Origin of the sequence: Leisingera sp. ANG-M7 (genome assembly GCF_000813965.1) — a bacterium.
GTDB lineage: Bacteria > Pseudomonadota > Alphaproteobacteria > Rhodobacterales > Rhodobacteraceae > Leisingera.
The window spans coordinates 1-40,483 of record NZ_JWLI01000003.1 but is presented as its reverse complement, the minus strand read 5'-3'; the positions used below and the strand labels follow the sequence as shown (position 1 = coordinate 40,483).

The 40,483-nt window shown below is 63.6% G+C and carries 40 protein-coding genes; 14 read left to right on the top strand and 26 right to left on the bottom strand.

Going from position 1 to position 40,483, the window contains the following annotated elements:
• Nucleotides 1-61: 61 nt before the first annotated feature.
• The 4 genes from RA26_RS04465 to RA26_RS04450 form a co-directional block, all read right to left on the bottom strand.
• Nucleotides 62-469 carry a PaaI family thioesterase gene (locus RA26_RS04465; RefSeq protein WP_039180530.1) on the bottom strand — a complete coding sequence of 136 codons (408 nt, stop codon included), beginning with the start codon at nucleotides 467-469 and terminating at the stop codon, nucleotides 62-64.
• Between the two features lie 74 nt (nucleotides 470-543).
• Nucleotides 544-1,194, bottom strand: coding sequence for a ligase-associated DNA damage response endonuclease PdeM (pdeM, locus tag RA26_RS04460; RefSeq protein ID WP_039180529.1), 651 nt, complete (start codon nucleotides 1,192-1,194; stop codon nucleotides 544-546).
• A gap of 40 nt (nucleotides 1,195-1,234) precedes the next feature.
• Nucleotides 1,235-3,661 carry a ligase-associated DNA damage response DEXH box helicase gene (locus RA26_RS04455; RefSeq protein ID WP_052272304.1) on the bottom strand — a complete coding sequence of 809 codons (2,427 nt, stop codon included), beginning with the start codon at nucleotides 3,659-3,661 and terminating at the stop codon, nucleotides 1,235-1,237.
• A gap of 38 nt (nucleotides 3,662-3,699) precedes the next feature.
• The gene (locus tag RA26_RS04450; RefSeq protein ID WP_039180526.1) at nucleotides 3,700-4,068 is read right to left on the bottom strand and encodes a winged helix-turn-helix transcriptional regulator; all 369 of its coding nucleotides are present in this window, start codon (nucleotides 4,066-4,068) and stop codon (nucleotides 3,700-3,702) included.
• A gap of 91 nt (nucleotides 4,069-4,159) precedes the next feature.
• On the opposite strand from RA26_RS04450, the gene RA26_RS04445 reads away from it, so the two are divergent.
• The gene (locus tag RA26_RS04445) at nucleotides 4,160-4,930 is read left to right on the top strand and encodes a nuclear transport factor 2 family protein (RefSeq protein WP_039180523.1); all 771 of its coding nucleotides are present in this window, start codon (nucleotides 4,160-4,162) and stop codon (nucleotides 4,928-4,930) included.
• A 45-nt stretch (nucleotides 4,931-4,975) separates the two neighbouring features.
• On the opposite strand, the gene RA26_RS04440 is transcribed toward RA26_RS04445, so the two are convergent.
• The 13 genes from RA26_RS04440 to RA26_RS04380 form a co-directional block, all read right to left on the bottom strand.
• Complete coding sequence (locus tag RA26_RS04440) at nucleotides 4,976-6,283, bottom strand: ATPase (protein ID WP_039180521.1); 1,308 nt, start codon at nucleotides 6,281-6,283, stop codon at nucleotides 4,976-4,978.
• A 177-nt stretch (nucleotides 6,284-6,460) separates the two neighbouring features.
• Nucleotides 6,461-6,958: a prepilin peptidase gene (locus RA26_RS04435; protein WP_039180519.1), complete on the bottom strand. Its 498-nt coding sequence runs from the start codon at nucleotides 6,956-6,958 to the stop codon at nucleotides 6,461-6,463.
• A gap of 3 nt (nucleotides 6,959-6,961) precedes the next feature.
• Complete coding sequence (locus RA26_RS04430; protein ID WP_039180516.1) at nucleotides 6,962-7,810, bottom strand: tetratricopeptide repeat protein; 849 nt, start codon at nucleotides 7,808-7,810, stop codon at nucleotides 6,962-6,964.
• Nucleotides 7,811-7,840: 30 nt separating this feature from the next.
• Nucleotides 7,841-8,431: a tetratricopeptide repeat protein gene (locus RA26_RS04425; protein WP_039180513.1), complete on the bottom strand. Its 591-nt coding sequence runs from the start codon at nucleotides 8,429-8,431 to the stop codon at nucleotides 7,841-7,843.
• Nucleotides 8,431-9,414 (bottom strand): type II secretion system F family protein, encoded by a 984-nt coding sequence (locus RA26_RS04420; RefSeq protein ID WP_039180511.1) that lies wholly within the window; start codon nucleotides 9,412-9,414, stop codon nucleotides 8,431-8,433. Before RA26_RS04420 ends, RA26_RS04425 begins: the two co-directional genes overlap by 1 nt.
• A 10-nt stretch (nucleotides 9,415-9,424) precedes the next feature.
• Nucleotides 9,425-10,393, bottom strand: a complete 969-nt coding sequence (locus RA26_RS04415; protein ID WP_039180508.1) for a type II secretion system F family protein — start codon at nucleotides 10,391-10,393, stop codon at nucleotides 9,425-9,427.
• The gene (locus tag RA26_RS04410) at nucleotides 10,393-11,829 is read right to left on the bottom strand and encodes a CpaF family protein (protein ID WP_039180506.1); all 1,437 of its coding nucleotides are present in this window, start codon (nucleotides 11,827-11,829) and stop codon (nucleotides 10,393-10,395) included. The genes RA26_RS04415 and RA26_RS04410 overlap by 1 nt, the downstream gene beginning before the upstream one ends.
• Before the next feature lie 24 nt (nucleotides 11,830-11,853).
• Nucleotides 11,854-13,089, bottom strand: coding sequence for an AAA family ATPase (locus RA26_RS04405; RefSeq protein ID WP_039180541.1), 1,236 nt, complete (start codon nucleotides 13,087-13,089; stop codon nucleotides 11,854-11,856).
• Between the two features lie 358 nt (nucleotides 13,090-13,447).
• Complete coding sequence (locus tag RA26_RS04400; protein WP_039180503.1) at nucleotides 13,448-14,068, bottom strand: OmpA family protein; 621 nt, start codon at nucleotides 14,066-14,068, stop codon at nucleotides 13,448-13,450.
• A gap of 18 nt (nucleotides 14,069-14,086) precedes the next feature.
• Entirely contained in the window at nucleotides 14,087-15,478 is a 1,392-nt protein-coding gene (locus RA26_RS04395) for a type II and III secretion system protein family protein (RefSeq protein ID WP_039180501.1), read from the bottom strand.
• Nucleotides 15,479-15,692: 214 nt separating this feature from the next.
• Nucleotides 15,693-16,550 carry a Flp pilus assembly protein CpaB gene (gene cpaB / locus RA26_RS04390; RefSeq protein WP_039180498.1) on the bottom strand — a complete coding sequence of 286 codons (858 nt, stop codon included), beginning with the start codon at nucleotides 16,548-16,550 and terminating at the stop codon, nucleotides 15,693-15,695.
• A gap of 127 nt (nucleotides 16,551-16,677) precedes the next feature.
• Nucleotides 16,678-16,887 (bottom strand): hypothetical protein, encoded by a 210-nt coding sequence (locus RA26_RS04385; protein ID WP_039180494.1) that lies wholly within the window; start codon nucleotides 16,885-16,887, stop codon nucleotides 16,678-16,680.
• Between the two features lie 98 nt (nucleotides 16,888-16,985).
• Nucleotides 16,986-17,201, bottom strand: coding sequence for a hypothetical protein (locus RA26_RS04380; protein WP_039180491.1), 216 nt, complete (start codon nucleotides 17,199-17,201; stop codon nucleotides 16,986-16,988).
• A gap of 357 nt (nucleotides 17,202-17,558) precedes the next feature.
• Between RA26_RS04380 and RA26_RS04375 the strand changes: the two genes are divergently transcribed.
• Entirely contained in the window at nucleotides 17,559-18,374 is an 816-nt protein-coding gene (locus tag RA26_RS04375; protein WP_193747584.1) for a lytic transglycosylase domain-containing protein, read from the top strand.
• 453 nt (nucleotides 18,375-18,827) lie between these two features.
• Here RA26_RS04375 and RA26_RS04370 read toward each other — a convergent pair whose 3' ends face one another.
• The 3 genes from RA26_RS04370 to RA26_RS04360 form a co-directional block, all read right to left on the bottom strand.
• Nucleotides 18,828-19,457, bottom strand: a complete 630-nt coding sequence (locus RA26_RS04370; protein WP_019298341.1) for a CoA transferase subunit B — start codon at nucleotides 19,455-19,457, stop codon at nucleotides 18,828-18,830.
• Nucleotides 19,457-20,182 (bottom strand): CoA transferase subunit A, encoded by a 726-nt coding sequence (locus tag RA26_RS04365; RefSeq protein ID WP_019298342.1) that lies wholly within the window; start codon nucleotides 20,180-20,182, stop codon nucleotides 19,457-19,459. Before RA26_RS04365 ends, RA26_RS04370 begins: the two co-directional genes overlap by 1 nt.
• A 138-nt stretch (nucleotides 20,183-20,320) precedes the next feature.
• Nucleotides 20,321-20,746 carry a VOC family protein gene (locus RA26_RS04360; protein ID WP_039180484.1) on the bottom strand — a complete coding sequence of 142 codons (426 nt, stop codon included), beginning with the start codon at nucleotides 20,744-20,746 and terminating at the stop codon, nucleotides 20,321-20,323.
• Between the two features lie 65 nt (nucleotides 20,747-20,811).
• Here RA26_RS04360 and RA26_RS04355 point away from each other — a divergent pair, with 65 nt between their 5' ends.
• On the top strand, nucleotides 20,812-21,399 hold the full coding sequence (locus RA26_RS04355) for a TetR/AcrR family transcriptional regulator (RefSeq protein ID WP_039180482.1): 588 nt from the start codon (nucleotides 20,812-20,814) through the stop codon (nucleotides 21,397-21,399).
• On the opposite strand, the gene topA is transcribed toward RA26_RS04355, so the two are convergent.
• From topA to tldD, 3 genes are all read right to left on the bottom strand, one after another.
• Nucleotides 21,396-24,038, bottom strand: a complete 2,643-nt coding sequence (gene topA / locus RA26_RS04350; RefSeq protein WP_039180480.1) for a type I DNA topoisomerase — start codon at nucleotides 24,036-24,038, stop codon at nucleotides 21,396-21,398. The genes RA26_RS04355 and topA overlap by 4 nt on opposite strands.
• 179 nt (nucleotides 24,039-24,217) lie before the next feature.
• The gene (dprA, locus tag RA26_RS04345) at nucleotides 24,218-25,399 is read right to left on the bottom strand and encodes a DNA-processing protein DprA (protein ID WP_039180538.1); all 1,182 of its coding nucleotides are present in this window, start codon (nucleotides 25,397-25,399) and stop codon (nucleotides 24,218-24,220) included.
• A gap of 231 nt (nucleotides 25,400-25,630) precedes the next feature.
• On the bottom strand, nucleotides 25,631-27,052 hold the full coding sequence (gene tldD / locus RA26_RS04340; protein WP_039180476.1) for a metalloprotease TldD: 1,422 nt from the start codon (nucleotides 27,050-27,052) through the stop codon (nucleotides 25,631-25,633).
• Between the two features lie 196 nt (nucleotides 27,053-27,248).
• Here tldD and coxB point away from each other — a divergent pair, with 196 nt between their 5' ends.
• From coxB to RA26_RS04285, 11 genes are all read left to right on the top strand, one after another.
• Nucleotides 27,249-28,094: a cytochrome c oxidase subunit II gene (coxB, locus tag RA26_RS04335; protein ID WP_039180473.1), complete on the top strand. Its 846-nt coding sequence runs from the start codon at nucleotides 27,249-27,251 to the stop codon at nucleotides 28,092-28,094.
• Between the two features lie 98 nt (nucleotides 28,095-28,192).
• Entirely contained in the window at nucleotides 28,193-29,134 is a 942-nt protein-coding gene (cyoE, locus tag RA26_RS04330; RefSeq protein WP_039180470.1) for a heme o synthase, read from the top strand.
• A gap of 1 nt (nucleotide 29,135) precedes the next feature.
• Entirely contained in the window at nucleotides 29,136-29,315 is a 180-nt protein-coding gene (locus RA26_RS04325; RefSeq protein WP_019298350.1) for a hypothetical protein, read from the top strand.
• Nucleotides 29,315-29,902, top strand: a complete 588-nt coding sequence (locus RA26_RS04320; protein ID WP_039180467.1) for a cytochrome c oxidase assembly protein — start codon at nucleotides 29,315-29,317, stop codon at nucleotides 29,900-29,902. The genes RA26_RS04325 and RA26_RS04320 overlap by 1 nt, the downstream gene beginning before the upstream one ends.
• 23 nt (nucleotides 29,903-29,925) lie before the next feature.
• Nucleotides 29,926-30,735, top strand: coding sequence for a cytochrome c oxidase subunit 3 (locus tag RA26_RS04315; RefSeq protein ID WP_039180465.1), 810 nt, complete (start codon nucleotides 29,926-29,928; stop codon nucleotides 30,733-30,735).
• Between the two features lie 101 nt (nucleotides 30,736-30,836).
• The gene (locus RA26_RS04310) at nucleotides 30,837-31,499 is read left to right on the top strand and encodes an SURF1 family protein (RefSeq protein WP_039180536.1); all 663 of its coding nucleotides are present in this window, start codon (nucleotides 30,837-30,839) and stop codon (nucleotides 31,497-31,499) included.
• 20 nt (nucleotides 31,500-31,519) lie between these two features.
• Nucleotides 31,520-32,908, top strand: a complete 1,389-nt coding sequence (gene thrC / locus RA26_RS04305) for a threonine synthase (protein WP_039180462.1) — start codon at nucleotides 31,520-31,522, stop codon at nucleotides 32,906-32,908.
• The gene (locus tag RA26_RS04300; RefSeq protein ID WP_039180460.1) at nucleotides 32,905-34,167 is read left to right on the top strand and encodes a M16 family metallopeptidase; all 1,263 of its coding nucleotides are present in this window, start codon (nucleotides 32,905-32,907) and stop codon (nucleotides 34,165-34,167) included. Before thrC ends, RA26_RS04300 begins: the two co-directional genes overlap by 4 nt.
• Nucleotides 34,167-34,757 (top strand): GNAT family N-acetyltransferase, encoded by a 591-nt coding sequence (locus RA26_RS04295; RefSeq protein WP_039180457.1) that lies wholly within the window; start codon nucleotides 34,167-34,169, stop codon nucleotides 34,755-34,757. The genes RA26_RS04300 and RA26_RS04295 overlap by 1 nt, the downstream gene beginning before the upstream one ends.
• Nucleotides 34,758-35,023: 266 nt before the next feature.
• Nucleotides 35,024-35,848, top strand: coding sequence for an MBL fold metallo-hydrolase (locus RA26_RS04290; RefSeq protein ID WP_039180533.1), 825 nt, complete (start codon nucleotides 35,024-35,026; stop codon nucleotides 35,846-35,848).
• A gap of 41 nt (nucleotides 35,849-35,889) precedes the next feature.
• Nucleotides 35,890-37,308 carry an FAD-binding oxidoreductase gene (locus RA26_RS04285; RefSeq protein ID WP_039180454.1) on the top strand — a complete coding sequence of 473 codons (1,419 nt, stop codon included), beginning with the start codon at nucleotides 35,890-35,892 and terminating at the stop codon, nucleotides 37,306-37,308.
• Nucleotides 37,309-37,513: 205 nt separating this feature from the next.
• On the opposite strand, the gene RA26_RS04280 is transcribed toward RA26_RS04285, so the two are convergent.
• From RA26_RS04280 to RA26_RS04270, 3 genes are all read right to left on the bottom strand, one after another.
• Entirely contained in the window at nucleotides 37,514-38,053 is a 540-nt protein-coding gene (locus RA26_RS04280) for an adenine phosphoribosyltransferase (protein WP_039180450.1), read from the bottom strand.
• Between the two features lie 137 nt (nucleotides 38,054-38,190).
• Nucleotides 38,191-39,201 carry a DUF418 domain-containing protein gene (locus RA26_RS04275; RefSeq protein ID WP_039180448.1) on the bottom strand — a complete coding sequence of 337 codons (1,011 nt, stop codon included), beginning with the start codon at nucleotides 39,199-39,201 and terminating at the stop codon, nucleotides 38,191-38,193.
• Nucleotides 39,202-39,328: 127 nt separating this feature from the next.
• A complete protein-coding gene (locus RA26_RS04270) occupies nucleotides 39,329-40,207 on the bottom strand; it encodes an S-methyl-5'-thioadenosine phosphorylase (protein ID WP_039180445.1) in 879 nt (292 codons plus the stop codon).
• Between the last annotated feature and the right edge of the window lie 276 nt (nucleotides 40,208-40,483).

Here is a 40,483-nt window from a genome sequence, read left to right as displayed (position 1 = left end):
AAATGACACTCCCGCCGGATCGCCTCCGGCGGGTGTTTTCGTCCTAGTGGATGGCGGGGGGCTAAGCGGAGACGGGCACCATGGTGCCTTGCAGGAGGGCGACCAGCTTTTCCTCTTGGCCTGTCACCGCGTGGACCTCTGCCGTGACGATCACCAGCCTGCGGCCCGGTTTGATGACCTTGCCGGTGGCGCGCAGACAATCTCCGGCGCCCGGGGCCAGCAGGTTGATCTTCATTTCCGCCGTCATCACTTCGCTGCTCTCAGGCATCATCGTGAGCGCCGCATAGCCTGCTGCCGTGTCGCCGATGGCAAAGCTGAGCGCCGCATGGGCCACACCGTGCTGCTGGCGGCTGCCGGGCAGGATCGGGGCGGTGATCACCACTTCACCCGGTGCAACGCTTTCGATTTCAGCGCCCAGGGTCTGCATCATGCTTTGTTTGGCGAAACTGCTGCGGATGCGGTCGTCCATCACATCTGTCCTTCTGCTGCTGAGTGCCAGCATAGAGGCGGCACAGCCGCCATGGGCCTGTGACGCTGCGCCACTTAGCGGGGCATTGGCACCACCAGCGCCTGCGCACCGGTCAAGATCGCCAGCGCATCTGCCGCCATCAGCGCGGTGAGCGCGGGATCGGTGCTGCGCAGGCCGCCGGTATAGGTGCCGAAGGCCGGCAGGATCAGCCGCGACCGGTCCAGCAGGAAGCAGGGGCGGGAGGTGCTGCGCACACGTGCCTTGGGGTGGTAGTGGCCGGAGACCTCTGCCGTCGCCAAGGGATCGGCGATGTGGCGGAAGGTGAGGGGGGCAAGATGCAGCTCTGCCATCTGTTCACCGCTCAGGTCCGCAGGCGCCGGATCGTGGTTGCCGGTGATCCAGATCCAGCGGCGGTTGTGTATCAGGGCGGCCAGCTGGGATTGCTCCGCATCCGGCAGAGCCCGCGAGGCGGCGTCATCGTCGAAACTGTCGCCGAGGCAAACCACCGTGTCCGGCTGCAGGTTGGCTATCAGCTCAGCGAGGCGGGCGAGCGTGTCCCGCGTCTCATAAGGCGGCAGGGCGCTGCCGCCGCGCCGGGCAAGGCGTTCGGATTTTCCCAAATGAAGGTCGGAGACGCAGAGCAGGCGGTGCTCTGCCCACCACAGCGCGCCGCTGCCAAGCGCAGTGAGGCGGGCGCCAGCGAGGGTGAAGTCATATCCGGTCATGGCTTGGGTTTATCTGTCACGGAGGCGCAGGCAAGGGTTATCACTGCAGCTTGTCCAGCCCGGATTGCCGCATCAGAGCCGCGGCCTCCTGCTGCAGCAGTTTCTCCTCCGCCGCGCCCTTGACCGGGACCTTTCCAACCTCCAGCAGCAAAGGCGCCGCGAGGGGAGAGATCCGCTCCAGCCGCCTGAGCGTGATGCGGCCGCGGGTCCGCTCCAGCATCTCCTCGATGCGGCCGAAGTCCACCAGCCCGCGCAAGGCCTCCTCGCGGGTGATGTCCATCAGCAGGTGTTCAGGATCGTACTTGCGCAGCGTGTCATAAAGGATGTCAGAGGAGAACGTCGCCTGCCGCCCGTTCTTGCGCGCGCCCGGCGTGTTGCGTTCAATGAGGCCCGCGATGGTGGCCGCACCGCGGAAGGAGCGCTTCATCACCGCATTGCCGGCCAGCCATCCCTCCAGCCCGTCGCGCAAAGCCTCCGGTTCGAACAGCGGGGCAGGGTCTGCGACCTCTTGCAGGCCCCAGATCAGGGTGGCGTAGTCGGTGGCGACAAAGCCGAGGGGATCAAGCCCCAGTTCCTCCATCCGCTTGGTCAGCAGCAGGCCCAGGGTCTGCTGGGCATTGCGCCCGGCAAAGCCGTAGACGCAGATGTGCTCGCGGCTGTCGTGCGGGAAGCTTTCGATCAGCAGCCGCCCGGCGCGCGGCAGTTCGGAAACCTCGCGCTGCAGGTCCAGCCACTCTGCCGTGTGCCGGGGTAGGGCGGGCCAGCTGTCCTGCTTGAACATCGCCAGAATGCGGGCGCTGAGCTGGGTGGACGTGGCGAATTTGGTGCCGGAAAACACCGCGATCTTGGGCTTCCTCCCCGGGTTGCGGCTGACCTCGACGGTCATTTCACGCAGGCCCTCGTAGCGCACGGTCTGGCCGCCGATCAGGAAGGTGTCGCCGGGGGTGAGGGTGGCGGCAAAGGCCTCCTCCACCTCGCCCAAGGGCTTGCCGCCGCGGCTGCGCTTCAGGCGGACCTTGATCAGGTCGGCGTCCTGGATGGTGCCGAGGTTCATGCGGATGCGCTGCGCCGCGCGCGGGTCGCGCAGCTGCCACTTGCCGTCCGGGCGCTGCAGCAGGCGCTGCCACTGATCGTAAGCCTTCAATGCGTAGCCGCCGGTGGCGCAGAAGGTAAGGCAAGCGTCAAACGCGGCGCGGCTCAGACCGGCATAGGCGCCGGCTTGGGTCATCTCCGCATAGAGTTCATCCGCATCAAACGGGCCGGCGCAGGCGGCGATCAGGATGTGCTGGCAGAGGACGTCACGGGGACCGGGCCCGCGCGGCGCGCCATCCAGATCACTTTCGCGCACCGCTTCCAGTGCGGCCCGGCATTCGACCACCTCGAACCGGTTTGCGGGGACCAGCAGGGCCTTGGACGGCGCGTTATAGCGGTGGTTGGCGCGGCCGATGCGCTGGACCAGGCGTTTCACGTTCTTGGGCGCCCCGATCTGGATCACAAGGTCCACGTCGCCCCAGTCGATGCCGAGGTCCAGCGAGCCGGTGCAGACGATGGCGCGCAGCTCTCCCCGGACCATCGCCGCCTCCACCCGCTCGCGCTGAACCCGGTCAAGCGAGCCGTGGTGGATGCCGATCGGCAGCGCGTCCTCATTGGCGAGCCAGAGGTTGTGAAAGAAGATCTCGGCCTGGGCACGGGTGTTGTGGAAGATCAGCGTGGTCTTGTGCGCCTTGATCTGCGCCATCACCGCCGGGATCGCATAGGCCGCGCCGCCGCCGGCCCAGGGCGGGGCTTCCTCGGTTTGCAGCATCCGGATGTCCGGCGCGGGACCGGGATCGGCCAGCACGATATCGCAGGGGTCCGGATGGCGGGCGAGGTAGCTGGCGATGGCCTGCGGGTCATCCACCGTGGCCGAAAGACCCACCCGGCGCAGGTCCGGACACAGCGTCTGCAGCCGCGCCAGCGCCAGAATCAGCTGGTCGCCGCGCTTGCTTTCGGCCAGCGCATGGATCTCATCCACCACCACCCGCCGGAGGCCTTTGAAGGTACGGGCAGCGTCCTCGTAAGAGGTGAGCAGCGCCAGACTCTCCGGTGTAGTCAGCAGGATATGCGGCGGGTCGGCCCGCTGGCGCTTCTTGCGGGATGCAGGCGTGTCGCCGGTGCGGTCATCAATGCGGATCGGCAGGCCGATCTCCTCAACCGGCGTGCGCAGGTTGCGCTTGATATCCGCGGCCAGCGCCTTGAGCGGTGAGATATAAAGCGTGTGCAGCCCGTCGTGGGTTCCATCGGCCAGTTCCGCCAGTGTTGGCAGGAAGCCCGCCATGGTCTTGCCGCCGCCGGTCGGGGCGATCAGCAGAGTGCAGGGCGCCGCGGCCCGCGCCAGCATGGCGTGCTGATGCGGGTGGATGGTCCAGCCGCGGGCGGCGAACCAGTCTTCGATCGCTTCGGGCAGGGCAGGGGCGGTTTCACTCATCCTGTGGAATCTGGGTGGCTTTGCACCTCATTGCAACGTCATTTGCTGTCATAAACGGTCCGCGCCTGCAGCACCTGCTGATGCCGCCCGGCGGCCCAGATGGTCAGGGATTTCATATGCTCCAGCAGCTCCTTCCCCAAGGGCGTCAGCGCATAGGAAACGGCCACCGGCGGGCCGGGATCGACGCTGCGGGTGATATAGCCGTCACGCTCCAGCTTGCGCAGGTTCTCGGTCAGCACCCGCTGGGTCACGTCGCCGATGGTGCGCCGCAGCGCGCCGAACCGCAGCGCGCCGTCCTCCAGCACCAGCACGATCAGCATCTGCCATTTGCCTGTCACCTGCGACAGGACCTGCCGGATCGGGCAGTCCCCGGCTTGTTCTTTGGAGAGGGCGGTTACTGGAAGCATACCTGGTTCCTAAATAGTGCGTAATTGATATCTGGTGCGGAAAGAATACCACATTGGGATGTCACGACAATGCGATTCGAAAGGACATCCGATGAGTGCCAAGGACCTCGTTCTGAATGCCGTAGCGGCGATCTTCACTTCATTCGATCCGGAGGCGGCAGAGCAGCTGCTGGCGCCGGGCTATATCCAGCATAACCCGATGGTGCCGACCGGGGCTGCCCCCATTATCGGGTTCATCCCGGCGCTGAAGGAAAGCGGCGTCACGATGGAGATCCACCGGGTGATTGCCGAGGGCGACATGGTGGTACTGCACAGCACATTCGGCAATGCCCAGGCTTTTGGCGGGGAGACGCTGGTGGCCTTTGACGTGTTCCGGGTCGAAGACGGCAAGGTGGCCGAGCATTGGGACAACCTGCAGCCGCCCGCCGCGCCGAACGCCTCGGGCCGCACATTGACCGACGGCACGGTGGAGATCACCGACCTGGACAAGACGGCAGAGAACAAGGCGCTGGTACAGGGCTTTGTCACTGATGTTCTGCACGGCAAGGCGCCGGAGAAGATCACCAGCTACGTCTCGACTGAGACCTATCTGCAGCATAACCCGAACATCGGCGACGGTCTGGAGGCCCTTGGCGGAATGATCCAGCATCTGGCTGAGACCGGCCAGGCGCTGGCCTATACCAGCACGCCGATTGTGGTGGCCGAGGGGAACTTTGTCTTTGCCGCCTCAGAGGGCAGCCTGGGGGAAACACCGATGGCGTTCTTTGATCTGTTCCGGGTCGAGGACGGCAAGATCGTCGAGCATTGGGATACCGTCAGCCCGATCCCGGCAGAGATGGCGCACGACAACGGCAAGTTCTGACTGTTGTCAGCGAGAAGGGCGGGATTGATCCCGCCCTTTTTTGCATCACTTCACGATGTGCTCGTCCTTGACGAACATGTTCGCCCAGGCCCGGTCGATCAGCTCCGGCGACATCTGGTAGGGGATGCCCTCAAACTCGCAGATGGAGATCATCTGGTCGATCAGGAACACCGGCTGGTAGTTGGCGTAGATGTTGTTGATCGTCGGGTATTTCTTCTTCAGGAGGTGCACCAGCGCGGCCTCGTCCAGCGGCATGCCCTTCTTGCGCGCCACCATGGCAAAGATCTTGAGGAAGTTCTCCTGGTTCGGCCCGTCGATCTTGATCTTGAAGAAGATCCGGCGCAGGGCGGCCTGGTCAAAGATCTCATTCGGGTGGAAGTTGGTGGAGAAGATCACCAGCGTGTCAAAAGGCACCTCGAATTTCTCACCCGATTGCAGCGCCAGGATGTCCTTGCTTTCTTCCAGCGGAACAATCCAGCGGTTGACCAGCGACTGCGGCGGCTCTGCCTGACGGCCAAGGTCGTCAACGATGAAAATGCCGCCGGTGGACTTCAGCTGCAGCGGCGCCTGATAGGTGCGCGCTGTGGGGTTGTAGACCAGGTCCAGCATGTTCAGCGACAGCTCGCCGCCGGTGATCACGGTGGGGCGTTCGCACATCACGTAACGCTCGTCAAAGCGGCGGCGGCGGCGCAGCGCGTTGGGGTCTTCCTGCTCCTGCTCGACCGCGGTGTGAACGATCGGGTCATAGACGGTGATCACCTGGCCCGCGTATTCGATGGCGCGCGGCACATAGACATGATCCCCCAGCGCGTCGCGGATACCGTTGGAGATCGAGGACTTACCGTTGCCTGGCGGGCCGTACATCAGGATCGAGCGGCCGGCGCTGACTGCGGGGCCGAGGTGGTCCAGCAGGCTGTCCGGAAGCACCAGATGGCCCATCGCATTGGTCAGCTGGTCCCGGGTCACCTGGATGTTGCGGATCGATTGGCGCTTCACCTGCTCGCGGTAGACCGCCAGCGGCACCGGCATGGCGCCGAAATATTCCGACTGGCTCAGTGCATCCTGGGCGCGTGACTTGCCTGCATCGGTCAGCTGGTAACCCATCTCGTTGCCGCTGTTGGCATTGAGCGTGCCGGTGGCCTCCAGCAGGCGCTGCTCGCGGGCCATGTCCACCAGCTCCTGGGTGACAGAGGACGGCAGGCAGATCGCCTCGGCGATCTCGGTCACATTTTCCACGTTCTTGCGGAAGATGGTCTTGAGCAGGATATCCCGCATCATCACCACCGGCAGCTGCATCTGTTCCAGCCCCTTGGGGGCGGGCGGGGCCACAACGGCGAGGTTTTGCATGTTCATGGCGGTGCCTGTTCCTGATATCCGTATCCGGCCCCGCAGACGGGGGCTTCTGGAAACAGACTATTCAGGACTGTGGCAACAGCGGGGCAGAGCTGCAGCATTTCCGCGAAAGCGCCGTGAAAACCGCCAAAGGCCTAACCTCCGGCTGGCACCGCTGGCGCGCGGCGCCTGATGGCATCAGCTGCCGAATTGCGCGGCCAGGCCCAGGTAAATGGCAAGCGTTGCCCCCAGGCACAGGCCCATCGGGAAGCTCTTGCCGGTGTCCCAGCTTTGCCATTGCGGCGCCAGCTGCCGCAGGCGGGTGTATTTGGCAATCCGGTGCGCGGTGAAGCCGGCCAGCAGGGTGGCGGCGAAAACCACCATCAGGAACCGCAGATCGCCAAGCGCAACGAACGGCGCCGCGGCGCCTGCAAACTTAGCGTCGCCGGCGCCGACAGCGCCGGCGGCGTAAAACAGGAAGCCCAGGCCGATGCCGACAGGCAAGTGCAGAAGATGCCAGCCGTAGTCAGCCCAGCTGGGCATGACCAGCGCCCCGATCACCACATAGATCACGGCCAGCAGGTCAACGGCCCAGTTGGGAATGCGCATGCCGCGCAGGTCAGTCAGCGCCACCGTGTAGCACAGCGGCAGCACAAACGGCAGAAACCACAGGGCGGCATGGGCCGGGAACTGCATGGCTCAGCCGTTTTCCAGCGCCGCCAGGGAGCGCGCGGCCTCTTCAAAGTGCTGCGGGTGGGTGGCAATCGCTTCGCGCAGCAGATTTTCGCCAACCTTGACGTCGCCCTGCTTGATCGCGGACAGCGCCAGCGTGTGCAGCAGCAGAGCGCGCTCGGTCTGCTTCAGCGGGATGACCGGCAAGCTGTAGTTGCGCTGTGCGCCGCGGGCCAGAACAAGGTTGTTCTTGGCGGTGAACAGGCTCTGGTCCTGACGGATCGCGTCGCCGAACAGGCGCTCAGCACCGGTGAAATCGCCGCGGGTCAGCTTGGAATAACCCCAGTTGTTCATGATCTTGGCGGGTGTGGTGGTCAGCCCGACCGCAATTTCATAGAAGCTGTCGGCGCGCTTCCAGTCCTTGTTGGCGTCGGCGACAACAGCTTCCAGCCGGTAGCGCTCATAGGTCTCATAGGTCGGCGGCACCTTGTCCAGTTCCGCCTTGGCCTCATCCCATGCACCGCTGCGCACCAGGGCGCCGGCCAGATGGACGCGGTCCTCGCTGGTGGTATCCTTCATCGACACAACCTGCTTCCAGGCAACGGCGGCTTCGGTGTTGCGCTTGGCGCGGGTCAGCGAATGCGCCAGGCCGCGGTGCAGTTCGATCCGGTCCGGGCTGTTCCTGATGGTGCGCTGGAAATGGGCCACCGCTTCATTCGGATCGGCCACGTTCAGCATCACATCGTTGAGATTGCTTTCGTCGATGACGTTCACTTCCTGCAAGGCGCGTTCGACGGATTCATCGGCTTTTTCCGCGCAGGCCGACAGGACCAGCGCCCCTGCCAGAGAAGCGGATAGAATAATCTGCTGGCGCATTGGTGCGTCCTTTTTACTGCTCTGCCTCTGTTATGGTGTCTGGCGAATCAGGTAGCTGCCGCCACCCTGCCGCACCAATTTGTAGTCTTCTTTTTGCGGAGCAGTATGCGCAGGATTTTCAAGTTTTGCGAGTGCCAGGCGTAAATTATCGCGGATTGCGTCACTTTCGCCATTGTCGAGCGCGTAGGCGCGATGGAACACCTGCACTGCTTCGGCCGTCTTGCCGCGTTCCATCAGCGTGACACCCAGATTGTTCATCGGTTCCGGCCACTCCGGATCGGCGGCCACGGCCTGGCGCAGCAGGTCTTCGGCCTGTCCCAGGCGCCGCAGGCCCAGCTGGGCGCTGCCCATGCCGGACAGCACTTCCGGTGTCAGCCCATGATCCAGCGCCGCCCGGGTGAAGGCCTCAAGCGCCAGGTTGTACTCTCCCGCGGCCATCAGCCGGTTGCCGACCAGCAGCGCGTCGGCTTCCTCGCCGCGCAGGTCCGCGCCCGGTGCCCAGGGGCTGTCCTTGTCTTGTCTCAAACCGCCCGGCGCACATGAAGCCGCCAGCGCAACAGCGCTGGCGGCGGTGAGGGCCAAGAGCAGCCGGGCAGCGGGTGCCCGTTCTGTCAAATTCATTATTGGGGTCCCAGATTGCCCAGATTTGCGATGTTCTGCGCCGAGGGGCCGACCAGGATGATCAGCAGCGGCGGAACTGTCAGCCCCATTGTGGCAAGTGTCATCTTCACAGGCAACTTGTTTGCCGCCTCTTCCGCCCGCATGACCCTTTTGTCACGCATTTCACCTGCATACACCCGCAGCGCGTCAGCGATCGAAGTGCCGAAGCTGGAGGATTGGATCATCACCGTCACAAAGGAGGAGACATCCATCACGCCGCAGCGGGTGCCGAAATCGCGCAGCACTTTGTCCTTGTCCTTGCCCGCCTTCATTTCATGGGCGACCACCTGGAACTCCTCCGACAGCTCCGGGTAGGAGCTGCGCAGTTCCGAGGCAACCCTGACGATGGCCTGATCCAGCGACTGCCCGGCCTCGACGCAGACCAGCATCATGTCCAGCGCATCCGGGAATGCGTCCGTGATCGCCTCCTTGCGGGCCGCGATGCGGCGGGTGATCCAGTAACGGGGCAGGAAATAGCACGCAGCCGCTGGCGCAAGAATGCGGATGGCCATCTGCTGGCCGTCAAACTCCACATCCGCCTTCAGAACATAGACAAAGAACAACCCGCCCATCAGGCCGACAAGCCCAAGGGCAAACTGGGCAAAGTGGAACAGCCGCACAGAGTCCTTGGAGATATAGCCCGCCTGACGCAGCCGCAGCTCCATCGCGGACAGCTCGTCAGCATTCTGCGGCTCCAGGAAATTGGCGAACTTCTGCAGCTGTTCATTGCGCCCGGTCTGCCGCAGCCGCTGCTTCTGCGGCGATTGCCGGGTTTCCGGTTTGATGTTCTTCTGCAGCTTCTTCAGCGGGTCTTCGGGCTGGTTCATGAGCAGAGGAATGGCCAGCAGGATCATGAACAAACCTGCAATGCCAAGCGCCAGAAGCGGGCCGAACGGGCCGAACTGCGCTGTGAGGAAGCCTTCAATACCGGTCAGGAAATCCACGGTCCGCTCCTTAGACTTTGATGTTGGTCAGAATGCGCATGACGATCAGGTTGGCGGTCAGCATTGCGCCCACGACGAAACATGCAGGGATGAACCAGGGGTGGTCCGTGACGTTGTCATAGTAGTTGGGGTCCTTGACCAGGATCCCGATCAGGCACAGCAGCGGGAAGCCCGACAGGAACTTGCCGGACCATTGCGCCTCGGCGGTGATCGCCTTCACGCGGCGGAACAGGCGGAAGCGGGCGCGGATCACCTTGGCAAGACCTGCCAGGACTTCGGCCAGGTTGCCGCCTGACTGCTGCTGGATGGTCACAGCCACCGCCAGGAAGCGCATGTCCTGCATGTCCAGGCGCTCTGCCATCTCCTTGAGCGCCTCGCCGACGTCGCGGCCATAGGCGCATTCATCGGAAATAACGCCGAATTCGGTGGCCAGCGGGTCCTCGACCTCATTGGAGACGATCTGAATGGCTGATGTGAACGGGTGGCCGACGCGCAAGGAGCGCACCATCAGTTCCACCGCATCGGGCAGCTGTTCCTCGATCAGAGCCATGCGCTTGGCGGCCTTCTTGTTGACCCAGAAGAACACCGCGCCCACGCCGATGATCACAGCGCCGAGAATGCGGACCGGCAGCGGCGCCGCAGTACCGATACTGAGACCGACAAACGCCAGCCCGGCCAAACCGGCCATGATCACGATCAGCTGCTTTGGAGAAAAGGCGATGGCCGCCTTCTGCGCCCGTTCGGACAGCAGGGAATACAGCGGGATCGACTGCGATTTGGCGTGCTGGCCCATCTCCTTGCGCAGCTGCTCCAGCACCTGCTCGCGGTTGTTGCCCTTCTCCATCATCTCCAGCCGGCGGTTGACCTTGCTGTTCAGACTGATGGATTTGCCAAAGACAAACAGATACAGGCCTTCGACCAGCGCCAGAATCCCAAAGAAGATCGCGCCGTAGATAAGCGGTTCGGCACTCAGTTCCATCAGCGCGGCTCCATCGTGGTGGGTTCATAGATCGACGGCGGCAGGTCGTAGCCCCACAGGCGGAACCGCTCCGAGAAGTGGCTGCGCACGCCGGTCGCGGTGAAGTGGCCGATGATCTTGTTGTCCGGGGTCAGGCCGACGCGCTGGAACCGGAAGATTTCCTGCATCGAGATCACGTCGCCCTCCATGCCGGTGATTTCGGTGATCGAGGTCATCCGGCGCGAACCGTCCTGCAGGCGCGAGGCCTGCACAATCAGGTTCACAGCCGAGGCGATCTGGCTGCGCACCGCCTTGATCGGCATTTCGATGCCAGCCATGGCGATCATGTTTTCCAGACGCGAGATGCCGTCACGGGCAGAGTTGGCGTGGATCGTGGTCATTGAGCCGTCGTGGCCGGTGTTCATGGCCTGCAGCATGTCGATCACTTCCTCGCCGCGGGTCTCGCCGACGATGATGCGGTCGGGGCGCATCCGCAGCGCGTTCTTCAGACAGTCGCGCGGGGAAACCTCGCCTTTGCCTTCCACGTTGGGCGGGCGGCTCTCCATCCGGCCCACATGGGTCTGCTGCAGCTGAAGTTCCGCTGTATCCTCGATGGTCAGGATACGCTCGGCGTTGTCGATAAAAGACGACAGTGCGTTCAGTGTGGTGGTCTTACCGGATCCGGTACCGCCGGAAACGATGACGTTTAGGCGGGTGGAGACAGCGGCCTGCAGATAGGCCGCCATTTCCTCGGTGAAGGCACCGAATTGCACCAGGTCATCGATGCCCAGCTTGTCCTTTTTGAACTTCCGGATCGACACCAGCGACCCGTCCACTGCAATCGGCGGCACCATGGCGTTGAAACGCGAGCCATCGGCCAGGCGGGCGTCCACATAGGGGTTGCTCTCATCGACGCGACGGCCCACGGCGGACACGATCTTGTCGATGATCCGCATCAGGTGCTTCTCATCCTTGAACCCGATGTCGCTGAGTTCCAGCTTACCGCTGCGCTCGACAAAGATCTGATGCGGGCCGTTTACCAGAATATCGCTGACCGTCTCGTCCTGCAGCAGGGTTTCCAGCGGGCCAAGCCCGGTCACCTCGTCATAGAGTTCCTTGTTCAGCGTCTGCCGGTCCTCGCGGTTCAGCACGATGCTCTTTTCGGCCAGGATCTCTGTCGAGATGTTGGAGATCTCCGACCGCAGCTCGGCCTCGCCCGCGCGCTCCAGCGCCGCCAGGTTCAGGTTCTCCAGAAGCTCCCGGTGCAGCTGGATCTTGATCTCGTTCAGCCGCTCCTTGCGTTTGCGCTCCTTGTCCATCGGGGCGGCTTCCGCCGCCTTGCGCTGGACCGGGCGCCGCAGGCTGACTGCTGGCTTGCCGTTTGCACCCGCAGCCGGCTCCGGCGCCGGCGCCGGTGCAGCAGGTTTCGCGGCCTGTTTCTTGTACTTGGAAAACATCAACTCACCCCCAATTCAAGCCGTTCAGGCGGCTTCTGCTTCACTGCGGCCCAGCTCGTGCAGCGAGGCTGCAAGCTTGGCAATTTCCTTGCGCAACGGGTTCTTCGCGGCAGAGACGGCCAGCGGCAGCCCGTGGTCGCAGCTCTGCAGGATCTGCTTGCCGCCGTCAGGCAGCTGCAGGTCGATCGAGATCCCCAGGGATTCGGCCATCCGCTTGACCCGGCTCTTGCCGGTCAGATCGGTGAACTTGGGCGCCCGGTTCAGCGCAAAACGCAGCTTCTCGAACGGCAGGTCTTCGGCCTGCAGCGCCCGCTTCAGACGCAGCGCGTTCTGGGCCGAGCGCATATCCAGCTCGATCAGCGCGAAATAGACATGCGCCAGGTTCAGCACCGTTTCGGTCCACTGCACCAGCGTGTGCGGCATATCGATGACGACGAAATCGAAATGTCTGCGGGCCAGGGTGATGACACGGGTAATGTCCTCAGGCGACAGCAGGTCGAGCGGCACCATTTCGGCCGGCGCTGTCAGGACCTGCAGCTTCTCCTGAAAGGGGATCAGGGCCTGGCCGAACAGATCCTCGTCCATGCTCTCCGATTCGCTCAGCATTTCCATCACAGCGTCGCGGCGCGGCAGGTCCAAATATGTTGCGGCCGAGCCCGCCTGCAAATCGAGGTCCAGCAGGCAGACGGTCGGCTCTTCATGCTCGCTGAGCGCCGCAAGCTCCCAGGCCAGGTTGACAGCCATGGTGGTGGAGCCGGTGCCTCCGGCCAGCCCGTGGCAGACGATCACCGCGCCTTCGCGCTGGCTGCCGGACTGCAGCGGATGCTGGTTCTGCGTCGCTGCAGGAGCCGGAGCCGGTGCCTGCAGCCGTTCGATGGCCGCCTGCAGCTCCTGTTCCGGCAGAGGGTAGGGGACAAATTCGTCAGCACCCTGGCGCAGCAGCGTGTGCAGCGCGGCCGGGGTCACGTCTTCGGCAATCAGGATGACCTTGATGCCGCGCGCCTTGGCTTGGGTGATGATCTCTCCCATCAGCGGCAGGTCGCCCTCGTCGGCGCTGTCGATGGCCAGAGCAATGAATTGCAGCGGTTCTGCTTCCGCCTGGCCAAAGAAGGCCAGCGCCTCGGTAAAGCCCAGATCGCCCCAGGCCTCACCCAGAGCGGCTTCCATGTCTTCAATCAGGAGGTCGAAATTCTGCACGTCGCGGCTGACAGTGCAGGCAACAATCGCAGGTGTTTCTGTTTGCGGCATACCGCTGCTCATCGCCATCATCCTTGTTCACTTGGGTGGACCGGGCTTTGGGCACAGTCCGCCTCTTGGAAACAATGTCGGCGGCAATCTAGGCGATATTGGGGCCAAAAATCCCCAAATATGGGGAATTGTTACTACTTCGTAACCGACGGGCGGCTGGAGGCGGGGCATATCAATCCCGCATCTTTGGCGCGTGAACCGCTGCAAGGCAGCGTCTTTGACCCCTTGGATTTGACCGGTATTCCCCTGAGCTGCGCTTTGGCCGCTTGAATTGGTGCCACTGTTCCAGCGGCCCTTGCCTGGTCAGGAACAAAGTCAGGCAAACCAGCGGTGCAAAAAAGAAAGGGCCCTGATCCCAGGGCCCGTCTTATTAACCTTCGTCGATGGTGGTGATGGTCAGCGAGGTCGGAGGTATCGCGCTCTCGATATACTCGCGGTAAATGACCTTGGCGTATTTGCCGTCCAGCAGGGTCGGGTGCCGCTTCAGGAAGCCGCTCACCTCGGTCACGGTGCGGCGGTTGCGGCGCTCGCGGTCCGGCGTCGGAATCAGCGGCTGCGTCTCGCCGAAGGAGACCACCGCCTCAAGCCGGTTGCGGCTGATGCCGCGCGATACCAGGTAGTTGACCGCTGCACGCGCCCGGCGCAGGCCGAGGGATTTGTTGTAGGCGTTGCTGCCTACTGCATCCGTGTGGCCGAACACGCGGAACCGGACCTCGGGGAACTGCTTGATCCAATGCGCCTGCCGGTCCAGCACAGCACGGGCTTCTTGATCCAGGCGTGCGCTGTCGAAGTCAAAGTTGATGGTATTGGGCACTTCCTTGGCGAAGCGGCCGGCCAGTTGAATGGCATAGCTGCGGTCGCCCTTCATGACAGCCGCGTTGGTTGCCGCCGCGTCGCCGAAATGCCTTTGTTGCTGTGCGCTGAAACCTGTGGCGTCAGTGCAGGCTGCGACACTCAGCATCAGGCCGGCCCAGGCGATTTTTTTGATCATCCGCTCAATTCCCTCTGCTTAGTCCAGCACGTAGCCGTAGGAGCCGTTGAAATCCTGACGCGCAACTTCGGCAGCAGCGCCTTTTGCATTGCGCTCCGTTTTGCCGAACAGGAACAGCTCCCCTTCGCTGGGCGCTTTCACGCGGTCGGTCGGCAGCACCAGCGCCTCGCCGCGGGTCGGTGTGACCAGATGCGCACTGACAATGATAACCAGTTCCGATTGCGAATGCTGGAAATCGGAGCTGCGGAACAGGGCGCCGAGGATCGGCACGTCGCCCAGCCAAGGCACCTGTGCATTGTTGTCGAGGAAGTTGTCTTCGATCAGGCCGGCAATGGCAAAGCTCTCGCCATCCCGCAGCTCGACAGTGGTCGATGCTTCACGGCGGGTGAAGGCGCTGACAGTCAGGTTGTTGAGAGTGAAGCCGTTGCTCGGGTCCAGAGCTGACACCGCAGCCACCAGCTCAAGGTTGATCAGATCGCCATCGACAACACGGGGAATGAAGCTGAGCTCGATGCCGAAGGGCTTGTATTCAATGCTGATTTCCCCTTCGTTCCCGGTGGTGGGGACAGGGTATTCGCCGCCGGCCAAGAAGTTCGCTTCCTGCCCGGACAGGGCAGACAGATTCGGTTCGGCCAGGGTGCGGACCAGCCCTTTGCGCTCCAGCGCTTCCAGCAGCAGGCGCACGCGGGCATTGCCAACACCGAAATCAAACAGGAACGCGCCCTGGATATTGTCCTGAGGGGTGATCGTTGCAGAGTTAAGGCCGTTGTCGGCAGACAGCATGGTACCGGTCTCAAGTGCCTTATTGCTTGAACCGGCCGCCAGAGACGCGCTGAGCGATTTGGTCACCGACCGCTGCATCTCGGCGAATCGGACTTCCAGCATGACCTGCTGAATGCCGCCAACCGACATCAGGTTGCTGACACGCTCGGGCGCATAGCGCTCCGCCAGGTCCAGCGCCCGCTGCAGGCGGGCAGAGCTGGACACCACGCCCGACAGCACGATGCCGTCGTTTGCGGTGCGCACTTCGATTTTCTCGTTCGGAAGGATCTGGCGCAGGCGCTCCTTGAATTCGGTCACGTCCGCAGCCACCCGCACTTCCACGTTGGTGATCAGCTGGCCGGACCCGTCAAGCAGCGTCAATGTGGTCAGACCCGGGGATTTGCCCAGAACATAAATAGTGCGGTCGGACAGGGACGAGATGTCCGCGATGCCCGGATTCGCGATGCTGAGTTCCGCAAAGGGGGTTTCGCTTTCAACCACCACGGCGCGGTTCATGGGCACGTCCAGCGTCGCCGCCGTGCCTTTTTTCACCACCCGCAAGGATTGTGCCGATGCCCCATCCGCACCCGGTATGCCAATAAACGATAGACCCAAAAGGGCCGCCGCAACGAACCTACGAATTTTCATGTGACCTGCCTTTCCGATCACGCCTCATTGTTCGGGTCTTTATGCCCGCTCTTTCCGGCACTGTGGGACAGTTCCCGAATTATTGCAAGAATCAATGGCTTCGGGGCCGTTCTTAAGCAGCGCGGCATGTGGGGCCTAAGCAACAGACAGTTCAGCCGCGCTCCGGGAGGAGGCGCGGCTGAAGCTGTTAATGCACTGTAATGGAACAGAAAGCTTAGTTGGTGCAGGGGATCGGGATGGCCACAACTTCGGCGCCGCGGCGGGTGCGGATGGTGCAGACTTGTTCCCGTTCGACCTCCTGCGGCGCTTCGATCGCACCAAGGCCCAGAAGCTTGCGCTGGTCCACTTCGATGACTGAGGCAATGCTGTCATCGCCTGCACCCACCAGCGCCAGGGTCAGTTTGCCGGTGCTCTGCGCTTGGGCCAGAGCGGCAACTTGTTCCGGCCGCGCTGCAACTGTGACGGTACGGGCAATGACGGCACCATCGATATCGTTGCTGGCCTTCTGGTCCACCGCGATCAGTTCCACATTGGTCTCGATCAGGCGGGTGAAGTCACCCTGGGTGGCGCCGGCCTGGCGCACCTGGCCGCTCCAGTAGATATCGACCTTGTCACCGGGGCGCAGGAAGCCGGACACACCAGAGGACACATCCACACGGATCGCAAAGGCACGCATGCCGCGTTCCAGCCGCGAAGTGATGCCCGCGTCTTCCCCGGGCAGGGTGACCTTGCTGGCCATGATGGCCTCGTTCTTCTCCATGGTGCGCAGAATCACGCGGGGGGCTTCATCCGAACCCGGCGGGAACAGCGCTTCAAGGCTGGTGAACACGCCTTCCGGCAGGCTTTCCTTGGGCCATCGCACCTGGCGGACGCTTTCCTTGGTCAGGCGGTGGCCGTACTTCAAAGTATCCGTCGCAACAAAGATGTCGACGGTGGGGATGTTCTCAACCCGGGACGCGCGTTCCTGCGCAAGCGCGTTCTGATATGCGCTGACATACTTCTTCGTCATCATCACGGCGCCGCCGGCCAGGGCAACGCCAACAATCAGTACCAGTACAAAAATACCGCGCATAACTGTTCCTTTCGTGTGGTCTTCAACCCGCCGGGCAGGGGGCGTCAGCGCCGGAATGCCGTATTGTTACAGGGGCAGTTGCACCTGGGTGCAGGCGCAATGCGCAATCAGGCGGATATGGCCTGACTTATTGGAAGACCGAGGCTTGCAACTCGCCAATCGTTTCGGCAGCGTTATTCACATAGGTCTTGGTGCTGGTGCTGACTTGCTCAACGCCCGCCCCGATCGACACAAATGCGATGCCTGCAATCGACGCAATAACTGCAGTCAGAACAACCCAGTCAACGGTCACCGCTCCGTGTTCCTCAGAGCGGAATTTGGCAAAAAGAGAAAACATGGGTTCCACCTTCTTTCTGCTTTTCTTGGGAAAAGAGGCCGCGCATCTTCGCAATGCGCGGCCCCTCAGCTTAAGAAATTGCCGTTTGCGGCCACTGCTTACGGAGTGGTGGTGCCGGTGTCGAAGGTGGTCGGCACTTCGCCGTCAACCGCGGTCAGGAAGTCGCCGGTCGAGCCTGCGATGGTTTCGATGCCGCCACCGATCGAGGAGTAGGCAACGCCGGCCAGGGCTGCAACAGCTGCGGTCAGAACGACCCAGTCAACAGTCACGGCGCCGTCTTCGTCTTTGCGGAAGTTTTTGATGAACTTGATCATAGTTTGGTCCCTCCAAAGGATCTCAGAATTTGGTCCATCCCGCCGTCGCTCTGGAACCTGCTCTCTCACCAGCTTTGGTTCCTGTCCGGCTTGGATGAGTACATATAGCCAGTGCAGCGTGGCAGGATTTGGGCTGAAAGCCGTAAAACGCTGCCCAATTTTAACTTTTCAACAAGATCTTGCGTAACCTGTTGTTTTTGTGGGGTTAAAAAATCATTACCAGCGGGACTCCCGTGGTATTTTCGCGCCAGTCAGGGGTAAATATGGCGATTACGCCAGATTCCCGGGCGGAAAAGCTGGTATTCGCCCGCCGGTTTTCCGAGTCTCGGGCGATAAAAACCAACGGCAGGCAGAGCAATGTCCGTGCGAAACGCAATATTGTCGGCGGCCCTGTGCGTCTTGCCCTTGGCGGCAGCGGGGCAGGAGGCGCCCAAACCCTTTCCCGCGTTCGAAGCAAAGCGGGTCAAGCCGCCTGCACCGGGATCCGGCAAGCGCATCACCGTGCAGATCGAGCCCGCGCCAGAGCCGGAGGCGGACATCGCAAGCCCGGCAGCCCCTGCCGCCGGAGAGCCCGCACCGCCGCCGCCTGCCGGGCGCTACACCTGGTTCTGGGACAAGGTTGCGCCGGGGCTGGAGGGGGCCGGGCCGGGGCGGCTGGACGATGCCATGCAGGCGTTGAAGGGCGCCAAGGGGCTGGCGGCCCCCCGGCTGCAGCTGATGCAGGACATCGTTCAGGAGCGCGGTGTGCAGATTCTGACCGAAAGCGCCGGCACCCAGGTGTCGCCGGCCCTGGTCCTTGCGGTGATTGCCGTCGAATCCGCCGGCAAACCCGATGCGGTCAGCTCTGCCGGGGCGCAGGGGCTGATGCAGCTGATGCCGGACACCGCCGCGCGGTTCGGGGTCAGCGACGCGCTGGAGGCCAAGCAGAACATTTCCGGCGGCGTCCGCTATCTCGACTGGCTGATGAAGGAGTTCGGGGGCGACCCGATGCTGGTTCTGGCAGGCTACAACGCGGGCGAGGGCGCGGTGCGGAGCCACAAAGGCGTGCCGCCCTATGCCGAGACGCGCGACTATGTGCCCAAGGTGCTGGCCGCCTATCAGGTCGCGCGCGGTCTGTGCACGACCCCGCAAATGTTCCTGTCCGACGGCTGTGTGTTCCGGATGCAGAACTGAGGCCGCGATGCGCCGGGCGGCGCTACGCGCTATGTTCCGGACGGGATGGTGTTCTTTCGCAGGGTGTTGCGCACCCACCGTACGCCCCCTTCACGCAATCCTCATGCCCCTCTGCCACACTCCCAAAAGATCGCGATCCCCCGCCATGGCTCCGCGCATGGGCCATGATACGAGGCGCAGGCATCTTTGGGCTGCCTGCGCGACACCCGGAGACCGGCCCTGATAAAAAGGGGGTCGTCCAGGATATCCTGTCCGAGCAGGCCCCCGGCGGGGTCTGTCCACCTCCACCCGGCGGCGCCGCCCCCTTAACTGGGACACAGCGCGAAACGGCACGAACCGAACAGAACAACAAAGACCTGCAAAACAAAAACCGCCCGGGCAGATGCGCCCCGGCGGCTTGAAGGCCTGCGGCTGAGGCAGGCGTTTGGCTATATCCGCGGCGGCAGCGCCGCGTCAGTCCACGATGGTGGCTTCGGTGGCTGCACGCAGTTCGTCTTCGCTGACGCCCTCGGCGCATTCCACGATTTTCAGCCCGCCCTCAACAACGTCCAGAACGCCCAGGTTGGTGATGATCCGGTCGACCACGCCCCGGCCTGTCAGCGGCAGGGTGCATTCCTTCAGCACCTTGCTGTCACCATGTTTGTTGGCGTGGTCCATCACCACCACCACGCGGCCGACGCCTGCCACCAGGTCCATGGCGCCGCCCATGCCCTTCACGAGCTTGCCGGGGATCATCCAGTTCGCCAGGTCGCCGTTCTCGGCCACTTCCATCGCGCCCAGGATCGCCATCGCGATCTTGCCGCCGCGGATCATCGCAAACGACTGCGCCGAGTCGAAATAGGCGGTCTGCGGCAGTTCCGTGATGGTCTGCTTGCCGGCGTTGATCAGGTCGGCATCCTCTTCGCCCTCATAGGGGAAGGGGCCCATGCCCAGCATGCCGTTCTCCGACTGCAGGGTCACTTCCACACCTTCGGGGATGTAGTTGGAGACCAGCGTCGGAATGCCGATGCCGAGGTTCACATACCAGCCGTCCTGCAGCTCCTGCGCGGCGCGTGCCGCCATCTGATTGCGGTCCCAAGGCATTATGCTTGCTCCTTCTTCTGACGGACGGTGCGCTGTTCGATGCGTTTTTCGTGGTCACCCTTGATGATGCGGTGCACGTAGATGCCGGGCAGGTGGATCGAGTCCGGATCGAGCGAGCCGGTGGGCACGATTTCCTCGACCTCAACCACGCAGACCTTGCCGCAGGTCGCGGCCGGCGCGTTGAAGTTGCGCGCGGTCTTGCGGAACACCAGGTTGCCGGTCTCATCCGCCTTCCAGGCCTTGACGATGGCGAGGTCGGCAAAGATGCCTTCCTCCATGATATAATCCTCCATGGCGCCGTCCGGGCCGGTGGGGAACTGCTTTTCCATCTTGCCTTCGGCAATCACGGTGCCAACGCCGGTCTTGGTGAAAAAGCCGGGGATGCCCGCGCCGCCGGCGCGCATGCGCTCGGCTAGGGTGCCTTGCGGGTTGAACTCCAGTTCCAGCTCGCCGCTCAGGTACTGGCGCATGAATTCGGCGTTTTCCCCCACGTAGGAGGAGATCATCTTCTTCACTTGCCGGGTCTGCAGCAGGATGCCGATGCCGAAATCGTCAACGCCCGCGTTGTTGGAGGCAAAGGTCAGGTCCTTGGTGCCCGCGTCCTTGATCGCCTGCAGCAGCAGCTCGGGAATGCCGCAGAGGCCAAAGCCGCCCGCGGCGATGAACATGCCGTCGTGAAGCAGCCCGTCGAGCGCTTCAGCGGCGCTGGAATATACCTTTTTCATGGAGATCTCCCATTATGCCGGTTGCAGGGAGTTCTGGCGCTCAGCCGGTGCAGAGTCAATGAATACGGAGACGGCTGCGTATTTCTACGGAGCCGCTTTGACGGCCCGCCAGTTCCGGCAGACCGTCAAGGCCGGAAGTCATACAGGCAGGGCGTCTTCGGCGTATTGTGCCGCGAATTCCGCGCTGGGCGGGATCGGGGTGATCACGTCGATCAGCACACCGTTCGGGTCTGCCGTGATGAAGTGGCGCTGCCCGAAGTCTTCGTCGGTGAGCGGCTTCAGCACCGGCAGGCCTGCGCCGGTCAGCCGGGTGTATTCGGCTGCGGCATCCTCCACCTCGAAGTTCAGGATGACGCCGGCACTGTTGCCGCGCCCGGCCTCTGGGACCGTGGGGTGCGTGCCATCCAGGATGGCCAGGTTCACCGACGGGTCGGTGCGGGACTGCAGATGCACGTACCAGTCTGCCTCGAAAGCCGGGCGGAAGCCAAAATGGGTTTGGTAAAACGCGGCGGTGCCCGCAACATCGTTTGTTTGCAGCACCGGATAGTATTGAGTGACTTTCATCTTGCACCTCATTATAAAAACATACAGTCTGTATGCATGTGGAAATAAACATACAGGCTGCATGTATGCAAGAGAGAAATACTCCCGTCCCAAACACCGCGCGCCGCGCCGCCATGCGTGAGCGGCTGATCGCTGCCGCCCGCAAACTGTTTTCGGAAAAGGGCTACGCCGAGACATCAACGCCGGAAATCGTCAAGGCCGCGGAGGTCACGCGCGGCGCGCTTTACCATCACTTCGATGGCAAGGAGGCGCTGTTCCGTGCTGTTGCCGAGGCCGAGGCCCAAGCGGTTACCAAGGCAATCGAGGCCGCGGCCAAGGTGCCGGGCGGGGAGGGGCTGGAGGCGGGCAGCCGGGCGTTCTTTGCCGCAATGGCGAAGCCGGGCCGCGCCCGCATACTGCTGGTGGACGGGCCCGCTGTGCTGGGAGCCGCTGCGATGGACGAAATTGATGCCGGCGGCGGGCGCAGTGCGCTGCGCGCGGGGCTGGCGTCTGCGGGCACGGGCCTGAAAGAAGGTGAGCTTGATGCGCTGGCGGCGGTGATGTCAGCGGCCTTCGACAGGGCAGCGCTTGCCATTGCCGAAGGTGCTGAGTCCGCGCCTTATGAGGCGGCGATGGCGGCATTGATGCGTGCCGCCATCGTACCGGTGACTTAGGTCGAGGCTTTTTTGGCGGCAGGTTTCTTCTTGGCGGCGGGCTTCTTCGCCGCTGCCTTTTTCTTGCCGCCCTTGGAGGACTTCTCGGCAATCAGCTGCACCGCCATCTCCATGGTCACGTCCTTGGGCTCCACGTCCTTGGGCAGGGTGGCGTTCACCTTCTCCCATTTGACGTAAGGCCCGTAACGCCCGTCCAGGATGTTGACGGCACCGCCGCTTTCGGGGTGCTCGCCCAGCTCCTTCAGCGGCTTGGCGGCAGCCCGTCCGCGTCCGCGGCCCGGGTTGGCGCGCTTCTCCGCCAGCATCTCCACCGCCCGGTTCATGCCGATCTCAAAGACGTCCAGCGTCTCCTTGAGGTTCACGTAAACCGGCTTTTCCTCGTCGGGCAGTTGGTGCGCGATGTACGGCCCGAAGCGGCCCAGGTTGGACTGGATCGCACCGCCGTCCGGGTGCTGGCCGATCTCGCGCGGCAGGGTCAGCAGGGTCAGCGCCTGTTCCAGGGTGATCTCATTCGGGCCCCAGCCGGGCAGGAAATCCTTGCCCTGTTTGGGCAGCGAGGAGCGCGGCGGCTTCTTGTTCTCGGGCGTCGCCTCGCCGCGCTGAACGTAGGGGCCGAAGCGGCCGGATTTCAGGTGGATCTCGTCGCCGTCGTCCTCGCCCAGAATACGCTCATAGCCCTCGGCACCTTCACCGGAGATCGGCCGGGTGTAGTTGCATTCCGGGTAATTGCCGCAACCGACAAAGCCGCCGGTGCGCGAGGTCTTGAGGTGCAGCTGGCCTGCGCCGCACTTCGGGCAGGTGCGCGGGTCGGTGCCATCTTCACGCGGCGGATAGAGCTGCGGTGCCAGCGCATCATCCAGCACATCCAGCACCTCGGTGATGCGCAACTCGGAGGTTTCAGCAATGGCTGCCGAGAAATCCCGCCAGAACTTGCCCAGAAGCTCTTTATAGTCGCCGTCGCCCGCGCTCACGTCGTCCAGTTCTTCTTCCAGATTGGCGGTGAACTCGTAACCGACGTATTTGCGGAAGAAGTTCAGCAGGAAGATGGTAACGATCCGGCCCTTGTCCTCGGGGAACAGGCGGTTCTTTTCCTTGCGGACGTATTCGCGGTCCTGGATCGTGGTGATCACGGACGCATAGGTCGAGGGGCGGCCGATGCCCAGCTCTTCCATCCGCTTGACCAGCGTCGCTTCGGTATAGCGCGGCGGCGGCTGGGTGTGGTGTTGCAGCGCCAGCACGGCACCGTCCTCAGAGAGGACAGAGGCGTCCTTGCCTGCCTTCTCTGCCTGCGCTGCCAAGGAGGATGCGAATTTCAGCGCCTCGCCCTGCATGATCTGCGGCAGGCGCTTGTCGTCCTCATCCGCCACATCGTCGCGGCCTTCCTCATAAACCCGCATGAAGCCGTCAAACAGCACCACCTGGCCGGTGGCGCGCAGCACGACTTGGCTGTCGGCAGAGCCGATATCGACTGTGGTGCGCTCCAGCCGGGCGCCTTCCATCTGGCAGGACAGGGTCCGTTTCCAGATCAGGTCATAAAGCTTGCGCTGGTCGTCGTCGCTGACCTTCAGGCTGGCGGCATCGCGGCTCATGTCGGTGGGGCGGATACATTCGTGCGCTTCCTGCGCGTTCTTCGCCTTGTTCTTGTAGATCCGCGGGCTGTTGGGAACGTATTCTGAGCCATAGCGCTTCTCGATCTCGGCGCGGGCTTCCTGCACAGCCTCGGGCGCCATGTCGATACCGTCGGTCCGCATATAGGTGATGAGGCCCGCCTCATACAAACGCTGGGCCGCGTTCATGGTCTGGCGCGCGCCCATGCCGAACTTGCGGCTGGCTTCCTGCTGCAGGGTCGAGGTCATGAAGGGGGCAGAGGGATTGCGGGCCGCGGGCTTGGCCTCGACCGACAGCACCGACAGCTTGCGCGAGGCCACGGCTTGCACTGCCAGTTCGGCAGAGGTGGAATTCTTCAGGCTGTATTTGTCGAGTTTTTCGCCGCCCATGACGGTCAGGCGCGCCTCGAACTCCTGGCCGCGGGGGGTGGCCATCTGGGCGCGCACGGACCAGTACTCCTGCGGATTGAACGCCTCGATTTCCATCTCGCGCTCGACGATCAGGCGCAGGCAGACGGATTGCACCCGGCCCGCCGAGCGCGCACCCGGCAGTTTGCGCCACAAGACCGGCGACAGGTTGAAGCCCACGAGGTAATCCAGCGCGCGGCGTGCCAGATAGGCCTCCACCAGCGGCATATCGACCTGGCGCGGGTTCTGCATCGCCTCGGTCACCGCTTCCTTGGTGATCGCGTTGAAGGTCACGCGGCTGACGGCGGTGTCCTTCTTGATCGAGCGCCGCTTGGTCAGCGCCTCCTGCAGGTGCCAGCTGATTGCCTCTCCCTCGCGGTCGGGGTCGGTGGCGAGAATCAGCGCATTGTCCTCTTTCAGCGCGTCGGCAATGGCCTTCACATGCTTGCGGGAATCGTTGGCGACCTCCCATGTCATGCCGAAATCATTGTCGGTGTCGACCGATCCGTCCTTGGCCGGCAGGTCGCGCACATGCCCGTAAGACGCCAGAACCGTATAGTCGGGGCCAAGATATTTATTGATTGTTTTTGCTTTGGCCGGGGATTCGACAACTACTACTGGCATAAATTCTGATACCTCTTCGGACCGGTTTGCCGGGTTCTATGGCGGGGCAGGATGTGGGGCGCAAGGGGAGAATGTCAATCCGGGCTCAATGGACGCGGCGCAATTGCTGCCATTGCGGTCCTGTTGCGGCGGGTTCCTGCGGGGGGTGATGTTGGCGTCAGTGGCGCCGTCAGGGGGGATCAATCCTTGTCCTCAGGATAGGCACGGGACAGCAGGCCGCCGGGATCGCGGCAGATCGCGCCTTCCAGCTCAAGGTCGGTTAGGGCCGGAGCCACGTCCTGCGGCGGCAGGGACAGGTCGCGGATCAGCTGTGTTTCAGAGGTGGGGGAGGGGCCGAGGCTGCCGAGGATCTGCTGGTGCAGGGCGTGGGTCTCAGCCAGGCTGCGGCGCTGCGGGGGCTGCGGCGGCAGGGCGGCCAGCGCCTGCTGCAGATCCTGCGGGGCGGCGGCCTGCGCTGCGGGCAGCTCCTGCGGCGGCAGGGCCTCCAACACATCCTGGGCGTCGCGCACCAGCGTGGCGCCGTCGCGGATCAGCCGGTTGCAGCCTGAGCTGCGCGCATCAAACGGGTGGCCGGGCACCGCCAGCACCTCGCGGCCATAGTCCAGCGCGTCCCTTGCGGTGATCAGGCTACCGGATTTGGCGGCGGCCTCCACCACCACCAGGGCGCGGGACAGGGCGGCGATGATCCGGTTGCGTTTGGGGAAATCGCGGGCCTGCGGCGTAAGGCCCATGGGCTGTTCCGACAGCCGCAGCCCGGTCTCAGTTATGTCAGCCGCCAGTTTGGCGTTTTCCGCCGGGTAGATCACGTCCGCTCCGCCCGCCAGCACCGCGATAGTGCCGGTTTTCAACGCCGCCTGATGGGCCGCGGTGTCGATGCCGCGGGCCATGCCGGAAACCACGATATATCCGGCCTCGCCCAGGGAATGGGCCAGAGACCGCGCCATGCGCACCCCCAGCGAGGAAGCATTACGCGCGCCCACCATCGAGATCATCGGGCGGTCCAGCACCGACAGGTCGCCGATAGCCCACAAGAGGGGCGGCGCATCTTTCAGGCCCTTGAGAAGGGCGGGATATTCGGGGTCTGAAAAGCACAAAAGCCGCGCTTTGGCGGCTTTTGCGGTCTTGAGTTCTTTGTCCACCGCCTTGGCAGGGCATGTTTCATACCCTTTGATGCCTGCGGAGCGTGCCACTTCGGGCAGCGCATCCAGCGCGTTCTGCGCCGAACCATATTCTGCGAGCAGCCGGTGAAAGGTCACCGGGCCGACCCGTTTGGAGCGCAAAAGGCGAAGCCATGAATACCGGTTATCTTCCGTGGTGGGTGGGAGTGGGGGGTGAGTGGAAGAAAGTGTTTCTTCGGTCATCCGCAGCTCCGCCTGTTTGCAGGACAAGAATTAACCTTGAGGGGGTTAACAGGTGGTGAACACCTGGCAATTTTTTGGTAATGCCCCGAAAATTTTTGCTAAGTTGCGAAAACTGAAGAAGAAATTCACATTCAAGCAAAGGTTGTGCGGCTGTGTTTGCCGTGTTTGAGCCCGGCTGGCTGTGCAGCCGGGCCCTGGATTTTGCGGCAAGTATATGGTTTCGCCGGGAATTTACGCAGCAGACCCGCCGACTGTCAGCCCGCCCATCAGCACAGACGGCTGGCCGACGCCGACCGGTACCCATTGCCCGGCCTTGCCGCAGTTGCCCATGCCAGGGTCCAGCGCCATGTCGTTGCCGAGGCCGCGGATCTGCTTGAGCGCGGTGGCGCCGTCGCCGATCAGTGTGGCGCCCTTAACCGGTTCACCAACTTTGCCGTCCTTCACGCGGTAGGCCTCGGTGCAGGAAAACACGAACTTGCCATTGGTGATATCGACCTGGCCGCCACCGAAGCCCACCGCCCAGATGCCGTCCTTGATGCCCGCCACCAGGTCGCCGGGATCGGCCTCGCCGCCCAGCATGTAGGTGTTGGTCATCCGCGGCATCGGCGCATGGGCATAGCTTTGCCGCCGCCCGTTGCCGGTGGGGGAGACCCCCATCAGCCGCGCGTTCTGGCGGTCCTGCATGAAGCCGACCAGAACCCCGTCCTCGATCAGCGTGGTTTTCTGGCTGGGGGTGCCCTCGTCATCCACGGTGATGGAACCGCGCCGGTCCGGGATGGTGCCGTCATCCAGCACCGTGACGCCCTTGGCAGCGATCTGCTGGCCCATCAAACCGGCAAAGGCCGAGGACCCCTTGCGGTTGAAATCGCCCTCCAGCCCGTGGCCGATCGCCTCGTGCAGCAGGATGCCTGGCCAGCCGGGGCCAAGCACCACATCCATCTCGCCAGCGGGGGCCGGGACCGCATCAAGGTTAACCAAGGCGATGCGCAGCGCCTCCTGCACTTGGGCCTGCCAGTTCTTGGGATCGACCAGCCCGTCAAGGCCCAGCCGCCCGCCGCCGCCGGCGGAGCCGCTCTCGCGGCGGCCGTCCTTTTCGACGATGACGGAGACATTCAGGCGCGCCATCGGGCGGGTGTCGCGTACCCGCACCCCGTCGGCGCGCAGGATTTCCACCTCCTGCAGGGAGGCAGCCAGTGACGCGGAGACCTGCACCACGCGTTGATCCAGATCACGTGCATAGGCATCAATTTCGCGCAGTGTCTCCACCTTGACCGGGAACGGCATGGCGCTGATCGGGTCGGCGTCGGTGTAAAGCTTCTTGTTGGTGGCCAGCGGCGCGTCCGAGTAGGTGCCGCCGCCCCCGCCGACTGCCAGCTTGGCGGTTTCCGCCGCCCGCCGCAGCGAGGCGATGGAGACGTCTGTGGAATGGGCATATCCCGCCACATCACCGTTCACGGCCCGCAAACCAAAGCCTTCGGAGGCATCGTAGCTGGCGCTGCGCAGGCGCCCGTCGTCAAAGGACAGCGCCTCCGACTTGCGGCGTTCGGCAAAGATCTCGCCGTCCTCCGCACCGTTCAGCGCATCGCGCAGGGTGGCCAGCGCCTCATCCTCCGGAAGCGCGGTTTCGAAGGGACGGAAGGATGGGTTTTCCATGGCACGGTCCTCAGATTTTTTTGATCTAAATCAAGAAAGCGACGGTTTGACGCTTGGCTGCCTCTTTATCTGTACGCCCGAATATGGTTTTAAGCTGCATCAAAGACAACGGGGCAGGTGCGTTTTGCGGAATCATTGATTCCCGGGCATTTCGTGCTGCCGCAGGAACAATACGATCAACCGATCAGGACAGAACATGAAAAACGCTTTGATGCTTTCGGGCCTTTTCGCCGGCCTTTCGAGCCTTCCAGCAATGGCGCAAGAAGGCCTGAAAACCATTGGTAAGCCGGTGGACGGCGGCCTGAACTTCCAGCCGGCGGCGACGTCGCTGATGGAAGGGATCCACAAGCTGGACTGGATGATCCTGGTGATCATCACCGTAATCTGCGTGTTCGTGGCCGGCCTGCTGCTGTGGGCTATCCTGCGGTTCAACAAGCGTGCCAACCCGACCCCGGCGAAATTCACCCACCATACCCCGATCGAAATCGCCTGGACCGTGATTCCGATCCTGGTGCTGGTGTTCATCGGCTCCTTCTCGCTGCCGCAGCTGTTTGCCCAGCAGGAAATCCCCGAGGGCGACATCAACATCAAGGTGACCGGCTACCAGTGGTACTGGGGCTATGAGTATTCCGACCACGAGTTCGGCTTTGAGAGCTTCATGCTGGCAAAGGAAGACCTGGCTGCAAACGGCTATGCCGAGGACGAGTACCTGCTGGCCACCGACACTGCCGTCGTGGTGCCGTCGGGCAAGACCATCGTGATGAACGTGACCGGCGCCGACGTGATCCATTCCTGGACCATCCCGGCCTTCGGCGTGAAGCAGGACGCGGTTCCCGGCCGTCTGGCACAGCTGTGGTTCAAGGTCGAAGAGGGCAAGGAAGGCATCTACTTCGGCCAGTGCTCCGAGCTGTGCGGCAAGGACCACGCCTATATGCCGATCACCGTCAAAGTGGTGACCCAAGCCGAATATGACGCCTGGCTGGAAGGCGCCAAGGAAGAATACGCGGGCATCCCGCAGGCCTATCAGGTCGCTTCCAACTGATCCCCTGGCTGCAGGGTGCCCGAGGGGGCGCCCGTGCCGCACAGTGACAAGACCTGGGTGCGCAAGCTTGCGCACCCGTTGCCGCCAAAGGACCCAAGATGAGCGACGCAAGCATCAACGCAAGCCGGGCATATGAGGACGAGGCCAGCTTTGGCGATTATTTCGCCCTGCTGAAGCCCCGCGTCATGTCGCTGGTGGTGTTCACCGCTCTGGTCGGTCTGCTGGCCGCGCCGGTTTCCGTGCATCCCGTTGTCGGCTTCTGCGCGATCCTGTTCATTGCCATCGGCGGCGGTGCCTCCGGCGCGCTGAACATGTGGTGGGACGCCGACATCGACAAGGTGATGAAGCGCACCAAGTCGCGCCCGATCCCGGCCGGCAAGGTTGAGGCCGGCGAGGCGCTGGCGTTCGGCCTGGCGCTGTCGGGCCTGTCGGTGATTATGCTGGCGCTGGCCGCCAACGTCTTTGCCGGCGCGTTCCTGGCCTTCACCATTTTCTTTTATGTGGTGGTTTACACCATGTGGCTGAAGCGGGCGACGCCGCAGAACATCGTCATCGGCGGGGCCGCTGGGGCCTTCCCGCCGGTCATTGGCTGGATCGCGGCCACCGGCACCATGTCGGTGGAACCCTGGCTGATGTTCCTGCTGACGTTCATGTGGACGCCGCCGCATTTCTGGGCGCTGGCGCTGTTCATGCGCTCTGACTATGACGACGCGGGCGTGCCGATGCTGACCGTGACCCACGGCCGCCGCGCCACCCGCATCCACATTCTGGCCTATACCGTGCTGCTGGCCGTGCTGGCCGTTGGCACTGCGTTCTCCGGCATTGGCGGCCCGATCTATCTGGCCGTGGCCGTTGTGCTGAACGCGCTGTTCCTGCACGGCGCCTGGAAGATCACCCGCCGCGACGAGGATGATTCCGAGGCCGACAATTTCAAGGTGGAGCGCAGCTTCTTCAAGCTGTCGCTGCTCTATCTGTTCCTGCATTTCGGCGCCATCCTGGCCGAGGCCCTGCTGAAGCCCTATGGCTTGGGAGGCTGGTAAGATGGCGCTGCGCAAGGAACATGAGATCCACAAGCGCCGGTCCGGCCTGAACAAGGGCGTCGGCATTCTGCTGGCGGCCTTTGTGGTGCTGATCATGGCGCTGACCATGGTCAAGGTGACCTCTGCCAGCTTCAAGTTTCCCGATGCACAGTCTTCTGGTGAACAGGGGGAGCAGAACTGATGGCGCTGCAAGGCCCCCAAAAGACTGTTGTTCAGCTGGTCGGCGTGGTCGTCCTGATGGGCGGGCTGTCCTGGGCGTCGGTGCCGTTTTATGACTGGTTCTGCCGCGTCACCGGCTTTGGCGGGGTCACCGGCGTGGCCAGCGCGGGGTCGGATACGGTTCTGGACCAGACCATCAAGGTGCGCTTTGACGGCTCCAAGGAACGCGGCATGCCGTGGGAGTTCAAGCCGATGCAGCGCGAGATGGAGATCCGTCTCGGTGAAACCGGCCTGGCCTTTTACGAGGCCTACAACCCGACCGACCGGCCCGTGGCAGGGCAGGCGTCCTATAATGTGGCGCCTTATCAGGCCGGCGGGTTCTTTTCGAAAATCGACTGCTTCTGCTTTACCGAGCAGGTGCTTCAGCCGGGGGAGCGGGTGCAGATGCCCGTGACCTTCTATGTCGACCCGGAAATCATTGACGACCGGGACGCGAAATACGTGCATACGATCACGCTGTCGTACACGTTCCATGAAATCGATCTGCCCGAGGGCGTCGCCGCTCTCGACACCGGGGATAACACCGGGGCAGGAACAACCACGAACTAGGCCGCTAGGTGAGGGACACTTAAATGGCGCACGCTAAAAATCACGATTATCATATTCTGCCGCCGTCGATCTGGCCGCTGGCCACTGCCCTGGGCACCTTTGTCATGCTGGTTGGCGCAGTGTTCTGGATGAAGGACATCACCGCCTGGGCCTTCTGGATCGGCTTTGTTGCGGTCCTTTACTGCTCTTATGCCTGGTGGGCGGAAGTTGTCGCCGAGAGCAAGGTCGGCGACCACACGCCGGTTGTCCGCATCGGCCTGCGTTATGGCTTCATCCTGTTTGTGATGTCCGAGGTGATGTTCTTTTTCGCCTGGTTCTGGTCGTTCTTCAAACACGCCATGTACCCGATGGAGACCTACATCGGCACCGAATATGTGAAGCCGGAGATCTATGCCGTCGACCCGTTCCACCTGCCGCTGATCAACACACTGATCCTGCTGCTGTCCGGCTGTGCCGTGACCTGGGCGCACCACGCCCTGGTGCACAACAACGACCGCAAGGCGCTGATCCAGGGCCTGGCCATCGGTATCGCCTTCGGCATCGCCTTCACCGCGCTGCAGGGCTATGAATACGCCCACCTGCTGCACGAAGGCTGGCAGTTCGGCGGTGATGAGTTCTACTCGAACTTCTTCATGGCAACCGGCTTCCACGGCTTCCACGTGATCATCGGCACCATCTTCCTGACCGTCTGCCTGATCCGCGCGATGAAGGGCGATTTCACACCCGAGCAGCACGTCGGTTTCGAAGCCGCCGCCTGGTACTGGCACTTCGTGGACGTTGTCTGGCTGTTCCTGTTCTTCGCCGTCTACATCTGGGGCACCTCTGGTTTGTAACGGTTACATGTTTGCGGTTGATTATCCGCAGGCATGAGGCCACACACGGGGCGCGCAAGGGACACCTTGCGCGCCCTGAACTTTGAAGCGGAGCAGCGATGATGCAGCGTGCCATCTTCCTGTTGATCATCGGCGGCGCAGGTCTGGCCATTCTGATCGGCCTTGGTACCTGGCAGCTGCAGCGCAAGGCCTGGAAAGAAGACCTGCTTCAGACGATTGAGGCCAGTATCGCGGCTGCACCGGCGGCCTTGCCGCAGGTCCCGGTGAAGGAGCAAGACCGCTACCGGGCTGTTACCGTCGAGGGTGAAATCGAAGGCAATGCGCTGCATGTGTTCTGGGTCACCAGAGATGCCGAGACGGGGTACAGGGTCATTGCCCCTTTCGTGACCACCGATGGGCGGCGTGTCCTGTTGGACCGGGGCTTCATCCCTGCCGCTGAAAAGGCCGCATCCCTCACCATCGGGCAGGCCACGGTCACCGGCAATCTTCTCTGGCCGGATGAGGGCGACTGGACGACCCCTGCGCCGGAAGCGGACACCAATATCCTCTATGCCAGGGACGTTGCCTATATGGCAGAGCGCCTGAATACCGAACCCGTTTTGATTGTCGCCCGCAGCGCAGCGCCTGAGGCCGCGGTCACGCCGCACGCTGTGACAACTGCGGGCATCCCCAACAACCACTTGCAATATGCGATCACCTGGTTTTCGCTGGCCCTGATCTGGGGTGCGATGACCGTCTACTTCCTGCGGCGCAGCCGCCCCTGAACCCGAAAGAGCTGAAGGCGATGAAATATATCTCGACCCGGGGCCAAGCGCCCGAGCTGACCTTTGAAGACGCGATGCTGACCGGCCTCGCCCGCGACGGTGGCCTCTATGTGCCGTCTGAGATCCCGCAGATGTCCCACGGCGACATCGCCGCACTGGCGGGCCTGTCCTACGAGGAAACCGCCTTCCGCGTCATGCGCCCGTTCATCGGCGATTGCTTCACCGATGAGGAATTCCGCGCCATCATCAACCGCGCCTATGAGGGCTTCGGCCATGCCGCCCGTGCGCCGCTGAAGCAGCTGGCGCCGAACCATTTCCTGCTGGAGCTGTTCCACGGGCCCACGCTGGCGTTCAAGGATTTCGCGATGCAGCTGATCGGCCAGCTGTTCCAGGCAGCACTGGAACGCCGCGGCGACCGGGTGACCATTGCGGGCGCCACCTCCGGCGACACCGGCTCGGCGGCTATGGAAGCCTTCCGCGGCCTCAGCAATGTGGATGTGTTCATCCTGTACCCGCATGGCCGCGTGTCCGAGGTGCAGCGCCGCCAGATGACCACCCCGCAGGACGCCAATGTGCACGCGCTGGCGGTTGATGGCGATTTCGACGACTGCCAGGCGCGCGTCAAGGACATGTTCAACGACTTCGGCTTCCGCGACGGGGTAAAGCTGGCGGGGGTCAATTCGATCAACATCGCGCGGGTGCTGGCGCAGGTGGTTTATTACTTCTCCGCTGCCGTGAGCCTTGGCGCACCGCAGCGCAAGGTGAGCTTTACCGTGCCGACCGGCAATTTCGGCGACATCTTTGCGGGCTTCATCGCCAAGCAGATGGGCCTGCCGATCGACCAGCTGGTGGTTGCCACCAACCAGAACGATATCCTGCACCGCTGCCTGTCGGGGCAGGGGTACTACAAGGGGGAAACCCAGCCCTCGATCTCGCCGTCGATGGACATTCAGGTGTCCTCGAACTTTGAACGCGCGCTGTTCTATGCCTATGGCAAGGAAAGCAAAGCCATCGCCCAGCTGATGGATGAGCTGAAGAACGGCGGCTTTGACGTGTCGCAAGGCGCGATGCAGGCGCTGGCGGAGAACTACGTCTCCGGCCGCACCTCCGAGGAGGAAACCCTGGCGACCATCAAATCCGAGCTGGCGGCCTCTGGCGAGCTGCTGTGCCCGCATGGTGCGGTTGGCGTGAAGGTCGCAAATGAGCATCGCAGCGCAGACGTGCCGATGATCACGCTGGCCACCGCGCATCCGGCGAAATTCCCGGCCGCCGTGGAAGAGGCCAGCGGCATTCATCCGCCCTTGCCTGCGCGCATGGCAGACCTGTATGAGAGGCCGGAACGGGTCACCCGGATCGCCAATGATCTGGCTGCCCTTGAGGATCACATCAGAAAGAACATCGCGAATTGACAGTTCAGCAGCACACACTCGCCAACGGGTTCCGTATCGTCTCCGAGCATATGCCGGGCCTGGAATCCGCGGCGGTCGGGATCTGGGTGAGCGCCGGCGGCCGCCACGAGCGGCTGGAGCAGAACGGCATTGCCCATTTCCTGGAGCACATGGCCTTTAAGGGCACCAAGCGGCGCTCGGCCCTGCAGATCGCCGAGGAGATCGAGGATGTGGGCGGCTATATCAACGCCTACACCTCGCGCGAGGTGACGGCCTATTACGCCCGGGTGCTGAAGGACGATGTGCCGCTGGCGGTGGATGTGATCGGGGATATCCTGCTCAATCCGGTGTTCGACCAGCGCGAGATCGAGGTTGAGCGCGGGGTGATCCTGCAGGAGATCGGCCAGTCGCTGGACACGCCGGACGACGTGATCTTTGACTGGCTGCAGGAGGAAAGCTACCGCGGGCAGCCGCTGGGGCGGACCATTCTGGGGCCTGCGGAGCGGGTGCGCAGCTTCAGCCGCGAGGATCTGCAGGGCTTTGTCGGCGAGCACTACGGCCCCGGCCAGATGATCCTGGCAGCAGCGGGCGGCGTCGATCACGACGCGCTGGTCAAACTGGCGGAGCAGCTGTTCGGCCATATGGAGGCCAAGCCGGAGTTCACCGCGGAAGGCGCGCAGTTCACCGGCGGCGAGGCGCGGCAGGTTAAGGATCTGGAGCAGGCGCATTTCGCGCTGGCTTTCGAGGGCCCCGGCTACCGCGACCAATCGATGTACACCGCGCAGATCTATGCCAGTGCGCTTGGCGGCGGCATGTCTTCGCGGCTGTTTCAGGAGGTGCGCGAGAAGCGCGGCCTCTGTTACACGATTTTTTCGCAAGCGGGCTCTTATGCCGATACCGGCTCGATGACCGTCTATGCGGGCACCTCCGGTGAGCAGCTGGAAGAACTGGCAGGCATCACTATCGACGAGATGAAGCGCGCCGCGGATGACATGAGCGATGCCGAGGTCGAGCGCGCCCGCGCCCAGATGAAGGCCGGGATGCTGATGGGGCTGGAAAGCCCCTCGAACCGCGCCGAGCGGCTGGCGCGTCTGATGCAGATCTGGGGTAAGGTGCCGTCGCTGGAACGCACGGTGGAGCGGATCAATGCCGTCACCACCAAGGACGTGCGCGCGCTGGCAGAGACCATGGCGGTGACGGCGCCTGCGGCGCTGGCTTTGTACGGCCCGGTCGCTGATGCCCCGGCGCTGGAGCGGCTGCAGGAGAGGCGCGCCGCCTGATGCTGCTCAACCGCCGCAAGGTCCGTATCGAAACCGAGCGCCTGACCCTCAGGCCGCCGGTGCATGCGGATTTTCACGGCTGGGCGGCGCTCAGGCTGCAGAGCCAGCCCTATCTGACGCCGTGGGAACCCAGCTGGGCGGCGGACCACCTCAGCCGCAAGAGCTTTACCAACCGGGTTTACTGGGCGCGGCGGTCGGTTTCCGGCGGCACCGCGCTGCCGCTGTTCCTGATCCGGCGCGAGGATCAGGTTCTGGTGGGGGCGATCACGCTGGACAACATCCGCCGCGGCCCGGCGCAGGCGGGCACGCTGGGGTACTGGACCGGGCTGCCGTTTGCGCGCCAGGGTTACATGCGCGAGGCCATCGGCGCAGTGGTGCATCATGCCTTCACCAAGCTGGACCTGAGCCGGATTGAGGCGGCCTGCCTGCCGGAAAACCAGGCGTCGCGCGGATTGCTGGAGAAATCCGGCTTCAAATACGAGGGCGTTGCCCAATCCTATCTGCAGATCAATGGCCGCTGGCGCACCCATGTGCTTTACGCCTCGCTGCGCCACGACCGCCGCGGCAAGACGCTGGCCGGGCAGGCCTAGGGGCAGGACCCGAGGGCGGTCATTCTCTCAACCGGATGCTCCCGTCCGTCGCTGGCGCATCAGAAGATACGCCGCTCCCGTTGGGCCGGGCGCCGCCCCTGCGGTGCGGCGTCCTTGGCTGGCGGTGCCGCGCCCTGCGCCAGCAGGGCGCCATGCCCAACTGCGGGGCGGAATTTTCAATTCTGCCTCAGCAGGCGGGAGAGCTTGCGGGCAAATTTTCCGGGATCAGGGCTGACAATGCCGGTTTGCGCCCTAGAACCTGCCTCATGCGCGCGTTTGCCTCTCTCCTGTGTTTCATTCTGTGTTCCGCGGCCCTTCAGGCGCAGGAGCGGCGGCAGAGCCATTGCATCGCGCTGGCCCGGTCCGTGCCAGGAATGGAGTACCTGCAGCAGGCCAGCTGGCAGGACCCGGTGGCCGGGGACAGCGTGCAGATCCGCTACATCGCCCATGCCTCTTTCCTGCTGCGCACCGCGGGCGGGCTGAATGTAGTCACCGATTTCACCGGCTTCACCGGCGCTGCGCCGATGATCCCGGATGTGGTCACCATGAACCACGCCCATGAGACCCATTGGACCGCCCATCCCGACCCCGCGATCCCGCATGTGCTGCAAGGCTGGGGGCCGTTCGGTGCCGGCATTGAGCATCATCTGGACCTGGGTGAGATGCTGATCCGCAATGTGCCCACTGACATCCGCAACATGTTCGGCGGGGTGGAGGTGCGCGGCAATTCGATCTTTGTCTTTGAGGCTGCGGGCCTCTGCATTGGCCACCTCGGCCACCTGCACCACGTGCCGACACCAGAGCAATATGCGGCGCTGGGGCGGCTCGATGTGGTGATGGCGGCGGTGGATGGCGGCATCACCCTGCCGCTGGATCAGATGCTGGAGGTGCTGGGGCGGCTGCGGTCGTCGGTGATCATTCCGATGCACTGGTTCAGCGACACTTCGCTGGAGCGTTTCCTGGCCCGGATCGGCCCGGAATTCGATGTGGTGGATGAGGGCAACAGCGCGCTGTCGGTGTCCCTGCGCAGCTTGCCCAGCCGCCCAACCATCCATGTGCTGCGGCCCAAGTACCTGCTGGACGGGGAGTGAGCCGCCTTGCCAGCCGCGGGGCCTTGCGGCATGGATAGGGCATGACGCTGAACCCTGCCGATCCCGCTTTTGCTGCCCGTCTTTCATCCCTGCTGCCCGAGGGCGTTTTGCGGGATGCCGAACCGCGGTATCTGGAAGAGCCGCGCGGCCGGTATCAGGGGCAGGCGGCGCTGCTGGCGCTGCCGCGCAGCGTGGAGGAGGTGTCCATCCTGGTCCGCGAAGCCAATGCCGCCCGGGTGCCGGTAGTGCCTTATGGCGGCGGCACCGGGCTGGTCGGCGGCCAAGTGATGGCGGAGGAACCGGCGCCGCTGGTGATCTCGCTGGAGCGAATGGCGGCGGTCCGGGCGGTGCACGCCCGGGAGAATGTGCTGATCGCGGAAGGCGGGGCCATTCTGGCGGACGTGCAGGCGGCGGCGCAGGAAGCCGGGCGCCTGTTCCCGCTGTCGCTGGCGGCGGAAGGTTCTGCCCGGATTGGCGGCAACCTTGCGACCAATGCGGGCGGCGTCAACGTACTGCGCTACGGCAATGCCCGCGATCTCTGCCTGGGGTTGGAGGCGGTGCTGCCCACGGGCGAGATCTGGCACGGGCTGTCGCGGCTCAGGAAAGACAACACCGGCTATGACCTCCGGAACCTCTTGATCGGGGCGGAGGGCACATTGGGGGTGATCACCGCTGCTGCCTTGAAACTGTCGCCGGTCCCGGCGTCGCAGGGCACCGCGGTCTTTACCGTGACGGACCCGCAGGCGGCCATTGATCTGCTGGCCCTGGCCCGGGATCACGCGGGTGAGGGCGTCAGCGCCTTTGAACTGATCCACCGTCAGGGGCTGGATTTTCTGGCGGAGACGCTGCCGCAGGTCCGCCAGCCCTTTACAGAAGCGCCGGAGTGGTGCGTGCTGATCGAGCTGGGCCTGCCGCGCGGCCTGGAGGCGGAGGACACTCTGGCCGCGCTGTTTGAAGCCGCCGAGGCGGCAGGGCTTGCCAGCGACGGGGTGATTGCCCAGTCGGACAGCCAGCGGCAAGCGCTGTGGGCCGTACGGGAGCATATCCCGCTGGCCAACAAGGCCATCGGATCAGTGTCCAGCCATGACATTTCGGTGCCCATTTCGGAAATCCCCGCCTTCATCGAACAGGGCAGGGCGGTGGTGGCCCGGCTCGGCGACTTCCGCGTCAACTGCTTTGGCCACCTGGGCGACGGCAACCTGCATTACAACGTGTTCCCAGCCAAGGGCCGCAAGCGGGAGGGCTATGACCATTTGCGCGGAGCGGTCAAAGAAGCGGTGCATGACCTGGTGCAGGCCTTCGGCGGCTCCTTCAGTGCCGAGCACGGGGTGGGGCGGATGAAAACCGGCGATCTGGAACGCTATGGCGACCCGGCCAAGCTGGCGGCGATGCGCGCCATCAAACAGGCGCTGGACCCCAATGGCATCATGAATCCGGGAGCGGTGCTGCGCGCGGAGTGAGGCGTGCCGTGAGCGGCGTCCTCCCGCACCCGCGGCTGCCCGGCTGCGCCGGACGGCTTTGGGCCCGGCGCCGCGCATCCGTGCGGCGCGCCCCTTCCGGCCCAAGGGCCTGAACGGGCCATGCCCAACGGGAACAGCCTTTCCCTGGAAAGGCGCCTGACCGGCGGGAGCCTTTCGGCCATGCACAGGCGGTATTTAGGGTTGTTCAGAGGCCCTCGAACTCGCAGAGCACATGCACGTCCATGCCCATGTCCTCCAGCAGCTTGCGGCCGCCCAGTTCCGGCAGATCGACGATGAAGGCGCAGGAGATGATCTCGCCGCCCAGCCGCTCGATCAGCTTGATGCCCGCGCCCGCGGTGCCGCCGGTGGCCAGGAGGTCATCCACGACCAGGATCTTCTCGCCCGGCTGGATCGCATCGTCGTGGATCTCTACAATCGCCTCGCCGTATTCCAGCTTGTAGTCCTGGCTGATCGTCGTGCCGGGCAGCTTGCCTTTCTTGCGGATCGGCACAAAGCCGGTGCCCAGCTGGTGCGCGATGGCACCGCCGAGAATGAAACCGCGCGCCTCAAGCCCCACAACCTTGTCGATCCGTTCGCCGGCGTAGGGGTGCAGCATCTGGTCGATGGTCATGCGGAACCCGCGCGGATCGGCAAACAGCGTGGTCACATCGCGGAACATGATCCCTTCGTGCGGGAAGTCGACGATGGTGCGGATGTAATCCTTGACGGCTTGTTTCTTGGGCATCGGCGCGGCTCCCTCGGGCTGTATCGTTGGTTCGGTCCGGCAGAGGGCCGGGCCAGCAGCGGTTTGGACGATCCAGGGCCCTGTTGCAAGGGAAAGCAGGTGGCAGCCCCCGGGGCAGTCCTTATTACTGGGTCTGATTACCGGGCCCGGTCTGTGCTCCAGCGCATCAGTGCCTCCAGGGGGCCGCGTCTGGCAAAGAGGTTCCAGAACCAAACCGCCACCATCGACAGGGCGCAGAACCCCATAGAGTAGCCGAAGATCTGCGCGGGGCTGAGCGCGCCGTCCAGCTGCCCCATCGCCTCCAGCGTGCCCATGCCAAGGAGGATATGCGCCGCATAAAGGCTGAGCGCCTGCCGGCCGGGCGCGGCCAGCCATTCCGCCAGTCCGGCCTTGTCGAGCATCGGGGTGAGGGCCAGCACCAGCCCGGTAACCGCAAGCGCGCTGCCGGAAGCGGCGATAATATAGAAGGGGCCGGGCGGGATGGCGCTGGTGCCGAACAGCTCTGCCAGCTCCGGGTCCTGCACAAGCATCGCGGGAACGGTTGCCAGCGCAGCTGCGGCGCCTCCCCACATGACCAGATGCGCCTGGACCCGGCGGCTCGAGAGCTCCAGCCGGCCGGCCCACATGCCGAGGAACAGGAAGGCGGCCCAGGGAAACACCGGGTGCCAGCCGTTGAAGAAGGAATGGCGCAGAAAGCCCTCGAGCGTCCAGAAGTTTGCATACTCAAGGGTTTCCCAGGTCCAATGCGCCTCGTAATCCAAGGCCAGCAGGCTAATGAGCCCGATCAGCAGGGTGCCCGCCGCGGCCAGCAGGAGCGCCCGGCTGGAGGCGGTCAGGAAGGGCATCGCCACCAGGAAGTAAAGCGCGTAGAAATGCAGGATGTCGGCCTCAAAAATCGTGAGGTTCAACAGCCCGACCACAAATAGGAACAGTGCCCGTCGGAAGACTGTTGTGCGGTCCGGGCGGCCCAGCGACAGCCCGATGCCTGCCAGCACCACAAACAGCGCCGCTGCGCGTCCCTCCAAAGCGTTGGTGAGCAGGGATGCGGTGTCCGTGCCCGGCGTCACCCCTGCTGCAATGCGGAAGTTCACCAGCACCATGCCGCAAAAGGCCAGGAAGCGGGCGATGTCCAATCCGTGCAAACGCATGAAAACCCCGTGAAATCAGGAATGTGAAAAGAGCTTGTTTCATTAGGATAAAGGGACTGCCGGCGGCAAAGAAAAGGGGCGGCCTGAAAAGGCCGCCCCCTGTGTTAGTGAATGCAAGGACTGCCAGTCAGCCCAGAACCCGGCCCGCCACGGCGTCCAGCCTGGCCAGCAGTGCCGGATTGCGTTTCTCCGGCGCGGTCATGATGGCGTATTCCAGCGCCTTGTCGCAGCCATGCGGGCAGTCCTGCCGGTCCTTGCCCAAGAGGCCGGGCAGGCGGCGCACCAGTGCCCGGGCGTTGGCGGAATTTCCCTGCAAAGTGGCAATGATATCAGTGATTTCCACTGCGCCATGCTCCGGGTGCCAGCTGTCGTAATCGGTGACCATGGCCACGGAGGCGTAGCACAGTTCCGCCTCGCGGGCGAGCTTGGCTTCGGGCATGTTGGTCATGCCGATAACGTCGCAGCCCCATTGCTCGCGGTACAGTTTGGACTCGGCCATTGAGGAGAACTGCGGCCCCTCCATACACAGATAGGTGCCGCCGCGGTGGACCTTGACGCCAGCCTCCCGCGCCGCTGTTTCTGCCGCGTCCGAAAGGCGTTCGCAGGTCGGGTGCGCGACGCTCACATGGGCGACGCAGCCGGTGCCAAAGAAGCTTTTTTCACGTGCGAAAGTGCGGTCAATGAACTGATCCACAACAACAAAATCGCCCGGTGCCATCTCCTCTCGGAAGGAGCCGCAGGCGGAGACGGAGAACACATCGGTGACCCCCAGCCGCTTCAGCGCGTCGATATTGGCGCGGTAGGGGACCTCGGTCGGGGAATGCACATGGCCGCGGCCGTGGCGGGGCAGGAAGGCCATTCTGACGCCGTCCAGCGTGCCGGTCAGGATCTGGTCCGAGGGCGCGCCCCAGGGCGTTTCAACCGTGGTCCACTGGGCGCCTTCCAGTCCGTCGATTTCATAAATGCCGGAGCCGCCGATCACGGCGATCATGGTTTTCCGGGTCATGTCCTGCCCTCCTGTTGCTGCTGGTTTCGGATATGCGCAAGCGGGGCGGAATTTTGCAAGAGCGGGGTGATCAACAGGGGGTGACATGCGTGCACTCCTTGTGCACCCCCTGTGCAGCGGATGGGTGCCGAAGCGGGAGCCTGCGGCGCGAGTATTTGGGGAAAAGGTGAAGGCGCGGGCGGGCTATTCGTTGCGGAGGATCGTGGTGAGCGCGGCGGCGAAGCCTCAGGAACCGGAAAGAAGACCCCGCCGGGGGGCGGGGTCTTCTTTCCGGTT

What these genes read in the sequence shown, in the direction of transcription:
- RA26_RS04295 (WP_039180457.1), top strand. Translation starts at nt 34,167, where the DNA reads ATGCTGCTCAACCGCCGCAAGGTCCGTATCGAAACCGAGCGCCTGACC.
- cyoE (WP_039180470.1), top strand. Translation starts at nt 28,193, where the DNA reads ATGAGCGACGCAAGCATCAACGCAAGCCGGGCATATGAGGACGAGGCC.
- RA26_RS04270 (WP_039180445.1), bottom strand. Translation starts at nt 40,207, where the DNA reads ATGACCCGGAAAACCATGATCGCCGTGATCGGCGGCTCCGGCATTTAT.
- RA26_RS04380 (WP_039180491.1), bottom strand. Translation starts at nt 17,201, where the DNA reads ATGATCAAGTTCATCAAAAACTTCCGCAAAGACGAAGACGGCGCCGTG.
- RA26_RS04425 (WP_039180513.1), bottom strand. Translation starts at nt 8,431, where the DNA reads ATGAATTTGACAGAACGGGCACCCGCTGCCCGGCTGCTCTTGGCCCTC.
- RA26_RS04365 (WP_019298342.1), bottom strand. Translation starts at nt 20,182, where the DNA reads ATGAAAAAGGTATATTCCAGCGCCGCTGAAGCGCTCGACGGGCTGCTT.
- cpaB (WP_039180498.1), bottom strand. Translation starts at nt 16,550, where the DNA reads ATGCGCGGTATTTTTGTACTGGTACTGATTGTTGGCGTTGCCCTGGCC.
- RA26_RS04315 (WP_039180465.1), top strand. Translation starts at nt 29,926, where the DNA reads ATGGCGCACGCTAAAAATCACGATTATCATATTCTGCCGCCGTCGATC.
- coxB (WP_039180473.1), top strand. Translation starts at nt 27,249, where the DNA reads ATGAAAAACGCTTTGATGCTTTCGGGCCTTTTCGCCGGCCTTTCGAGC.
- tldD (WP_039180476.1), bottom strand. Translation starts at nt 27,052, where the DNA reads ATGGAAAACCCATCCTTCCGTCCCTTCGAAACCGCGCTTCCGGAGGAT.
- RA26_RS04395 (WP_039180501.1), bottom strand. Translation starts at nt 15,478, where the DNA reads ATGAAAATTCGTAGGTTCGTTGCGGCGGCCCTTTTGGGTCTATCGTTT.
- RA26_RS04355 (WP_039180482.1), top strand. Translation starts at nt 20,812, where the DNA reads ATGCAAGAGAGAAATACTCCCGTCCCAAACACCGCGCGCCGCGCCGCC.
- RA26_RS04275 (WP_039180448.1), bottom strand. Translation starts at nt 39,201, where the DNA reads ATGCGTTTGCACGGATTGGACATCGCCCGCTTCCTGGCCTTTTGCGGC.
- RA26_RS04320 (WP_039180467.1), top strand. Translation starts at nt 29,315, where the DNA reads ATGGCGCTGCAAGGCCCCCAAAAGACTGTTGTTCAGCTGGTCGGCGTG.
- RA26_RS04430 (WP_039180516.1), bottom strand. Translation starts at nt 7,810, where the DNA reads ATGCGCCAGCAGATTATTCTATCCGCTTCTCTGGCAGGGGCGCTGGTC.
- thrC (WP_039180462.1), top strand. Translation starts at nt 31,520, where the DNA reads ATGAAATATATCTCGACCCGGGGCCAAGCGCCCGAGCTGACCTTTGAA.
- topA (WP_039180480.1), bottom strand. Translation starts at nt 24,038, where the DNA reads ATGCCAGTAGTAGTTGTCGAATCCCCGGCCAAAGCAAAAACAATCAAT.
- RA26_RS04450 (WP_039180526.1), bottom strand. Translation starts at nt 4,068, where the DNA reads ATGCTTCCAGTAACCGCCCTCTCCAAAGAACAAGCCGGGGACTGCCCG.
- RA26_RS04415 (WP_039180508.1), bottom strand. Translation starts at nt 10,393, where the DNA reads ATGGAACTGAGTGCCGAACCGCTTATCTACGGCGCGATCTTCTTTGGG.
- RA26_RS04410 (WP_039180506.1), bottom strand. Translation starts at nt 11,829, where the DNA reads ATGTTTTCCAAGTACAAGAAACAGGCCGCGAAACCTGCTGCACCGGCG.
- RA26_RS04455 (WP_052272304.1), bottom strand. Translation starts at nt 3,661, where the DNA reads ATGAGTGAAACCGCCCCTGCCCTGCCCGAAGCGATCGAAGACTGGTTC.
- RA26_RS04285 (WP_039180454.1), top strand. Translation starts at nt 35,890, where the DNA reads ATGACGCTGAACCCTGCCGATCCCGCTTTTGCTGCCCGTCTTTCATCC.
- pdeM (WP_039180529.1), bottom strand. Translation starts at nt 1,194, where the DNA reads ATGACCGGATATGACTTCACCCTCGCTGGCGCCCGCCTCACTGCGCTT.
- RA26_RS04440 (WP_039180521.1), bottom strand. Translation starts at nt 6,283, where the DNA reads ATGAACATGCAAAACCTCGCCGTTGTGGCCCCGCCCGCCCCCAAGGGG.
- RA26_RS04310 (WP_039180536.1), top strand. Translation starts at nt 30,837, where the DNA reads ATGCAGCGTGCCATCTTCCTGTTGATCATCGGCGGCGCAGGTCTGGCC.
- RA26_RS04325 (WP_019298350.1), top strand. Translation starts at nt 29,136, where the DNA reads ATGGCGCTGCGCAAGGAACATGAGATCCACAAGCGCCGGTCCGGCCTG.
- RA26_RS04405 (WP_039180541.1), bottom strand. Translation starts at nt 13,089, where the DNA reads ATGAGCAGCGGTATGCCGCAAACAGAAACACCTGCGATTGTTGCCTGC.
- RA26_RS04375 (WP_193747584.1), top strand. Translation starts at nt 17,559, where the DNA reads ATGTCCGTGCGAAACGCAATATTGTCGGCGGCCCTGTGCGTCTTGCCC.
- RA26_RS04465 (WP_039180530.1), bottom strand. Translation starts at nt 469, where the DNA reads ATGGACGACCGCATCCGCAGCAGTTTCGCCAAACAAAGCATGATGCAG.
- RA26_RS04445 (WP_039180523.1), top strand. Translation starts at nt 4,160, where the DNA reads ATGAGTGCCAAGGACCTCGTTCTGAATGCCGTAGCGGCGATCTTCACT.
- RA26_RS04290 (WP_039180533.1), top strand. Translation starts at nt 35,024, where the DNA reads ATGCGCGCGTTTGCCTCTCTCCTGTGTTTCATTCTGTGTTCCGCGGCC.
- RA26_RS04435 (WP_039180519.1), bottom strand. Translation starts at nt 6,958, where the DNA reads ATGCAGTTCCCGGCCCATGCCGCCCTGTGGTTTCTGCCGTTTGTGCTG.
- dprA (WP_039180538.1), bottom strand. Translation starts at nt 25,399, where the DNA reads ATGACCGAAGAAACACTTTCTTCCACTCACCCCCCACTCCCACCCACC.
- RA26_RS04400 (WP_039180503.1), bottom strand. Translation starts at nt 14,068, where the DNA reads ATGATCAAAAAAATCGCCTGGGCCGGCCTGATGCTGAGTGTCGCAGCC.
- RA26_RS04280 (WP_039180450.1), bottom strand. Translation starts at nt 38,053, where the DNA reads ATGCCCAAGAAACAAGCCGTCAAGGATTACATCCGCACCATCGTCGAC.
- RA26_RS04360 (WP_039180484.1), bottom strand. Translation starts at nt 20,746, where the DNA reads ATGAAAGTCACTCAATACTATCCGGTGCTGCAAACAAACGATGTTGCG.
- RA26_RS04370 (WP_019298341.1), bottom strand. Translation starts at nt 19,457, where the DNA reads ATGCCTTGGGACCGCAATCAGATGGCGGCACGCGCCGCGCAGGAGCTG.
- RA26_RS04385 (WP_039180494.1), bottom strand. Translation starts at nt 16,887, where the DNA reads ATGTTTTCTCTTTTTGCCAAATTCCGCTCTGAGGAACACGGAGCGGTG.